This window comes from Neolewinella marina (assembly GCF_002631205.1).
Taxonomy (GTDB): Bacteria; Bacteroidota; Bacteroidia; order Chitinophagales; family Saprospiraceae; genus Neolewinella; species Neolewinella marina.
The window spans coordinates 461,373-519,043 of record NZ_PDLO01000002.1 but is presented as its reverse complement, the minus strand read 5'-3'; the positions used below and the strand labels follow the sequence as shown (position 1 = coordinate 519,043).

Genomic DNA, 57,671 nt, shown 5'->3' with positions numbered 1-57,671 from the left:
GTCGGCGGTATCGATGAAATTGATGCCAAGGTCCCGGGTGGCCCGGAGTACCCGCAAGGCTTCGTCCCGGTCCTTCGGCGGGCCCCAGATGCCGTCGCCGGTGATGCGCATGGCCCCGTAGCCGAGGCGGTGAATGGTGATGTCTCCACCCAGGGAGTAGGTGCCCGACTGGGCGGCGGTGTTGTTCTGTGTCGTTAACATGGTAAAAGGGATAGTTTAATAATGCACGAGTGCGCTGCTTCACGAGCGGGCATAAAAAAACCCGGCGCGTACTCTCCTTTGCTAACGGGAGGGTATGCGCCGGGTTCTGACAGACTTCGTCTATCTCGGGGGTGATCAGGTGTCCTCCCCTTCAAGGCTGCCGAGGAAGGCAACCAGGTCGCGGATTTCGCGGCGGGTCAGCTTCTCTTCCATGCTGGGCATGCTGGACGGCAGGGTTTCTTCCTCCGCGATGTTGCTACGGGGGATGGTCTGGATGTCCTCCTTGCCTACCTTGATCTTGATGGCTTCGTCGGTGCGTTCCATGACGATGCCCGCGGTGGCCGTGCCGTCCTTCAGGGTGAGGTATACGGTTTCGTAGCCGGGGGCCAGCCGTGCGCTGGGCCGGATCAGGGCTTCCAGCATCTGCCGGTGGGTGAGGCGGTCGGCGATGCCTTCCAGTCCAGGGCCGACGTTGCCGCCGTACTCGAACACCGCGTGGCAGCGCACGCACTGGGCCGCTTCGTCGCGGTAGAAGATGTTCCGGCCGCGGCCTTCATCGCCTCCTTCGAGGGCAAAGGCGTAGAGGCCCAGGTCGCTGTCGACCTTACCGGCGTAGGCGGTCAGCGTCGCGTTCAGCTTGGGGTCGCCGTGCTGTTCCACGGCTTCGGCGAGGTCGAGGCGTACTTCCGCCGGGATACTGCCCTTCTCGAGGCGGGCCAGGAGGCGCGACAGCAGTTCGGCAGAAGCCGTGTCCTTCATTTCGGAGAGGCCCTGGAGGGCGGCCTGTTGCTCGACGATGGTACCGCCCTGCATCACCTTGTCGTACAGCTCCATGGAGCGTTGCTGGGGAATGCCGGAACTGGGCAGGATTTCCAGGGCGCGGGCGCGCAGGTTCCCGTCGCGGGCGGCGAGGGCCGTCTCCAGACTGCGGTCCAGGTCGGGGGCATCCAGGTCGTTCAGGGCGTTTAGGGCCGCAATGCGTACCGCGGCCGAGCGGTCACTTTCCAGCAGCTTCGTCAGTTGGGGAGTGGTTTCGGCCAAGCCAAGCCGGCCCGCGGCCTGGATGGCGGCCACCCGCACTTCCTCGCTGCCGCCGGACATCAGCTGGGCGATGGCGGGACCAATGGCCTTCACCGCGACCGTGGAGTCGCGTTTCAGCTCACCCCGGTAGCGGCCATCCACCCGGTCGAGCACCGAGGGGCGCCCCCAGGTGGCCAGGGTGGAGAGGGCTTCGGCCCGGAGCACGGCGGGAGCGCTGGTTCGCTGTACGTAGCGCACCAGTCGCTGTACGCTTTCGTCGCCCCCCACCCGCAGGTTGGCATTAATGGCGCGGCGGACGAGGGCTTCGGAGGTGAAGCGGGCTTCGTCGAGGGTAGCGGCCAGGGCCGGCAGGGCTTCGTCGATCGAGTAGTCGTCGTTGATTGCCCGGGCGGTCTCGGCCACGATGTATTCGTCGCGGTCGGCCAGGAATTCAGCTACCTTGGGAGACTCCATCCGGCGCAGGGCCACTACCGCTACGGTGCGGAGTTCCCGGGAGGGATTGTCCTTCAGGGCGACCATCGCATCGACGTTACCAATGCGGCCCAGGGCGATCATGCCCGCCATCCGGATGTAGATGTCTTCGCCGTTGTTCTCTTCCAGCACGGCGAGGATGGGTTCAACGGCAGCCTCGTTTTCGGTGCGGCCCAGGGCCTCAATGGCCATGAACTTCACCCGGGGCTCGGGGTGGCTGAGGGCCTGGATCAGCTCCCGGCCCGCGCCCTTGTAGCGCACGTCGCCGATCATGCGGATGGCCTGGGCCACGATCTCGGGGTCCTTGTCGGACAGCAGGGGCACCAGGGTTTTTGCCCGTTCCGCGTCCTGGCGGGCCAGCTGGCCGACCCCCCAGATGCCGTGGATGCGGCCCAGCTGGTTGGGGTTGTTTTTGGCGGTGGCCAGCAGTACGTTGTATCCTTCATCGCCGCGCTTGACCAGTTCAAACTGGGTATTGCGCCGCACCCGCTGGTCCTGGTGGGCGAGCATTAGCTGCAGGGAATCTAGGGATACCTTGTTGAGCTTAGTGGTCAGCAGCCGCTTCGTTTCCTGGCGGATAGGTGAATCGGCTCCGCCCGGAACGTCGAGCTTCCAGATACGGCCCTCTCCCTTGGGGTTCCAGCCGTTGATCCAGTCGCCGAAGTACAGCGCGCCGTCCACCCCGAAGTCGAGGCCCGTGGGCAGCAGTCCGGACACCACTTCCTTGGTCGTACCCAGCTTGAAGCCGGCGCCCTCCGGTTCGAGGGTGAAGGCGTGGATGGGCGAGTTGGCGGGGTTACCCCGGAATTCGGCGACAAAGAAGTGCTTGTAGTACTGGGGCCCCAGGGCGGTACCGGGGTTGTAGACGAAGCCGGTGGGGCCGTTGACGTAGTTCTGGATGGGCGGCAGGAAGTAGGCGGCCTGCCCGTCCCACCGGGGCTCGTACATCCGCTCGTCCATCCACACCTTGTAGGTATTGTTGTCCGGGTCGGTGTATTTGCCGAACTGCCAGTTGATCCGCCAGCCGGTATCCGATCCGTCGATTAGGTAGACCAGCCGCTCGCTTTCCCCGCTGTGGTCGCCGTCGTTGTCCTCGGTGATCAGGTTGCCGTAGTCGTCGAAGACGAACTCGTGGGTGTTCCTCAGGCCCATGGCAAATACCTCGAAATTGCTGCCGTCGGGGTCGCAGCGTACGACGGTGCCGCGGTTGGGGTATTTGTGTTCCTTGCCGTCCTTGTCGATGACGTTCATGCCAACGTCGCCGGCGCCCCACCAGATGCGCCCCTGGGGACCAACGGTGACGCCCGACATGCCGTGGCTGCCGAAGCCGATGTGCACGATCCAGCCATGGCTCAGCGATTCCTTTTCGTCGGCGATCCCGTCGCCGTCATTGTCGCGGGTGCGCCAGAGGTCGGGGCCGACGGAGATGTATACTTCCCCGTCGTGGTACTCCACGCCGTTGGCCAGGTCGGTAATCTCTTCATTGAAGTCTTCGAGGTAGAGTTGGGCGCGGTCGGCCACGCCGTCTCCGCTGCGGTCTTCCACGAACCATACTTCCTCCTTTTCGTGGGTTAGGTCCCGCCAGTCGAGCTTCCCGTCGCCGTTCAGGTCCTTCAGGAAGCGCTCGGATTCCTCGGTGCCTTCGGTGAAGGTCTTGCGGAGGAAAGCGCGCCGGTCCTCCACGGTTTCGAAGGAGATCGAGGCCGTCATCCAGTCGCGGTGGCCGCGGATGTCGAACTCGGAATGCTCCTGGCGGGTAGCGCTGGTGTAGTAGATCCGGCCGTCGGGGGCCACGCTGATGGCTACCGGATCGTTGACCAGGGTGTCGCTGGCCCAGAGGGTGAGCTCGAGGTCGTCTTCCAGCTGGATGTTGCTCTCCGCGCGGATCTTGCCGGCCAGGGTGGCGGCGGCCGCGGGGTCGATTTCAACGGACCGGGAAGGGTAGAGCTGGGTGGTTTTTTCGGGTTCCTGGGAGCAGTAGGCAAGGGTCATCAAGCCTAGAAACAGGGGGAACAATCTTTGCATGATCGGGGGTTAACGGTCGCTAAAGATAGCAGGCGACCCCTAACTTTCCTTCCCCGTCCGGGGAAAAAGGCATTAAAATTGTCTAATTGACACAGATGGCCGGATTTCCTGCGGTTGTGGCACCCGCGCGCCGCCGCCGCCCAGGGATTTTTAGCCCACCAGTGAGCCCCGACTGGTGTAGGCGCTCTCCGCCCCCGCCTTTTTCTCTATACGGGCATCCACGTAGCGGGTGAGGAGGTAAGAGCCGATCAGGCTGACGGCGACGCCCTCCATCAGGATGATTACGCCGGCGGTAACGGGGGTGAGGGCATTACCCAGTGGGGTGGCTGCTTGCAGCTCCGCCATCAGGTTGGGAGCGGCAATGAGGAAAAGGACGGTAAAGATCGAGAACATGACGGTGCCTACCGCGCCGATGAAGAGTCCCTGGGCCACGCCACTCACGTAATTCTGGTGAGTGTCGGGTTGCCTGATGCGCAGCTCCCGGATACCGTAGTAAAGGATGGCCATGTGCAGGAAACCATTGACCATCCGCAACTGGTAGTTTGCGGCGTAGCCCAGCAGGTAGCTCAACAGAAATATGGCCACCAACCCGCCAAAGAAGTAGAAACCAAACTTGAGAGCAATCGTTTTCATGTTCTGTGTTTAAACGAATACTCAAACCTTCGTTGGTAGTATTTAGTTTAACGCAGAATATTATTCGCCGATCCTTTCTCTTGCTACGGCTTCTTGGCCTGCTCGGTGGCGTCCAGCAGGTCCTGGGTAGCCTGCCGCAGCTCGTCCACGGTACCGGCAGGGTCGGCGTCTTCGTCCGCTGCTTTTTTCTTGCCGCGGCGGCGGGTCTTCTTGTGCTCGGCTTCCTCGCTGGCGGATTTCTCGCGGGCGACGGCCTCGGCTTCGGCGGTGTCTTCCGGACTGCTGCCCGCGGCGGGGGCGGCCGGGAAGGGTTCCTTGCTGAAGACCAGCCGGTCCGGCCCGCGGTCGGCGTAGATGGTGTCGCCGGCCATGAAGGTGCCGGCGATGAGGTCCTTCGACAGCTGGTCGGCCAGTTCGGCCTGCAGCACCCGTTTCATGGGGCGGGCGCCGTACTGGGGGTCGTAGCCTTTCTCGGCCAGCCAGCCCAGGGCGCGGTCGCTGATCTTGATCACCATGCCCTGGCGGGCCAGCATCTTCTCGGTCTTGTGCAGCAGCAGGCGGGCGATCTGCTTGATCTCCTCCCGGGTAAGGGGGGTGAACATGATGCGCTCGTCGATCCGGTTGAGGAATTCGGGGCGCAGGTTCTCCTGCAGGGTCTGGAAAACCTCCTCCCGGGTGGTTTCGATGATGTCCTGCCGGTGCTTGTCGTCGACGTTGGCCAGGTCCTCGAAGTTCTCCAGGATGGTATCGGACCCCATATTGGAGGTCATGATGATGATGGTGTTCTTGAAGTTGGCTACCCGCCCGCGGTTGTCAGTCAGGCGGCCATCGTCGAGCACCTGTAGCAGAATGTTGAAGGTGTCGGGGTGGGCCTTCTCGATCTCGTCGAGCAGCACGATGGAGTAGGGGCGCTGCCGCACGGCTTCGGTGAGCTGTCCGCCCTCGTCGTAGCCCACGTAACCCGGAGGGGCACCCACCAGCCGGCTCACGGTATGGCGCTCCTGGTACTCGCTCATATCGATGCGGGTGATGGCCCGCTCGTCGTTGAAGAGGACTTCGGCCAGGGCCTTGGCCAGTTCGGTCTTGCCCACGCCCGTGGGGCCCAGGAAGATGAAGCTGCCGATGGGGCGGTTCTCGTCCTGCAGTCCGGCCCGGCTGCGGCGCACGGCGTCCGAAACGGCGTGGACGGCCTCCTCCTGCCCGATCAGCCGCTTGTGGAGCTCGTCTTCGAGCAGCAGCAGCTTGTCGCGCTCGCTCTGCAGCATCCGCTGTACGGGGATGCCGGTCCACCGGGCCACCACCTCGGCGATGTCGTTGGCGGTCACTTCCTCGTTGGTGAAGCGCTTTTCGTCGGGGAGGTTCTCGAGTTCCTTGTCGGCCGCGGCGAGCTGCCGCTTGAGGTCCTGCAGCTGTCCGTAGCGGATTTTGGCCACGGTTTCGAAGTCGCTGTTGCGTTCGGCCTTGGCGGCTTCGTGCTCCAGTTCCTCGATGGTTTTCTTGATGTTCTGGCTGCGGTCCACCAGTTCCTTCTCGTTGCGCCAGCGGGCCCGGAGGCTGTCGCGCTTTTCGCGGGCGTTGGCGATCTGCTCCTCGATGATGTGGAGCTTGGGCAGGCTGTTCTCCCGCTTGATGGCCTCCCGCTCGATTTCGAGTTGGCGCACGCGGCGGTCCCACTCGTCGATTTCCTCGGGCACGCTGTCCAGCTCCAGCCGCAGGCGGGCGGCGCTCTCGTCGATGAGGTCGATGGCTTTGTCCGGCAGGAAGCGGTCGCTGATGTAACGGTTGCTGAGCTCCGCGGCGGCGACCAGCGCCTCGTCCAGGATCTCGATCTTGTGGTACACTTCGTAGCGCTCCTGCAGGCCGCGCAGGATGGACACGGTGTCCTCCACGCTGGGCTCCTCGATGCGGACGGTCTGGAAGCGGCGCACCAGGGCCTTGTCTTTCTCGAAGTATTTCTGGTACTCGTCCAGGGTGGTGGCGCCGATGGTCCGCAGGTCGCCCCGCGCCAGGGCGGGTTTCAGGATGTTAGCGGCGTCCATGGCCCCGTTGCCGCCGCCGGCCCCGATCAGGGTGTGGATCTCGTCGACGAAGAGGATGTACTGTCCGTTGCTGTTGGTCACTTCCTTGATGACTCCCTTGAGCCGCTCCTCGAAGTCGCCCTTGTACTTGGCTCCGGCCAGCATGCCGGCGATGTCGAGCACGAAGATGCGCTTCTGCCGCAGGCTCTCGGGCACGTCGCCCTTGACGATGCGCCAGGCGATGCCCTCCACAATGGCGGTCTTGCCCACGCCGGGCTCCCCGATGAGCAGGGGGTTGTTCTTCTTGCGGCGGCTCAGGATCTGCAGCAGGCGGCGGATCTCCTCGTCGCGGCCCACGATGGGGTCAAGCTTGCCGTTCTCGGCGCGGTCGTTCAGGTTGACCGTATACTTCTGCAGCAGATTATAGGTATCGTCACTGGATGGGTCGCTGACGGTCTTGCCCTTCCGCAGCTCCTCGATGGCCCCGCGGATGCCCTCGTTCGTCGCCCCGAGGTCTTTGAGGATACGGGCGCCCTTGTCGCTGGCACCCTGGATGATGCCGAGCATCATGAGTTCGATGCTGATATACTGGTCGCCGAAATCGACGAGCATCTTCTTGGCGCGGCTCAGGGCGCGGTTGGCGTCGCCGGTGAGGTACTGCTTCGATTGCCCCTTTACGCGGGGGTAGTCCTGCAGGATCTGCTTGAGTTCACGACGTACTTCCGGCAACCCCACACCTACCTTTTTCAGGATGAAGTCGGCCACGCTCTCGTCCACCGTGATGATGCCGGCCAGGAGGTGGGGGGTGTCTACCTGCTGCTGGTCCATCTCCTTGGCGATCTTCTGGGCCTGGATGATGGCTTCCTGAGCTTTGGTGGTGAAGTTTTCGTAAGTCATGTGGCTAGTATAAGCTATTCAAATCGCAAGGTAACGCAAACGCGGACCGCTTCCCGCTGCGGGGCGACCTTCCAGGGCGGAGAATCGACGAGCGTCATCCATCACAACACGACAAGGTGGCGCTTGGATGTGGTGGGGCTGCGGCTTCCTCCGGTACGAAGCTGCCTCAGGCAGCGCCAGTAAAATGCGGCCTCCGGCCGCGCAAGTAAAACGCTGCCTCAGGCAGCGCTAGCAAAATGCGGCCTCAGGCCGCGCAGGTAGGAATATGCCACCCCAGCCGAATAAAAAATAAATTGTTGTATTTTTGAAAATAAAAAACAAAACCTATATCTATACGCCCAAACCCGTCCACCATGCGCACCCTCTACGTCCCCAACACCCCCATTCACATCACTTACCGCCTGTACGGCAGCATTCCGAACCTACCCCTGCAGAAGCTCCACAGCAGCCGCCGCCTGCAGCGATTGCGGCTGGAGGAACAATATCCTCAAGTCCGTCGCCGCGCGGATCCACAGCTGCGCGAAGAATACCTGGAAGCGTGTCGGGCGACGGAAATTGACCACTACCTAAATTACGACCGCATGCTCGACGCGGCCATGACGGGGCCCCGCTACCTGCGCGGAAGCAGCGCCAAGCGCATCGTCCTGGATTCCTGGCACCACCTGGCACGGCAGCATAACCTCCGGATCTATGCCATCAGCGTGATGGACAACCACGTCCACGTATTGCTGGAGAACCGCTCGGCGGATCAGCTGGTCTCCCTGGTCGAATTGCTCCGCAACCATAAGAAGTACACCGCCACCCAGCTCAACCGCCTCCACGGCACCCGGGGACGGCGGGTCTGGGCCGAAAAGGAGTACACCCGTACGGTACGCCGGGGTGGGTTTGAGCACGTGCTGTGGTACGTGCTGAACAATCCGGTGAAGGCAGGGCTGACGGACGAGCCGCTGTCGTGGGTGGGTAATTGGTGGGCGGATGAGCTTTACGAGGCGTTTATCTTGAGCCGGGTGGCTTAGCGCGACCGGAGGCAGCCTTGTGCTGTCGCTGCCGGGAGGCAGCCTTGTACTGGCGCTGCCTGAGGCAGCATTGTACCGGCGCTGCCTGAGGCAGCATTGTACCGGGTGGCGTACCTTTCGACCCAATTGCAGATTGTACTCCATGAATGACCATACCTACGTAGCGATTATGGCCGGCGGCGTCGGCTCCCGTTTCTGGCCCGCCAGCCGGGAAGACAAGCCCAAGCAGTTTCTCGATATCGCCGGAGATGGCCGCAGCCTGCTGCGCATGACCTTCGACCGCTTCCTTAAACTGACCACGGCCGACAAGATCTACATCGTCACCAACGCCCGCTACAAGGACCTCGTGCTGGAACACCTGCCCGAGATCAACGCCGGACAGGTACTCTGCGAGCCCAGCCGCAACAACACCGCCCCCTGCGTAGCGTACACGGCCTTCAAGCTGCACAGCCTCGATCCCGACGCCAACTTCGTAATTGCGCCCAGCGATGCCCTCATCGTTAACGACAGCCTCTTCGCGGCCAACATCAACAAGGCCCTGCGATTCACCTCGGAGAACGACGCCCTGGTCACCCTCGGCATCTCCCCCGACGCCCCCCACACTGGCTACGGCTATATCCAGTTTATCGACGAGCAGACCGGCACCGAAGACGTCTATCCGGTCAAGCGGTTCACCGAAAAGCCCGACCTGGAAACCGCCCAGGGATTCCTCAACAGCGGCGACTACCTCTGGAACGCCGGCATCTTCATCTGGCGCGCCAAGACCATCCTGGAGGCCTACGAGCGCTTCGCCCCGGAGATCTACGCCCTCCTGAGCCAGGGACTCAACTACTACAATACCGAGGAAGAGCAGTCCTTCATCGATGAATTCTACCCCCAGACGCCCAGTATTTCGGTAGACTACGCCATCATGGAGAATGCCAAGAACATCTACACCATCCCCGCCCAGTTCGGCTGGTCCGACCTAGGGGCCTGGGGTGCGCTCTACCACGAAACGGATAAGGACTCCGACGGCAACGTGCTCTCTGGCAACATCATCACCGAAGACACCCACAACAGCTACATCCGCGGCCCCCAGGGCAAGCTCGTAGTAGTGGGCGGCGTCGATGACCTCCTCATCATCGACGAAGGCGACGTCCTGCTCGTCTACCCCCGCAACCGCGAACAGGAAATCAAGGCCCTGCGCGCCAAGGCGGAGGCGGAGCATGGGGAGCGGTATGTGTAGGTGTTTGCTGGTGTAAGGAAGAGGAGCTTAATGAGGAGCTGGGCTTGGACTCATCACCTTTTCTTACGATGCAAGTTTTAGGCAGTAAATGCAGGTGATCGCTATGGGAAGTTGGGCACCATAGCTGCCGCCCTGAGTGTTGCCGGACAGTTCACTACGGATAATTCACCAAGTGGCAGGCTTTGATTGCCGACCATTCCCGCCAGAATGCTTTTTATTGAAGAGGGGTGGGATGAAGGTCACCCGTTCAACATTTTAGTTAGGGATGGAGAGCCCACTGGCTAGCCCTACATTGTCTATAATTACTGACACGGCCAGGGCAACCTTACGTTCGTGACCGTGAATCGGGCCAAGTACGTCACAGCCGGGTGGTAAACAGTTTACAATACAAGACCGCTCGTAGTGGTAAATGATGCTTTGAAAAGATTCGCTACATCGGCTATATGTACAACCGCAATTGCAAGTCTTGTACTATTACTGCTAAGCACTTATGATGATGCATACTTAGTGCATTGCTCTGGTAGGAGGTACGAAAAGCTACCGTGCTCAGTAAGCTATTTTGTATTTTGGGTGCTTCCATATTGGTGGATATTTTTATTGGCTACTGGAATTACGGGCGGTCTGCTAATAGCTTGTATCGGCCGCTTGAAACTTTTTTAGTTCTCTATGATACTGCAACCTCTAATATCATCCACCAAGCGATTATCGCCACGCCGTGGCGACGCTCTTCGCGTCGGCCTGGTCGTGACGCAAAAGTTCGCTTAGTCACGGCTATGTTTGAAGTCAATATTGACCGTACCAAGATTTGGGGTGCTCATCGACTTCAAGAACGAGACACAGTATGACCTCTTCTAAGTGTTTCTTTGCAATAGCCACATTGCTAGTCTTGTTTGGCTGCGGGTCACCGCGGCAACCTATTGCTGGTACTGTGCAAGCAATGGATTCCTTAGCCGTTTTCAGCCGTCAAGCATACGAGGTTATCGCGGAAGAAATCAGTTTCAATGATAACCATTGTCTATCGGCAAAGCCATCTGTGAGTGAGGAAGTCCTCAATTTCGGATTGTTTGCACCGTATAATTTAGATCACATCGTCGACAGAATTGATACATCCAAGGTTGTTGAATTGTCGCTTCGTCCACCAGTAGTAGCAACCAATCCAATGCTTTCAACTATCGGACAGGGCAGATGGAAGTGCGGCAAAGTGTTTTTCTCTGAAATAGAAGCTGGATATTTTTTTGCCGAGTACTTCATGGAAAATCTACCAAGTTATCAAAGTAGACCATCGTTTGGGGCAAGTCAATTCTTTTTATTCGAGGTAGTCAATAGTCGTCAGGTTGTATTGATAAAGAGTGCTCAACTTCAATATAATTGATTGGACTATTCTGGTACGAGCCCGCCTAGAAAATAGCGCCACGCCGTCTTGACTCAGTCGGCAAGGAAGGGGCGCGACTGCTTCCTGGTGGGTGCTCCTCCGAGACTGTTTTTGCGGTCACGTTTTTCCTCAACCCTGAAGCCTGGTTCTGAGCAAAAAGCGACCGATCCAACGTGCAGCCGAAGTGTACAAGGCCAAGCCCCCACCTTTGACCTCGTGATACGGAACGTCTGCATAGACCAAAACGCAGGTCACCCCACCACCGACCCAAGTCGGATCTGGCAAAGCCAGGAAGGTGAAAATATTCAGTACCGGCTATCACCCCAGGCCGTCACGGACTGCCAGGAATAATTCGCTTAAGGTCCCCCATTGCGCCACCACAGCCCCCGGCCGTTCTCCATTTACCCGGCACCCGCGGCCCCGCCCCTTGCCAAAGACGAATTGCGGTACCAAGAGACTGCCACCCTAAAGCCCTAAAGAACTAAAGCCCTAAACAACTAAAGCCCTAAACAACTACCCATACCGTTCAGCAAACTCCTCCACCGTAGGCCGAAACCAGTAGAACACGGCAAGCATCAGTACCACGAGGGCCAGGGGTTCGAAGTTGTAGGTCAGCAGGGCAATGACGGTCAGCAGCAGGGTAGCGCTTTCGATGATGGCCAGGCGGATGAGTACCGTTGCCCGGTAGCTGCTCGCGGCGCGTTCCATGACCCGGGGCAGGCGCTTGATGGACCGCTGGCGAAACTGGTCGATGAACCAGGCACCCCCCACCATGCACACGGCGTAGCCGGCGACGATGTAGAGGTCCGTCTCCCCGTCCATGAAGAAGCGCGGTTCCTCACCCCGGATCAGGAACCACACGATGATGGCAAACACGAGCTGTCCCATCAGCATGGCGTAGAAAATCGTCTGCAGTTTCGGGAACCACCTATTCGATTCCATGCATCATCTTTTTCATCCACCCGCTGATGGCGATGAAGATCACCGCGGCGGTGATGGGCACGGCGGCGAAGATGGCGAAGAAGCCGCTCAGGCCGATCTGCTCGGCGATGGGGTCGATGTAGGAGCCCGTAAGGCCGGCGGCGAAGTTGGCGATGAAGTTGGCCACGAAGAAGACACCGAACATCAGTCCCACCAGCCGCACCGGGGCCAGCTTGGATACGTAGCTCAGGCCCACCGGCGAAATACACAGCTCCCCCAGGGTGTGGAAGAGGTAGGCCGCGATGAGCCAGAACATGCTCACGCTGGCGGTGGCGGCACCGTCGGGGATGCTCAGGGAGCCCACGGCCAGGATGGCGAAGCCGAGGCCCAGCAGCGTCAGGCCGAGGGCGAACTTGATGGGGCCGCGGCGGAGGAAGGAGATTTTCTTTTCCCACAGCTTGGCGAAGGCCGGCGCGAAGCAGATGATGAACAGGCTGTTGAAGATCTGGAACCAGCCGGCGGGAACCTCGGGAGCATCAGCCGTGAACTGCTCGAAGAGCATGTTGCCCAGCAGGCCCCAGATGCCTACGAAGGCGAGGCCCAGCATGAGGTTGGAAGCAGTATAGTGACGGAAGGTAACGGCGAACAGCTTGCTCAGTACCCAGGTGAGCACCAGCACCGGAATGACGGTGATGAGGGTATTGGCCACCCGGAAGATCTGGGCGCTGCCCCCGTCGAGGGTACGGTCGGTGTAGTCGAGGGCGAAGATGGTCATGGATCCCCCGGCCTGCTCGAAGGCCCACCAGAAGAAGATGATGAAGAAGCTGAAGACGATGATCGACCATACCCGGTCGCGCTCGATCTTGGTCAGCGCGTCGTCCGATACGATCCAGCCCACGAAGGCCACTACGGAACCGAGAATGATGGGCGGCATGAACTGCCGGCTGACCGTCTGGATGAAGTTGGGTTGATCGCCGCCGTACACGTCGATGAGCCAGTAGAAGGCCGCGGCGATGAACAGGCCGATGAGGCCCCAGGTGAAGGCCCGCTTGCCGTCGTCGTCGCCGGCCACCGAGGGGGCGGTAGGCTGTTCTTTGGTCTTGAGGGTGCCCAGTGAGCCGTCAACCGTATAACCTTCCGGCTCCACGGCCGCGGTTTCGGTTTCGGTGGATTTGGGTTGGTTGGAGGGGTTGTCGGGGTGGTTGGGCGAAAGGCCGATGTTGCCGAAGATGTCCTGGGCCAGCCAGAACTGCACCAGGCCGATGAGCATGAAGATGCCCGCCAGTCCGAATCCGTAGGCGTATCCGTAGGCGTCACTCTCCCCGTAGTAGCTGCACAGCAGGATGCCGAGGAAGGCACCGGCGTTGATGCCCATGTAGAAGATGGTGTAAGCGCCGTCCTTGAGGTCGGTATCTTTTTCGTAGAGCTGGCCGACGATGGAGGAGATGTTCGGCTTGAACAGTCCGTTACCGATGATCAACAGCCCGAGGCCGGTATAGAATAGCCCCGCCGTCTCGAAAGCCATGGCCGCGTGGCCCAGGGTCATGATGAGCGCGCCCAGCACCACCGCGCGGCGGTAGCCCAGCAGCCGGTCGGCCAGGATGCCCCCGATCATGGGTGTGAAGTAGACCAGTCCCGTATAGATGCCGTACAGCGCCAGGGCGTCGGCTCGGTCCCAGGGGTTGTCCCCGAAGGCGATGTCGACCAGAAAGACCACCAGCAGCACCCGCATTCCGTAGTAGCTGAAGCGCTCCCACATTTCGGTGAAGAAGAGGACGAAGAGGCCGGGCCGGTGGCCGAAAATGCTGCCCCCGTCTTCTGGGTGTCGTACGGTCGATGTATCCATTAGGTTTGGTTAAGGTTAGTGGGGCAGCGGGGGCACGGGGCCGGAACTGCCGGATTCGGTGATAAACGGTGCGGTAAATCTGCGCTCCCAGGGGGTGAGCGGTGGGACCAAAGAAACAAAATTACCGCTTACCTCCCGCGATCGCGATGCGCAGGGAAGCGCCCAGCAGTCCGCCGAGCCCCGCGGTGAGCCCGCCCCAGAGCGCGGTGACCACCACCAGCACCCAGCCGGTGGGCACCCCGAAAGTGACCGCCAGCCGGTCGCCAAGCCGCCCCTCCGACAGCAGGTGGAGGTAGCCGGCGTAGCAGCCCCACATCATCACAGCGGCCAGGAAGGAAAAGTAGAAGCCGGACCGCCGCCAGACGGGCAGCAAACCGGCGGCCACCGCCGCGCCGAAGGCGGGCACGTACCACGGCCAGTCCAGGTAAAGGGTGACCAAACAGGTCAGCAGCACAAGCAGGAGCAGAAAGAGTCGGTACATAAGGTCTATTCAAATATCCAGCTGCCGATGGGGTCCTCGGGCTTGGTCCAGCGGGTGAGTTCGTGGTAGCGGCCTTCGGCCCATTCCTCGAAGCCGTTGTCGTAGTATTCGCTGCCGGGGTTGCCGGAGGCCCCGCCGGGCAGGGCCCCCCAGCCGCGGGGCTTTTCGCCCAGTTCGATGACCATCCGCCAGCTGGCGCCGAATCCGTCGGCCACCACCCGCGGCGTCATCCGGGCCCCGGGGGTGGTGATCAGGGGGGAGCCGAAGCCCTCAATCCGCCCGAGGTGGGGGATCCGCGCGTCGCGGTGTTCGGCCCAGGTGGCGGGCAGCTCGCCGTCGAGCTCCTCCAGGATCTCATCGAAGGCCCGCTGGGTAAGCATGGCGGCTGTCTCCCGGAAGTCGGGGGTGGACGCAACGTCGAAGATCTCGTGGGCGGGCGCATCGCGCAGCAGGTCATTCAGTTTCCACCATTCGGGGCGCAGCAGTCCGTCTTCGCGGGGCAGCTCGTCGAAGGTCAGGGTGTAGAGTCGTTCGCGCCAGTCGTCGAAGAGGGTAGGGGCCCGGCTATCGCCGCTGTAGCGGTAGTCCCACTCGGAGAGTACCCGCAGCAGCCGCCGCCCTTCGTCGTTGAGTGATTGCCGGTTGATGCGCGCAATGAGGAAGGGGGCCAGTTCCTCGGCCAGCAGGGAGTAGGCGTCGAGCTGCAGCTCCTTCATCCGCCGCTGGTTCATGGTGGGCTGCCGCTGCAGTACCCGGTTGATGTAGCGACCACGGTATTCCTCGAAGCGGCCCAGGTAGTAGTAGGGGTAGCCGGCGTCGGTGGTCACCTGGTTGGCGGAGCTGGCGAAGCCGCGGGCGGGATTGTAGGAAACGGGGCGGTGCTCGAAGGGGATCGGGCCCCGCCAGGCGTTTTTCAGGCTGTCGCCCGCGCGGAGGAAGCGGCCCTCCTCCGGTCGCCGCAGGGGGAAGAATCCGTTGGGCCGGATGGCAATGTCGCCGTCGCGGGCGGCAAAGAGGAAGTTCTGGGCCGGATCCACGTAGCCCCGCAGGGCCTCTACGTAGTCATCGTAGTTGCGGGCCTGCATAAGGCGGATGAAGGTACCCGCGGTGGAGTGGGGGCGCACGGCCCGCCCGGGTTCATCCTGCGCCAACCAGCGCATGGCCATGTGGGCGTAGGTGCCGGTGGTGTCGGGCACTGGGCCAAAGACCGTCCAGGGCACGGACACGATCTGCTCCCCCCCGCCCTTCAGCCGCAGGGTGTCGTTGATGAAGCGGGTGGGCACCTCCTGCCCGTCGAGGCGGTAGGCGCTGCGGTCCGCGTTTACCCAGTCGATTTCGTACCAGTCGGTCACGTCGTGGCCCACGTTGGTCTCCCCCCAGGCTACGTAGTCGTTGAAACCCATCATCAGTCCCGGTGCGCCGGCCAGTCCTACGCCGCGGGCGTTGCAGCCGGGGAAGGTGAGCTGGATCTCGTACCATACGCTGGGGTAGGAGAGGGCCAGGTGGGGATCGCTGGCCAGGATGGGCGCGCGGGTATTGGAGCGCCGCCCGGCCACGGCCCAGTTGTTGCTGCCGTTGTCCGGGTCGGGGGGGAAGGATTCGTAGGCGAGCCGCTCGTCGGGGGTGGGGGGCGCGGACGCGGGTTCCGTTTTCCGTCCGAATGCCGGGAAGCCCAGGTCGGGGAAGAAAGAAAACCGGCTCACCCGATCATTCACCTCGGTATTCGGCACCACGGGGCTCGCCCGGGGGAAGCGTTCCGGGAACAGGGCGTCGAAATCCCGGCGGCCCAGTCGGTCCAGGGTGCGGGTAGCCTCGGCGTCGTTGTAGGCGCCGCTGAGTCCCGATGACATGCCCTTCATGAGCAGGGCCGTGCGGTAGGGCGACCACCGCATTGGTTCGTGGCCCAGCAGCTTGTACTCCACGGGGTAATCTTCGGATTTGAGCTGGTCGAGGTAGGCGTTGATTCCGTCGGCGTAGGCCTCCAGCACCCGGTAGTCGTCGGGGAATTCCAGCCGCATGGTGTCGACGGTGCGGCGGGCCATTTCCCGGAATCCCTTGCGGATCTGGGCCAAGTCGCGCGGTACCATCGACTCACCCAGCACCTGCGCCAGCGCCCCCTCGGTGGCCCGCGTACTGATGTCCATCTGCCACATGCGGTCGTAGGCGTTGACGTAGCCCTGCAGGAAGGAGGCGCTCTCCAGGCTGCCGGCGATGACGTGGGGCACGCCGCGCTTGTCGAAGTGGACCTCTCCCCGGGCCCGGGGATCGGCGAGGTGGAAACTGAGCTGGCGGACGCGGGGACCTTCTCCGGCGTTCTGCCAGAAGCCCAGGCCGGGATTGAACAGGGGGCCCAGGGCGGGCAGGGGCAACCCGAACGGTTGGGCCAGACTTCCGAACAGAAGCCAGGCGGTCAGCAGCAGGGCGGAAATAGCGGGGACAATCCAGCGCATAATGACGATTAGGGAAGCAAACGAAGGTACTAGCCGGCGAACGAACCAAACCTGCGGAGTGACATTATACCATCCTAATGGTTACCGCCCAATGCGCATTTTGTCACTTTGCTGCCTTTGCTTCCTGTTGGCCTGCGAGGGCAACACCCGCGAACGCCGCTCGGCACGGGGGGAGGATTTCGTGAGCGACCCCGATCACCTCTACTTCCGCAACGTGCGCAGCCGCGATTACCGCACCGTTACCCTGGCGGAGGGGGTGGACGAATACCACCACGATGACCTGCCGGACGACCCCGCCCTGGTGATCCGCGACAACTGGCTGGAAGACCGCGCTCAACTGCGGCTCGGCGACCGCCCCCTGACCGTGGCGGAAGTGAGGACGCTGTACGACCAATTGCGCAGTAATGCCGACGCCACCCCCTACTCCGACGACCGTCAGCGCAAGGCGGCCACGGAAGTGGTGGCGGATTATTTGCGGCTGATTGGCTCGTAGCGGCGACTTGAGTCCCCAGGCTGCCTGTTTTAAAGCAGCATGACGGCTGAAGCCGTCGCTACGGGCAACCATTTTCTCCTCTGGCGGGTACTCTAGGGCGTGACCCTCAACGCAAAGCAAATACGGCAGCAGGCCGTCCTGGAACACTACCACGACCGCTTCAATACGCCCGATTTCCTGCCGGATGACCCCCTGGGACTGGTGCACGCCTTCGACGATCCCCGCGACCGGGAGATCATCGGATTTTGGGTGGCTACCCTGGCCTGGGGCCGCCGCGCCACCATCATTGATAAGGGGCAGCAGCTGATCGAACGGATGGAGGGTGAACCCCTGCGCTACGTACTGGAATACGGCGATGACGCCGACCGCATTGGCCGCGACCTGGGCGACTGGAAGCACCGCACCTTCACCCTTGCCGATACCCGCTACTTCCTGAGCTGGCTGCGGTGGTACTACCAGCGGAATGAGTCGCTGGAAGATGCCTTCGCCCGTCACCTGACGGCGGACAGTCCCAACATTGAACCGGCGCTCCGCGGCTTTCACGAGCTCTTCTTCAGCTTGCCCGAAGCCCCCCACCGCACCCGCAAGCACGTGGCCACCCCGGCCCGGAAGTCGCGCTGCAAGCGGCTGTGCATGTTCCTGCGCTGGATGGTGCGACAGGACGACCGGGGCGTGGACCTGGGGCAGTGGCGGCGGATCCGGCCGGACCAACTCTGTGTGCCCCTGGACGTCCACGTGGAGCGGGTAGGCCGGTCGCTGGGGCTGCTCAAGCGCAAGCAGTGCGACTGGCAGGCGGTAGTGGAGCTGACCGAGAACCTGAAACGCTTTGATCCCCGGGATCCTACCCGTTATGATTTTGCCCTCTTCGGGATGGGGGTGGAGGGCATCGCCCCGGAAGCGGTTTAACCGGCCGACCAAACCGCGGAAAAGGCTTCTTGATACATACTTTAGGCGGGTTAAGCTGTTGTAAGCCAAACCCCAAGACTTACGGCCCATGACTTCTCACTTCTGGCTGACGAGCAGCCACCCCAAGCAGTATGCCGATGCCCCGGACAATCGGCTCTACGTGCGGCAGTACGGCAGTGGGCAGCATATCCTGATTGCCCTCCACGGCTTCGGGCGCAACGGCGGCAGGATGGAAAGACTGGGCATGCACCTCGCGCCCCACTTCACCACCCTGGCTCCCGACCTGCCCTACCACGGCAAATCGGAATGGTTCAACGACCGCTACGGGGTGGAGGAATTCACCGCCATGCTCCAGCAACTGCTCGACCGCTACCAGGACCGCCGGGTATTCCTGCTGGGGCACAGCCTGGGCGGACGTTACCTGAGTGCCTGCCTGCCCCGGCTTGAACACCCCCAACTGCACGACCTGGTTCTGGTGGCCCCGGACGGCGCCGGCGGGCGGTATACCAACTGGATCGATACCCTGCCACAGTCGCTGGTCAGTCCCCTGGCCCGGCTCACGGAGCGGCCGCGGGCGATCCTGCGGATGTCGGAGTGGCTACAGAAGCGCGGCCTCATCAATGGATACTCCGCCGACTACCTCAAGTTCAACCTCAACAACCGTCCGTTCCGGCGCCGCCTGGCCGGCACCCTGCGCAGCGTACTGCGGTTCCCGCCGGCACCCGCGTCCTTCGAGCGTGCCCTCCACCAGCGGGGCATCCGCTGTACGGTACTGGTGGGCGACAAGGATCCGCTGCTGCACCACGACCGGCTGACGAAAATGTACGAACCCCTGCCGTCGGTGGACGTGCAGCGGTATCAAGGCAGCCACTGGCTGCCGGAGCGTTTGCTGGCCGAATACTACTTGGATAGTTTGGTGGCAGTGTTACCTTAGCTGCCGTGAAACCCCTGGCTTACCCCAACGTTGGCACCATGCTCGACCGGACCACCCGGTTACTGAAGCAACATTACCTGCGGGCCTTCCGCGAAGAGGGCATCGACCTCAGTACCGAACAGTGGGTACTCCTCGATCGGCTCTTTACCCAGGGCGACGCCAGCCAGACCGAACTCGCCAACGGTACCTATAAGGACGCCCCTACGGTGAGCCGGATCATCGACAAGCTGGCCCGTAAAAAGCTGGTGGAGCGCCGGCGCTACCCCAACGACCGGCGGCGCTATCTCGTTTCCATTACCCCCACCGGCCGGAAGGTGCACGAGCGGATCACGCCCTACGTCCAGGACCTGCGCCAGCAAACCTGGCAGGGATTATCGGAGGACGATTTTCTGCGCCTCCAGGACATCCTGCGCCACATCCGGGACAATTTCGAGGAGGAGTAGCTGAGAAGCCCCCGCCCGAACGTTTAAAGCCCTAACCCTATATGAATTCCCTGCCCCAACACATCGAGGCCCTCATCTTCGCTGCCCCCCAGCCCATACCGCTGACGGAGGTGCAGTCGGTACTGCGCGACAGCGTCGGCGTGGAATTCCCCGAGGAAATCCTGCTGCAGGCCATCCACGAGCTCAAGCGCCGCTACGACCACGCCCAGCACAGCTTTGAGGTGGTGGAGATCGCCGGGGGCTACCAGTTTATGACCAAGGGGGCCTACCACCAGACCATTGGCACCCACCTGCGGCAGCAGAGCACCAAAAAGCTGAGCCGCTCGGCCCTGGAAACCCTGAGCATCATCGCCTACCGCCAGCCGGTGACGAAGTCCGACCTGGAGAAGATCCGCGGCGTGAGCTGCGACTACGCCCTACAGAAACTATTGGAAAAGGAGCTTGTTACCATTACCGGTCGGGCCGACAGCGTAGGCAAACCCCTGCTCTACGGCGTAACCGACAAGTTTATGGATTACTTCGGCATCCGCTCCCTGAACGACCTGCCCCAACCCCGGGAATTCAAGCTTCCCGAGAATACCATCGGGGAACCCGAGGAGCTCATGGTGGACGCCGACAACTAGCAAAGCCTCATGATGGTCAATAAAGTCGCCGCCTCCGGACTCATCACCCTCAAACTGGAAGAATACTGGCCCAGCCAGGCCATGGTCTCCTTTGACCTGAAGGACTACCTCTTTCAGGAACTGATCCTGAAGGAGAAGGACTTCCGCGAAGCCATCAAGAACCACGATTTCAGCCAGTACCAGGATAAGGTGCTGCTGGTCTTCTGTTCGGCGGACGCCATCATTCCCGCCTGGGCCTACATGCTCGTCGCCGCCTCGGCCGCCCCCTACGCCGCCGACATCTACCAGGGCACCGAGGAGGAATACCTGCGCGACTACTACCGCAAGACCATTGCCGCCCTTGACCCCGCGGAGTACGAGGGACAGCGCATCGTCGTGAAGGGCTGCGGCGACCGCCCCGTGCCCCCGGCGGCCTACCTGGAGGTCACCGCCCGCCTGCGGCCAGTGGCCCGCTCCATCATGTTCGGCGAGCCCTGTAGCACCGTGCCGGTGTACAAGCAGCCGCTGGTCCGCAAGTAATCACTGGTGCTTATCTTGGGCCTTAAATTTGGCCCATGCGACCCAGCCTTTACCTGCTCGCGGTACTGTCCTTCTGTTGCTCGTTGGCAGTGAAGGCGCAGGACACGCACTTTACCCTCCACGACTACAATCCACTCTGGCTCAACCCGGCGCAGACCGGCGCCTTCAGCGGTTCGGTGCGTTTGGGCGGTATCTACCGGGGGCAGTGGTACACCCTCAACGGCCTGAGCACCCCCAGCGCCTACGTCGACGCTCCGGTGATCCGCGGACTGCGGCGCTACGACTGGATCGGGGTAGGGGCCAACCTGATCAACGACAAGGCGGGCATGGGTGCCGACCTGGGGCTGCAGTCCAATTACTTCGGATTCTCCGCGGCCTACCACCTGGCCCTCGACAACAACCGCCGCAACGTGGTCACCCTGGGCGCCCAGTATGGCAGCACGACCTACAGCCTGGACGTCAACGGAATCAACCTCCTGCAGCAACTCACCATCGACCCCGCCCTGGGCGGGGGTGGGCTTTCACAGGGTGAGATCCGCATGCAGGAGTCCGGCGGCGCCAACGAAAGCTACAACAACATCAACGCCGGCCTGATGCTGCGCTCCGTCCTGGATCCCGGCAAGGGCAACCTGTTGGAAGCCGGCGTCGCGGTACTCCACCTCAACAACCCCAAGCAGAACTCCTTGATCGCCGTGGCCACCGACAGCATGGGCATCGACAGCACGACGGTGGGCAACTTCGACCCCGACGACCGCCGCCGCAAGCCGACCATCCACGGCCACGCCCGCCTCGACCTGGAGATGAGCGACAGCTGGCGGTTCCAGCCCTCCATCTTCGCCCAGCACTCGGCTTCGGTCACTTCCGTGTCCGTCCAGGCCTGGGGCAGCCATGCCCTGAAGCCCGACATCACCCTGCGCCTCGGACTGGGTTACCGGACGGGCGACGCCGCCCAGGTGCTGGTGGGGCTGGACTACGAGCAGCTGCGGGCCGCCCTCAGCTACGACATCACCCTGAGCCAGGCGCGGGTAATCGACAATTACCAGGGGGCCTTTGAATTGTCGGCCCAGTACATCATCAACATTTACAAGAAGCCCACTGTCGTCCCCACGATGCTGTGCCCGAAAATCTGACGCTGCGGCGAAGGATATGCCCCACGGCCCCGTTCTTATGGATCACCTATTTCCGACCTTCATGACACCTACCCTCCCGGACCCCCTGCGGAACCTGAAGTGGCTCCTCGTGGCCGTGCTGGCGACCGGAGCCCTGCCCCTGTTCGCCCAGCCGTTGGCCGGCAGTTCCAACCTGGAACAGTTGCTGGCCGCCGCCGACTCCGCCCGGGTGAGTTACAACTGGTCGGTGGCCCTGGAGAACTACCAGGAAGCCTACGACATCAATGAAGATGAAGAGCTGCTGCCCCTCATCGCGCGGATGAACTACGAACTCCGCGACGTCGCCGCCGGAATCCGGGGCTACACCCGGGCCTTCCGCAAAACCGAAGCCTCCGATACCACCCACAACCTCGACCGCTTCTACTTCGGCCGCCTGCTGAAGATGGACCGGCAGTACGACGAGGCGGTGACCTACCTCCAGAACTTCCTTCAGTTCAACCGGGATACGGTCCTCGGCCAACTCGCCCGCGTGGAAATCGAGGGCGCCCGGATGTACCGCGATGCCCCCACCGAAACCGGTGAGGTGGAACTGGAGTTGCTCGACCGCTCCGTGAATACCGTCTGGAGTGAGTACTCCCCGGTACTCTCCCCCGACGGCAACACCCTCTACTTCGCTACCGTGAAGTCCAGCAGCGCGGTAGAGCTGATCGACGCCAACGACAGCGAACGCTTCATCCGCATTTTCCGCAGTGAAAAGAGCGACGAAGGCGACTGGCAGCGGCCCGAACCCCTCGAGGTGGAGGTGAACCGCCCCGGTATCCACACCGCCAACCCGAACGTGAGCGCCGACGGCCGCAGGCTCTACTACAACCGCCTGCTGATGAACAGCAACAAGGTGGACCAGGCCAAGATCTACTACAGCGACGTGGCGGATGACGGCTGGCGCAGCGGAAACCCGGTCTCGGGCATCAACAGCGACGATTACCTCGCCCTCCAGCCCGCTACGGGTGAGCTCTTCGGGAACGAGGTGCTCTTCTTCGTCAGTGATATGCCGGGCGGTTTCGGTGGCCTCGACATCTACTACGCCACTTACGAAGGCGACGGCCGCTACGCCTCCCCCGTAAACCTGGGGCCAACGATCAACACCGTAGGCGACGAGACCACCCCCTTCTACTTCGACGGCACCCTCTACTTCAGCACCAACGGGCGGCCCACCATGGGCGGTACCGACCTTTTCTACAGTAGCTGGAACGGCAGCGCGTGGAGCGAACCCACCAATATGGGCCCCGGCTTCAACAGCAGCGTGGACGACCAGAGCCTCAGCATCTACAACGACGGTTTGGTGGGCTTCATGACCAGCAACCGTCCGGGCGAAGGACGGTCGGTAAAGAGCCAGACCTGCTGCGATGACATCTACGCCTTCGAAATCCCCCGCCTGTACGCCAACCTGGTGGTGGGCCTCTTCAACACCGACCGCCAGCCGCTGAATAACGGCACCATCCAGCTGCAGCCGATCCGCAATGGGCGTTCCGTAGGCAGTGGGAACCAGAAAACCCGGGAGGACGGGAACCGCTTTGACTTCGGCCTGGACCTGGAAACGGAGTACCGCATCGTGGCTACCCACCCCGGCTACTTCCCGGATACGGTGGAGCTGAGTACCCTCGGACTGCAGGAGAGCAAGAACTTCGAACAGGTGTTTTTCCTCCGCGTCGACCCGTCGACCATCCCCGTCTACGACACCATCCAGCTGGAGGAGTCAATCGCCCTGGAGAACATCCTCTACGACCTGGACAAATCCAACATCCGTCCGGACGCCGAGGGTGACCTGCAGGTACTGGCCGACCTGATGAAGGAGTACCCCGAACTGGTAATTGAACTGAGCTCCCATACCGACTACCGGGGGGAGGACCGCTACAACCAGAACCTGAGCCAGCGCCGCGCCGACGCCGCCCGCCGGTGGCTGATCGCCAAGGGAGGCATCGAGGCCGCCCGAATCAAATTTGCCGGTTACGGGGAAACCCAACCGCTGCAGGTGAGTGAGCGCCTGGCCATGCGCACGGGGGGTGTCTTCTCCGCCGGCGACGTGCTCACTCCCGAGTACATCGATGCCCTGCCCACCAACGAGCAGCGGGAACTGGCCCACCAGCTGAACCGCCGCACGGAATTCAAGGTGCTGGAAGGCCCGACCGAAATCATCATCCGCCGCGACGTCATCGAGCGGGTCATCGACGGTAGCGACCGCAACGCCCAACCCCGGGACGGGGGTGCCGCCGCCGCGCGGGAGCCCATCAGCCCCATGAGTAGCCTGCACGGCAAACCCGCCGCCGAAATCGCCGGCCTGCCCATCCTGACCTTCGACCGCCGCAGCGTCGACCTCGGCCCCGTCCGCCAGGGAGAGAAAAAGGAGTTTACCTACACCTTCACCAACCGGGGCGAGGTGCCTGCCAAGGTGATGCTCATCCAGGCCTGCGATTGCACCACGGTCAGCCACGACGACAGCCGGGTCTACCAGCCAGGCGACAGCGGTACCATACAGGTTACCTTCGACAGCACCGAGAAGGAGGCCGCCGAAACCCTGGGCATCGACATCTTCCTGGAACAAAGCCACCCCACCGGGCAGCCCGTTACGGAAATGATCGAATACCGCTTCGATATCGTCGAATAGGAGGTGGGCGCGGGTACACCGGCCCTGCTTCGCCTTTTTAATGGCTACTGGTCGGGCTGGCGGCGCTACGCCGACTTCGGCGGGCGGAGTACCGTCCGTGAATACCTATCTTTTCTGATTATTAATGCGTCCGTTGGCTTCCTCCTTGCGGTCCTGGGGGAACGGCACGAGCTGTTCGCGGGGCTGAAGTGGATCTACGCCTGCGCCGCGCTGGTTCCGGGACTGGCGGTTACCGTCCGAGTATTGAGGGCCCTGCTGGGTACCGGAAAGTAATACCTACAGTCCGGCCCGGGCGGAAATTTCCAGCATCCGGTCGATGCTCTTTACGCCCTTTTCGATGACCCACTCCGGCAGGATGATTTCCGGCTGCTCGTACTTCATGCAGAGGTAGAGTTTCTCCATGGTGTTCCGCTTCATGTGGGGGCACTCGTTGCAGGCGCAGGTGTTGTTGGGCGGGGCGGGGTAGAAGGTCTTGTCGGGGCTGGCCAGCTCCATCTGGTGGAGGATGCCGGGCTCCGTAGCGACGATGAACTCCTGGTATTCACTTTCCCGGGTAAAGCGCAGCAGACTGGAAGTGGAGCCGACGTGGTCGGCCATGTCCAGGATGTGGGCCTCACACTCGGGGTGGGCGATGAAGGCCGCCTTGGGGTGGGCGATCTTGAGTTTGGTTACCTTCTCGTGGCTGAAGATCTCGTGGACCATACAGCTGCCGTTCCACAACACCATGTCGCGGCCCGTTTCCTTGACCAGCCAGCGGCCCAGGTTAACGTCGGGGGCGAAGATGATCGGTTGGTCTTCCGGAATGGAGTCGATGATGTGACGGGCGTTGGTGCTGGTACAGCAGATGTCCGTGAGGGTCTTCAGCTCCGCCGTACAGTTGATGTAGCTCACCACGACGTGGTCGGGGTACTTTTCCTTGAACTTGGCGAAGACGGGGGCGGGGCAGGAATCGGCCAGGCTGCAGCCGGCTTTGAGGTCGGGCAGCAGAACCTTTTTCTGGGGGCTCAGCATCTTGGCGGTTTCGGCCATGAAGTGTACCCCGGCGAAGACGATGATATCGGCGTCGGTGCTGGCCGCCTGCTGGCTGAGGCCGAGGCTGTCGCCGATGTAATCCGCGATGTCCTGGATTTCGGACTCCTGGTAATAGTGGGCCAGGATGACCGCGTTGCGCTCCTTCTTGAGCCGGTTGATCTCCGCCGCCAGATCCAGGGTGGGGTCGACGTCTAGGTCAAGGAACCCCCGGCGCTTGAGGTTCTGGGTGGCAAGGGCGAGATCGGCGGACATAGTCGGTGGTTTTGCTTGAAGACGCGAATATAACAGCGGCCCCTCCGATAAGTTGCTTTGCTTTAAAGTTAAACTAAGGTAAGCGTTTCCCCGGCACCCGCGCGCCGCCGCCCTAAATGGTTACATTCGTCTTTCACTAAATGCCTGCCGCCATCGCAACGTTCCACTGGGCCATTCTGGGCCTGGGCAAGATCGCCCGCAAGTTTGCCGAAGACCTTCAACACCTCCCCGACGCCCACCTCGTGGCGGTTGGCTCCCGCTCCCTGGAACGGGCCCAGGCCTTCGCCAGCGATTTCGGGGCCGAACACGCCGCCGGTAGCTACGTGGAGGTTTTTGAAGGGCCCCGCATCGACGCCGTCTACATCGCCACCCCCCACAGCGGCCACCGCGAGCTGACGCTGATGTGCCTGGAACGGGGCGTGCCCGTCCTCTGTGAAAAACCCCTCGGACTGAACTACACGGAAGTGGAAGAGATGGTGGCCACGGCCCGCCGGACGGGGACCTACCTGATGGAAGCGCTTTGGTCGTGCTTCATCCCGGCGATAGTGGAGATGAAGCGGGCGGTGAACGAAGGGGCCATCGGTACCCTCGAGGGGGTGAGGGCCGACTTCGGTTTCCGCGGCGTGCCCCGGGAGTCCTTCGACCGTGACCGCCTCTACAACCCCGTCCTCGGGGGCGGTGCCCTGCTCGACATTGGTATCTACCCCATCTGGCTGGCCCAGTTCCTGTTCGGGGCCCCGGAGGAAATACGGGCTACGGCCCGGCTGACCGAACTGGGGGCCGACGTGGATACCCAGGTGACCCTGCGCTACCCGGGGGGGCAACTGGCGCATTGCTATTCCACCCTGCTGGGAACCACGAAGACCGACGCCCTGCTGCTGGGGTCGGAAGGGGAGCTGCACATCCATTCCCGCTTCCACCACCCCCAGGGGTTCAGCGTGCTGAACGGGAACGACGTACCGCCAGTCAACCACTACCACCGCTTCGTCGGTCACGGTTATCAGTTCGAAGCCGCGGCCGTGATGGCCGATGTGAGGGCCGGCCGGGGGGAATCGGCTACCTGGTCGCTGGACGACAGCCTGCTGCTCCACCGTACCCTCACCGCGGTGCGCCAGCAGATTGGCGTGGTGTACCCGGGGGAGTAGCATCCCCGCCGGTGCTTTACTACCTTCGCCGCCATGCTGGAGCGACGACCGACGGTGGTGGATTTCCTTACCCTGCTCGGCCTGAGCCTGATCTGGGGTACGAGCTATATCCTTATTAAATATGGCTTGACCGTATTCTCTGCCCAGCAGATCGCCGTGCTGCGGCTGGGGCTGTCGGCCCTGGCGCTTTCCCCCTTCGCGCTCACCCACCTGCGCCGCATCCGGCTGCGGCAACTGCCTCCGCTCTTGCTGGTGGGGTTGACGGGAACGGCCATCCCTTCCTTTCTCTTCCCGATTGCCCAGACCCACCTGAGCAGCAGTCTGACGGGGATGCTCAGCAGCCTGACGCCCCTGTGTACCTTCCTGGTGGCCTGGCTGGTGTTCCGCAACCGACCGGTGAAGGAGCAGGTCATTGGTCTGGTGGTCGGATTACTCGGGGCGGTGCTGCTGGCCTACGTCACCCCCGGGGAAGGGACGCAGCGCAGCCAGCTGGCCTACGCCGGGCTGGTGCTCGGGGCCTGCTTCTGCTACGGCACCTCGGCGAACCTGGTGGCCCATTATTTCCGGCAGTTGCCGTCGTTGACGATCACCGTTACCAGTTTCTTTCTGGTGGGGCTGCCGGCGCTGATCTACGCCTTTACCCTGGGTGGGGTGGTACCTACCCTGGCCGCCGCGGGAACGGAGGGTTGGTGGGCCCTGGGCTACGTGACCATCCTGGCGGTGGGCAGCACCGTACTGGCCAGTTTCGTTTTCTTCCGGCTGGTGCAGCGCAGCGGGGCCGTATTTGCCAGTACGGTCAGCTACCTGATTCCGGTGGTGGCCCTGTTGTGGGGGCTGGTCGACAACGAACGCTTCGCCTTGCTGCAGTTGCCAGCCATTGGCCTCGTACTGATGGGAGTGTTTCTGAGCAAGCGCAAGTAACGGGACACTTCGTACCCGGTGGATTGGCGTTCTTGAGGAGATTATCTTCGGCTGAACTAGCGACCTTGCCCCCGCCCTTTAATGACCCGTATGAAAGTATTCACCGCGATCCTGCTTTTCTGTTTGCCACTCATCGGACTGGCGGGGCCGGCGGATTCCGTATTCATCGACGAGGTCCGCCTGGTGGGCCACAAGAAAACGCGGCCCCGGGTAGTCCTGCGGGAAATGACCTTCGGCAGCGGTCAGCGATTGGCGGCGGAGGACCTGGACCAGGCCGTAGCCCTCAGCTATAATAACCTGATGAATACCGGTCTCTTCGCCAGCGTGGAGATGAGCTATGATACCGCCACCATAGCGGAGGGGCACACCACGGTGACGGTCGCCATGCGGGAAACCTGGTACATCTATCCGGTACCGGTATTCTCCCTGGCGGACCGCAACTTCAACGTTTGGTGGGACGAGCAGAAGCGCTCCCTCGACCGGGTGAACGTGGGGGGGAAGCTCAACTATTACAATTTCACCGGCCAGCGCGACAAGCTAAAACTTGGGTTCACCACGGGCTATACCCGCTCGCTGGAAGCCAGCTACGCCTTCCCCTACCTCAACCGGGAGGGTTCCATCGGCGTGGAGGCCAACTTCAGCAACCAGCGCCGCCGGGAGCAGAACTACCTGACCCGCAACAACCAGCAGGAATTCTATTCCGACCCTCATTCCTTCGTGTACCGGAGGTCGCAGGCTAACATTACGCTTTCGTACCGCAAACGGATTTACGTTTCCCACATCCTCGCCCTGGGCTGGCGGTCGTCGCAGGTAGCGGATACTATCGCCCGGGTGCTGAATCCCGATTTCTACGGCGGCGGCAGGGTAGAGCAGAAGTACTTCCGCGTAGGGTATGATTTCCGCAACGACCGCCGCGACGTGCGGAATTACCCCTGGAAGGGAATGTTCTTCAGTGCCGGTATCGCCAAGGAAGGACTGGGAATTTATGGGGAGCGGGACGGACTCGAGGTGCACGCCGATTACCGCCGGTATATTCCCTTCGGACAGGGCTTTTCGTTCAGCTACGGGGTGGCCGGTAAGTACAGCCTCATCCGTACCCGCCAACCTTTTCTGGAGAATAGAGCTATCGGATTCGGTGACAACGGGCTGACGGGTTACCAGTTTTACGTGGTTGACGGACTGGACATGCTCATCTGGCGCACGGGCCTGCGGCGGGAAATATTCAAGACCAAGCTCGATATGGGCAAACTGGTGTTCATCGACGCCTTCCGGTATATCCCCGTCCGGGTGCTGCTTTCCGTCCAGTTCAACCAGGGCGTCGCCAATGCGCCCTTCGTGGACGGTTCCAACCGCCTGAACAACAACCTCCTCACCGGTATGGGAGCCGGGGTCGACTTCGTGCTCTACTACGATATGGTGGGGGGCATACAGTACAACCGCAATCACCTGGGAGAGGACGGGGTATACCTCAATTTTATGATGGATTTTTAGGGCACGGTTGAGCCACGAGCGGGAAAAATTGATACCGGATTAATTTTCAACGTATTATACTGTGCATCCATTATATGTATGGGCTGACGCAAGTGGCCGGAGGCACAAACGGTATTAGCCAACCGCGTTCCATTGGCGGGCGGATATCCCCGCGGGTATTGCCGATATGTGAATAAAAGTATTAGGCTACTATATCGGAATATCTCCAAACGGGTATTTTTCGTATATATCAGACAGTGAGGAAATATATTCAAAAAATGCTCACTTTTTGTGCGATTATGTCACTTTGCGGGTCCGGGCTACTGGCAAGGGGACCTGTAGCGGGGTAACAAACTGCATTTACCCCGCGCTGTGGGGTGCGTTGGCGACCAAGTTTTCGTAATCTTGTAGCCCGGCCTCCACCAATCCGGCCATCGCCATGCAGGTAGTCATCTACAGCCAGGTTTATAAGGAATCCGACCGTGAGTACGTTCAGGAGTTGTTCGACCTGCTGGCCGCGGAGAACTTTTCCACCTACGTATACGGTCCTTACCTCGAGCAGATCCGGCAGCACATTCACTTTACCCGCGACGTGGGCATCTTCGAGAGCCACCTGGATTTCCGGATCAAGAAGTTCGATATGCTCATCACCCTCGGGGGTGACGGTACGATTCTCAGTGCCATCTTGATGATCAAGGACTATCAGATTCCGGTGCTGGGCATTAACCTGGGCCGCCTGGGATTCCTGGCCCGGGTGGAGAAGGTGAAAATGCGCGATGCCCTGCGTATGCTGGCCAAGGGACGCTTCGAGACCGAGAAGCGCGACATGCTCTACCTGGAGAGCAACCTGCCCGTTTTCGGCGATACGCCCTACGCGCTGAACGACTTCACCCTGTTGAAGCGGGATACTTCGTCCATGATTACCATTCATACCTATATCAACGGGGCCTACCTGAACAGTTACTGGGCCGATGGTATCATCGTAGCCACCCCCACCGGCAGTACCGGGTACAGCCTGAGCTGTGGTGGGCCAATCATCTTCCCGGGCAGCGGCAACTTCGTGGTGACGCCCGTAGCCCCCCATAACCTCAACGTGCGCCCCATCGTCATCAGCGACGACGCGGTGATCAGTTTCCAGATCGAGGGGCGGGCGGATAACTTCCTTTCGACCCTCGACAGCCGCTTTGAAACCGTTACCGCCGTCCACGAACTGGCCGTAAGGAAGAATGATTTCGGTATTGACCTGGTGAAGCTGCCCGATATCACCTTTATGGACACCCTGCGCAGCAAATTGAACTGGGGAGAGGACCGCCGCAACCACTGAGGGGTATAAATTCCATTATTTTCCTTTTTAACTATATATTTGCTATACCCCGGCAAACATTTAGGGGAATATCCTATTTTACCGTAATTAAAGCTAGCCGGCAGCGGCTACGTTGATGTACAAACCACATTCAGTCGGTGCCCGATATCCTGATTGGGGGCGCGACGATACTCTTCCGGCCCATTTCCAAAGCCTTTCCGCCGGCGAGGATCCATCACCCGTATACCCATACCGATTACCCGCGTGATCTCCACGGTTCGTGGGCACCAATTGACTATTCATTCAAAACAGTATTATAATGGCAAGCCTAAAAAAGGAATTACGAGCTGTACTTGCGCGCTTCGAGGCTGCGCAGGAGGCCTTCATTGAAGGAACCAAGCAGCAACAACAGAACAAGAAGAAGCTGAAGGGCTCCAAGGCCAAGATCAAGAGCCTGGAGCAGAAAGTAGCCAGCCTGGAGCAGCAGCTGCAGATGGTGCTGAACCAGCAGGACGTTGTGGTAGATTCCACGGCTGCCCCCCTGGAAACCACCCCCAAGCCCTCTACGCCGAAGCGCTCGGGCAGCCGCCGCGGTTCGAAGAAAAAGGATACCACCACCACGGTATCCGCCGAAGAAATGGCCCAGGCGGTAAGCGATGCACCCGACTCGGTAAGCGAAGCCGCCGCCGAAAAGCCCGCCCCCAAGTCCCGCCGCGGACGCCCCCGCAAGACGACCGGCGCGGCCAAATCGGCCCGCAAGTCCACCTCGGCCACCAAGCGCAAGAGCACCGGCACCCGCGGCCGGGGTCGCCCCTCGACCAAGGCGCCCGACAGCGTACTGACCAAGATCAGCGGCGTCGGCGTCACCATGGCCAAGCGCTTCGAGGAGTCCGGCGTCACCAGCATCGAGCAGTTCGCCAAGCTGTCGGACGACGAGATGAAGGAAGTACTCCAGAAATGCGGTCCCCGCTACCGCAACGCCGACAGCGAAAAGATGGAGTCCTACCGGGAGAATGCCCGCCAGGCGATGGAGGGATAAACCCTGAGCTTCGGTAAAATGAAAAACCGCCGTCCGGAATTCCGGGCGGCGGTTTCTGTTTGCGGGAGGGTAGGGAGCCGTCTAGCGGGCAGCGGCGTAGCGCTTGCTCACCTCGTCCCAATTGATGATTTCGAAGAAAGCATCCACGTAGTCGGTGCGCCGGTTCTGGTAGTTCAGGTAGTAGGCGTGCTCCCAGACGTCGAGGCCCAGGATGGGCGTTCCGCGCTCGTCCACTACGTCCATCAGGGGGTTGTCCTGGTTGGGGGTGGAGGTTACGGCCAGCATGCCGTTGTCCTGGACGATGAGCCAGGCCCAGCCGGAGCCGAACTGACCCGCGGCGGCGGTGGAGAACTTCTCCTTGAAGGCATCAAAACTGCCGAAGGCTTCCTTGATCGCATCGGCGAGTTCGCCGGTGGGCTGTCCGCCACCCTTGGGGCTCAGGATGGTCCAGAACAGGCTGTGGTTGTAGAAACCACCCCCGTTGTTGCGGACGCCGGCGCCGGCCGAGCTCACGCGGGATAAAATGTCCTCGATTTTCTTGCCCGCCATGTCGGTTCCCTCCACCGCGGCGTTCAACTTGCTCGTGTAGCCGGCGTGGTGCTTGCCGTGGTGGATTTCCATGGTGCGCGCGTCGATGTGCGGTTCCAGGGCGTCCTTGGCGTAGGGTAAATCGGGAAGGGTAAACATAGTAGTATGATTTAAGGGTAAATATAAAAAGCCCCATTCCGGGGCGGGCGCGCGGGTGCCGCGTCCCACCGTGTGAACGTGGCAATCTATCCGTGGTTGAGTGACCGGAGGCAGTTTGGGTATTGCTCTGGCGGCGGAAAACGGGCCGCTTGCCCACCGCCCGGAGTACGCCGTATAGCCTCAGCGTCAACTGAACCACTTCGTGACCGGTACAAAATACTGGATACCGGTTAAATCGTTAATATGAAGTAGAGGAGCAGATACGTCAGCGTCAGCCAGAATCCCATCCTTACCAGGTCGCGTTTCATCGTTGCGTTGGTTTACCCGGTCAAGACGGGTGTTTGTTTTCTTCTTCAAACCCGAGTGGTACGACCGAGGTTCGTACCCCGCCCGGCCGACATATGACCCTGGGCGGAGTATTGTAAGCAGTCAGTGATGTAATTTTGAACCATGACCCCTCCCCCAGTCTTTAAAAAGTACGTTTGTATTCACGGCCATTTCTACCAACCTCCCCGGGAAAATGCCTGGCTGGAAACCATTGAAATACAGGACAGTGCGGCTCCCTACCACGACTGGAACGAGCGCATCAACGAGGAATGCTACGCACCCAACGCCACGGCAAGGGTCCTGAACGACGATCAGCACATCCGGGAGATCTCCAACAACTACGCCCGCATCAGCTGGAACATGGGGCCCACCCTGCTGTCCTGGCTGGAGCAGCACGACCCGGCCACCTACCGCCGCATCCAGGAGGCCGACCTCCGCAGCCGGCGCAGCTTCGGAGGCCACGGCTCGGCCCTGGCCCAGAGCTACAACCACATCATCATGCCGCTGGCCAACGCCCGCGACCGGAAAACGCAGATCCGCTGGGGAATCGCCGATTTCGAGTACCGTTTCGGCCGTAAACCCGAGGGCATGTGGCTGGCCGAAACCGCCGTAAGCACCGAATGCCTGGAGGACTTGGTGGACTGTGGCATCACCTACACCGTACTGGCCCCCCGGCAGTGCCGGGCCGTGCGCCCCGCCGGCGGGACGGAGTGGGAAGAGGTGCAGGGCGGCGTGGATCCCCGGCGGCCCTACGCCTGTTTTCTGCCCAGCGGCCGATCCATCTCCCTGTTCTTCTACGACGGTGACGTGGCCAAGGCCGTAGCCTTTGAAGGACTGCTGAACGACGGTCGCTATCTGGCCGACAAGCTCATCAACAGCCTGGACCACAACGACGAGGTTCAGCTGGCCCACATCGCCACCGACGGGGAAAGCTACGGCCACCACCACGCCAAAGGGGAAATGGCCCTGGCCGCCTGTCTGGAAGAAATTCACCGTAATCCCCGGGTGCGCCTGACCAATTACGGACAATTCCTGGAACTCCACCCCCCCACCTGGGAGGCCCAGATCTACGAGAACAGCTCCTGGTCGTGCGTCCACGGCGTGGAACGCTGGCGCAGCGACTGCGGCTGTTCCACCGGCGGCGGTCCAGGCTGGCACCAGCGCTGGCGGGCGCCCCTGCGGGAGGCCCTGGATGAGGTGCGCGACCGCCTGGCGGAAGTCTTCGAGCGGGAGGGTGGCCGGTTGTTCACCGACTGCTGGCGGGCCCGTGATGCCTACATCGAGCTCGTGCTGGACCGCAGCGGCGGCCATACCGATGCCTTCCTGACCCACTGGGCGCGGGCCCGCGACATCACTCCCCGCCAAAAGGTGAGGATGCTGCGCCTGCTGGAAATGCAGCGCCACGCCATGCTGATGTACACCAGCTGTGCGTGGTTCTTCAACGAGGTCAGCGGGATTGAAACCCTGCAGGTGCTGCAGTACGCCAACCGCGCCCTCCACCTCTGCGAGGTACTCACCGGAAAGAACTACCACCCCGACTTCGTTGCCCGCCTGGAAAAGATCGAAAGCAACGTCCTGGAAAACGCCGCCGTCGCCTACCGCGAATCGGTGGTACCCGCCCGGGTGGGCCTCCTGCGGGTAGGCATGCACTTCGCGGCCGCCAGCCTCTTCGAGGAACGGCCCTCGGAACTCGAGCTGTTCAATTACCGCAGCCAGATCCACAGCCTGAAGCAACTGCGCGCCGGGGCCTTCCGGCTGTCGATCGGCCGGATGACCATCCTGTCCAACATTACCTCCAGCAGCTCGGACTTCAGCTTTGCCGTCCTCTACCTGGGGCAGCAGGCCATGATCGGCGAGATTTCCCAGGATATGGACCTGCGCGACTTCGACGCCCTCCTGCCCGAGCTCGAACGGCAGTTCCGCATCGGGCACGTAAGCGAGGTCATCAACCTCATGAAGGACCATTTCGTGGGGCAGAGCTTCTCCATCTGGCACCTTTTCCGCGACGAAAAGCGCAAGATCCTGATGGAGATGACGGACCGCACCCTGGAAATCGCCGCCTCCAGCTTCTCCGACGTCTACTACGACAATTACCAGCTGATGAGCACCATGCGGGCCAACGACCTGCCCCTGCCCGACAGTTACTTGGCCGCGGTAGACTTCACCATGCACCGCCGGCTGCTCGACCTGCTGACGGGCGACAGTCGTCCGGATCAACCCCGCCTGCAGCGCATCGTCAGCGACTACCGCCACTGGGACCACGAGTGGAAGAACACCGCCAAACTGGACAACGCCGCTGAACAGCGGGTGCTTCTGCTGGTGACCGAAGCCTTCAACAGCCCCCGCCTCTGGTTGTGGACCCGCCAATTGGTGGAGGGCCTGCGTACCCTGGGGCTCAGCCCCAACTTCTACCGGGCACAAACCATCTTCCTGGAAGGGTGGACGCCCGTCTACGTAAAGACCCTTACCCCCGAGCAACTGGAGGATGGCCTGGCCTTCGCCCGCCTGCTGGAACTCCAGATCGGATTCATGGAACACCAGTCGGTGCTGGTTGCCGTCTAGCGCCGGTCAATCGACGATGATGAAAATTGCCGTGCTGGCCCCCCTCGCCTTCCCCGTCCGCGAGCCCTTTGCGGGCGGACTGGAAAAGCACACCGCCGAGCTGGCGGCGGGGTTGGCCCAACGCGGTCATGCGGTTACCCTGCTGGCCCGCCCTGGTTCGGTAGCGGGGGAGGGGGTGTCCCTGCGACCCGTCACCGGCGGCTACCGTCAGGCGCTGGGTGAGCTGCGCCGGGGAGACTTCGACCTGGTACAGAACAACAGCCTCCACTTTCTTCCCCTGTTATTGGGTGCCTGGCTGAAGGTGCCACTGGTTACTACCCTGCACACGCCACCCTTCCGGGGCCTGCGGCTGGCCGCCCGACTTAGCCGGCGACGGTCCACCGTAAGCTTCGTGGCGATCAGTGAATACATCCGCAACGCGTGGCGGCCCTATGCCGGCGAGAGTGAGGTGATCTACAACGGGGTGTCCAGCGCGCACTGGCCCTTTTCCGCCCGGGGAGAACCCCAGCGGGCGGTCTGGGCCGGAAGGATCAGTCCCGAGAAAGGGCCGGAACTGGCCATCGCCGCCGCCGAGCGGGCGGGTTACGCCCTGGACCTCGCGGGGCCGGTATACGACCAGTCCTACTTCGACCGGGAAATCGCTCCGCGACTCAACGACCGGATTTGCTACCACGGTGCCCTCACCGGCCAGGCCCTCGCGCGCCTCATGGGGCGGGCCGCGGTCGGCCTGTTTACCTCGGTATGGGAGGAGCCGTTCGGACTCGTCATCCCGGAAATGCTGGCCTGCGGTACCCCGGTGGCGGGCTTTCGGAGTGGGGCGGCGCCGGAGTTGATCAACGAAAGGGTAGGGCAACTTGTAGAGAAAGGGAACGTACCTGCCCTGGTGGCCGCCCTGCCGCGGGTGGCGGGCCTGGACCGCCACGCATGCCGCGCCCACGCCGAGCGGTACTTCCGCCTGGAAGCCATGATTCTGGCCTACGAGGGATACTATCGCCGCATTCTGATGAACGTCTGACCGCCGGGCCGTTTCTTTAACCCTCCACACCTTTACCCCACGGGTCACCAACCCCCTAAATAACCCCCTGCATGCTCAACCTGACCAACGACCTTATCTTTTTCGACCTTGAAGCTACCGGGCTTAACCTGACCCGCGACCGCATCGTACAGATTGCCCTGATCAAGCTTTTCGCCGACGGACGGCCCACCGAGGAGCTGGAGATGAAGATCAATCCCACCGTACCCGTCAGCGCGGAAGCCACGGCCATCCACGGCCTGACCAATGCGGACCTGCAGGATGCCCCCACCTTTGCGGAAGTAGCGGACCGGCTGTACACCTTTATCGGAGACGCCGACCTGGGGGGCTACAATTCCAATCGCTACGACGTGCCCCTGCTGCAGGAGGAATTCTACCGGGCGGGGTACTTCCTCGACACCAGCAGCCGCCGCCTCATCGATGCCCAGCACATCTTCTACCAGATGGAGCCCCGTACCCTGGGCGCGGCCCTGAAGTTCTACGCGGGCAAGGAAATGACCGACGCCCACGATGCCCTGGCCGACGTACGGGCCACGGTGGAGGTATTCCGCGGTCAGCTGAAGCACTACGCCGGGGCCACCTACACCAGGGAGGACGGTACGGTGATCGAGCCCTTTACGGACATCGACGCCGTGGCGGAATTCTGCCGCGATGATCGCTTCCTGGACGCCACCCGCCGCATCAAGCGGGGACCGAACGGGGTGCCTACCTTCAACTTCGGCAAACACGCGGGCAAGCCCGTCGCGGAGGTCTTCGCGAAGGAGCCCAGCTACCTGAAGTGGATACTGGATAAAGACTTCACTACGGAAGTGAAAGCGCTGGTACAGGCCATCGACGAAGCCCGCCGCAAGGGGTAGGGGAGAACGCCAGCGTTGGTTATTCGTCCTTGTCGAAGCCGGAGCCGTGGCCGTAGCCTCCCTTGCTGCTGTCGACGTGCTTGAGGTCGTCGCCATCCTGGTCGTCAACGTCCTTTTTGGGGGTAGCCGTGGGGCTGTTCTTGTCCTTGTCGCCGTCTTCGGCGAGGATGGGCTGCTGTGACTTGGCGTCGAAGATCCGGTACCGGGTGGGTTTGTGGTTAAATCGCATGGTCAAAGGGTTTTTCTTACCTAGACCAACCTGAGGTTTTGGACCGAGGTTCACTGCGCTTGCCGGGCCCCTAGCACCCGCGGCCGCGCCCCCGAAAACGGAAACGCCAGTACGGTGGGGGGGCCGACCGTACTGGCGTGAAGGAAACGTGGGCCCAGTAGGATTTGAACCTACGACCAACGGATTATGAGTCCGCTGCTCTAACCACTGAGCTATGGGCCCGAAGGCGCGCAAAGATAGCACGCTAGCCGTACAGCTCCAAAATGACTTGCTCTTCCGGATAGCCGAGTTTCAGCAGCCGCGCGCGGGCTTCGTCGACCATCTGGCTCCAGCCGCAGAGGTAGAAGCGCAGGTCCGCGCGGGGGGTAGCGTAGTCGCGTTCGTACACCTGGTGGACGTAGCCGGGCAGCACCTCGAAGGGGGGCTCTTCGGCGGGTAGTTCCCGGCTGAGGGTGGCGGTGTAGGTGAAGTTGGGGTGGCGGCGCGCGAGTTCCTCCAGTTCCTCGCGGTAGAGCAGGTCCTCGGGGCGGCGGCAGCCGAAGATGAGGTGGAAGTGGCGGGTTTCCCGGCCGAGGCGCTCCTGCAGCATGGACCGGAAGGGGGCGATGCCCGTACCGGTGCACACCATCACCACGTCGAAGTCGAGGGGGCGGTCCGGCAGGGTGAAGACGCCGCCGGGCTCCTTGGTCAGCAGCTGGGTGCCCACGGTGGCTTCCTCGAAGAGGTAGGTACTTCCCCGGCCCCCGGGCAGGTGTACCACGCAGAGCTCGGCCTCGTTGCCGCCGTTCGGGGCCGAGGCGATGGAGTAGCTGCGCCAGCGCTCGCGGCGGCGTTCACTGATGGGCAGGTCGAGGGTGAGGAACTGTCCGGGCCGGAACTCCAGCCGCTCCCGGTCGGGCAGTTCCAGCCAGATGCTGCGCACCGTGGGGCTGCGCTGCTCGATCCGTTTGACGATTGCTTCCTTCCATTTGCTCATAGTACCATCTCGTTGTAGGGGATAACGGTGGGATAACCGCGGTCGTTGAAGTAGGCCCGGGTATTTTCCAGGGGTTGGTCGGTGATGGCCCAGACGAAGTCACCACCCCAGGCGCCGAGGCTTTTGACGGTACCGTCGAAGTCGGCGAAGTGGGTTTCCTGTACTGGTTTCAACCCTAGTTCCTCGGCAATTAGTCGTTCGTACGCCGTGGCGATGCGGGCGGCGGCGCGCAGGTGCGGGGCCTGGAGGAACATCCAGGACATCTGCCCGGCCTCCCAGATGGTTTCCGGGCTGATGTCGATGGACGCGTACCGCGCCAGGGCTTCCCGGCTGTTCTGTTTGCGGTTGCGGTAGACGAAGCAGGTAGTGGCCAGCCAGTCGGGGTTCCAGTCGATCTCCGATACCTTGGGCGTATTGCCGTTGCGGGTGTAGAGTATGGGGCCTTCCGCCCCGGCGCAGGCCAGGTCGTAACCGCTGCCGCCGAAGGTCTGCTCCAGGAGGTCGTAGGCGTTGACGTCGAGGAGTTCGGACAGGAACCACACCAGGGTGGAACTGCTGCCCAGTCCCCACTCGGGCGGGAAGTCGAGGGTGGTGGTGATGCGCTGGCCGTGCAATTGGCGGGTACACCCGGGGCGCAGGTTTTCGGCGACGTGGAAGAGCTGCCGGAGCCGCTGCCGTAGGGGATCGTCGTCGGCGGGTTCTTCCGCCTGCCAGTCGTCCGGGGAGAAGGTGAAGCGGCGGTGGGCCGAGGGGTCCCCGGCTACCGTCATGGTCCATTCCAGGGTGGAGCCTTCTCGCGCTGCCACGGAAAAGCGCTGCCCGCGGCGGGTGGGGACGGCCAGGGCGGTGGCGCCGTCGAGAACGAAGTATTCGCCCAGCAGCAGCAGCTTGCCGTGGCCGTAGAATTCAGTTTCCTTGTGCATGGGTGCAAAATGCGAAAAGGCCACGCTACCGAGGTAGCGTGGCCTTTGTCCAGTCGTACGATTCGGAACGAATTACTTTTCGTCGTCGTCGTTTTCGTTGTTGAGTTGCTCGCGCAGCTGCTCGAAAGCCGACAGGTCGCCCAGGGTCGAACGCTCATTGCTGGCGTTGGTCTGCTTGACGGCCTTGCGGGTGGTTTCCCGCTCCTCGCGGCGCTCGCGGACAACGGTGTCCTTGGCTTCGCGGCGGATGTCGTTGACGTAGCGGCTGTGGCTGACCATCAGCTTCTTCTGGTCGCGGTCGAACTCGATGACCTTTACGGTCAGGGTTTCGTCCACTTCAGCGATGCTGCCGTCTTCCTTGCGCATGAGCTTGATCGGAGCGTAGGCTTCCAGGCCGTAGGGCATCTGTACGATGGCGCCGCGGTCGTCCTTGCGGAGTACGGTGGCCTCGTGGTAGCTGCCTTCGGGGAATACCGACTCGAAGCTGTCCCAGGGGTTCTCCTCGAGCTGCTTGTGACCGAGCGACATCTTGCGGTTGTGCTCGTCTACTTCCAGCACGACTACGTCGATGTCCTCACCAACCTTGGTGAACTCGCTCGGGTGGCCGAAGCGCTTGGTCCACGACAGGTCGCTGATGTGGATCATGCCGCCGATGCCGTCGTTGAGTTCGACGAAAACACCGTAGGGGGTAAGGTTCTTGACCTTGCCGGTGTGGCGGGTACCCACGCTGAAGTTCTCGTAGATGTTGTCCCAGGGGTCCTGCTGCATCTGCTTGATGGACAGCGACATCTTGCGGTCGTCGCGGTCGATGGTGACCACCTTGGCGTTGCGGGTTTCACCGACGGTGAAGTACTCGCGGGCGTTGATGGGCTGGTTGCTCCAGCTCACTTCGCTTACGTGTACCAGACCTTCTACGCCCGGCATGATCTCGAGGAATGCACCGTAGTCTTCGATGTTGACTACGCGGCCTTCGACGGTGCTGCCTTCGGTGATGCTGTCGTCCAGTACCTCCCAGGGGTGGGGCTGCAGTTGCTTGAGGCCGAGGCTGATCCGCTTCTTGTTCTCGTCGAAGTCGAGTACGGCAACGTTGACCTTCTGGTTGAGCTCCAGCACGTCGCTGGGGTGGTTGATGCGTCCCCAGCTGATGTCGGTGATGTAGAGGAGGCCGTCGACGCCACCCAGGTCGAGGAAGGCCCCGAAGTCGGTGATGTTCTTGACGATACCTTCCAGTACCTGACCGCGCTCGAGGCTGGCGATGATGGCTTCGCGCTGCTCGGCCAGGTCGCTCTCGATGAGGGCCTTGTGGGAAACAACGGCGTTCTTGATGGTCTCGTTGATCTTGACCACCTTGAATTCCATGGTCTTGCCAACGTAGGCATCGTAGTCGACGATCGGCTTGATGTCGATCTGCGAGCCGGGCAGGAAGGTCTCCAGTCCGCCGCAGTCGGCGATGAGGCCGCCCTTGGTCTTGCTGATGACCTTACCGTTGATGACGGTGCCGTTGGCGTAGGAGTCGCGGATGCGGTCCCAGGCGCGCAGCAGCTTGGCCTTGCGGCGGCTGAGTACGAGCTGGCCGCGGTCGTCTTCCTGCTGCTCAACGTAGACCTCGACGGTGGAGCCCACCTCGATGTCCTGGTCGCGGAATTCCGAAAGGGGCAGCAGACCGTCGCTCTTGTAGTTCAGGTCCAGGATGACGTCGCCGTCGATGATGGCCGACACCTTGGCCGACATGATCTCGGCTTCCTGGATGTTGGTCATCGAGGCTTCGTACTCCTTCTCCATGGCCTCGCGCTCCTCCTGGGAGTAGCGGTTGTCGATCTTGGCGATGGCGTCCCAGGCGAAAGCGTCGTGGGCGGTACCGGTGGCACCGCTGGTGTCGGCTTCGTCGATCTCGACGGCCTCTTCCTTCACTTCCTCGGTGAGGGCTACGGAAACGCGGGTGGATTCCTTGCGGATCACCTTGGCGCTGCGACTGTTGTCCTCGTCCTCATCGTCGTCGTCCAGGCTGTCCTCGGCGTCGTCGGTAGCCTGGGCTACGTCTTCGTCGGTGGCTTCGGGACCGGGCTTTACCTTCGACTGGGTCTCGGTAATGGCCGGCGTCACCTCCTCGGTATCGGGAGTAGCTTGTGCTTCAATGGATTCGTTTGCCTCCGGCGTAAGCTTGTCGGTGGAGGTCTCTTCGGTCCCGTCTTTTTGCGGGTCCTTATCATCGTCTACTTGCATGACGTGATAGGTTTAAAAAAGTTATACAGTTGGGCCGCTTCGGGGGCGACTTTTCCCCACCCAATGCCAGGGTATGGCTTAGGAGGCGCAAAGATACGGAAAAATCGCCTTAACCAAGGCTACAGTCGGAGGAAAGTTTGTACGCTTTGGCGGTCCCCCTGGATGATCCTCAGGCGGTAGACCCCGGCCGGTAACTCGCTCACCCGCAGCCGGGTACGGAAGGGGCCGGCTTCCTTCTCGTAGGTCACCGTCCGCAGCACTCGGCCGGCGGCGTCGTACACCTTCCCGTGGAGGGGCCCGGCGTAGTCGCTGTTCAATTCTAGGGTGAGCTCATCGAGGACGGGGTTGGGGTAGAGGTCTAACCCCGGCGGCTGGGTTTCCGTGGCAGACGGTAGCCGGAGCGTAGAAGCTTTAAGCGGCGCCAGTTGAGCTGGGGCAGCACAGGCCGGAAACGGATATTGCCAGTCATTGGGTACTTCGGGGTCGAAGGATAAAAACAGGCGGTCAATGGCCGTTTCCGATTCTCGATTGGCGATGTGAATGGTATGCGTACCAACGTCGAGAGGAAAGAAAAGGTCTCCGCCGTCGTCATTGACCTTGCGCCACTGAAAGCCGTCGGTACGGAGCTGCGCGCCACCAATCTCTTCCCACATCTTAATCCATTTGCCATCGTCGACCTGCACCCAAACAGAGTTTCTGCCGTTGTCGCGGGCGTTGAGCCGCAGGAAGAGGTGGTAGATGCCTTGCGACGTAATCTCTACCTCATATTGCAGCTGCTGTCCCGGAACACCGGTGGTCGGAATGCTCATTTGACGTTCTCCGATAAATTGAACGTACTGTCCGGAGCCTGCATCCTGGTCTGAGAAAACGGTCCAGCCGCCGGTGGATTTGCCAATGCCACACTCGGCTTCCCACCCAACGTGCGTAGGTCCACAAGGAATTGTGCTGGGGGGCGGACCGCTGGGTAGGCGGTTCGATGAACTGACCATAATCCCGTCCAAAACCGTACCGCGCTCACGGTAGGCGATTTCGATGGTATTGGTGCCAATCAATGATTCCTCCAGGGATTCAGGCAGACGCTGCCACTGGAAGCCGGGCTGGTCGGTTCTGATCGAGGTCCAGGCATACCATTTGCCACCATTGTAGCGCACCCAAAAGGAATTTTGACGCTGATTGTCCGCTCGGATGCGCCCATGCAGGAACAACAGCTGATTGGCCGATCCCGCATCCAACTCCATTTCAAAGCGGATCACGTTTTCGGCTGGAAAGTTAATGGGTCGCTCCGGGGAGATGGCATCCAAACTCGTTGCTGCCTGGGTATAATTACTGGCAGACGGATCTCGCGTCATCGTCCACGCGCTGCCCACAACGGCACATTCCGCCTCGAGCCAGCGGTTCACCGGAGTAGGCGGCACCAATTCACAGTCGATTGCTTCCGTACCCAGCCCGGAGATTGGAGCAGCAATGTCGCCGATATAGATTTTATCCAATCCGGTCCCATCTTCCCGATAGGCAAAATCGACGGTGTTATCGCCCTCATGTAGTAGGATCCCTTCGCCAGGGAATAGGTTCCACTGAAAGCCGGCACCACGTTTGATGCCGGACCTCCAGGCGTACCAGTCGCCGTCATTAACGCGTACGTAATAGGAATCGTCCAGGTTACTCGGGGCGTTGATCAGGGCCTGTAGTTGATAGGTTCCAGCTGCGGCCTGAGGGACGGTGAATCGAACGTAGTTCCGAGGATCATCTTCCGGCGGTCCATCATAGGCGTTCCCGTCGTTTACCACCAGGTAGCCACCGCGGGAAGCCAACGGGTTGCCGCGAAGCTTCCACCGCCCGCCGTAATCGGCGCATTCGGCTTCCAGCCAAAATCCGGAGGCATCCGGGCACGTCAGATCAATGACACGGTGGGGGTATAGATAGTCGGGATTAAAGAAACTGGGATAACCGGTGTCCGGACTCAGGACTAAGTAATCGACCTGCAACTCCGGACTACAGTAAGCCAGGTGGATGGTATTGTCACCTTCTTCCAGGTCAAATCCAAATTGGTTGAAGTAAGATGCTTCCTCAATGATCGTCCATTTGACCCAACCCGTTTCGTTGATGTTTACCCATACGCAATTGCCCTCGGTATTGGGAAGGGTGAACACGCCTCCCAAATAATACCGGGAAACGTATTCGTCAATATCCGCCGCAGGTACGTCGCGAATGACGTAGCGCAGTTGATGCTCAGGCAAATCGTCGGGTGGGCTCTCCGTTGAGGCCGCCGTCCCGCCAATTGCCGCCGGGCCGTACTCACTTGCGGGTTCGGCGGACAGGCGCCAGTAGTCACCCGCCTGTGCACAACTGCTCCCCAGCCGATAATAGGGCCGGGTGCTGGTGTACAGGTCGCCGGGAAAAATCCGCCAGAGGCTGGTGTCGCGACCGGACGCGCCGTACCAATCGTACACCGTAACGGCTACTTCCTGATCTTGAGGGTTGTCAAACGCAAATCTGAAATACGGTTCAGCCGGATCATAATCTCCGAAACCAGCGGAAGTGAAATTGTAGCTCACAATAAAACCGTCGGGATCGTACGAGTCGCTCGCACTGGTGACAAAAGAAGGATACGGTTCCTTGGTCATGTTTTCCTCGCCCGGATCCAGGATCGCCACCGGTGGAATGTTGACAAAATCAGGGCAGTTCGATCCCGACAGCCGGGCATCGAAGGGCAGGGGGAGATATTGTCGGGAGGTTATACCGGGATCTTCCAGGTATACCTCATCGAGTTGCTGGTCGGGGTGGGTGAAGGCGATATCGAGCGATTTCAGCGTGTCACCGTTCAACCCCAGACCGGCCTCTGCGGCGTCGTTATACACCCATTTCCATCCTGCGGCATCGGCAGTCGTGGAGTACTCAGCAGGAAAAGTGCGCAATTGCCAAGGGCCACCATTGGCGCGCAGCCAAAGCATGGCGGGACCGGTTTCACCCTTGCGGATCCGAAAATAGGGGAGGTAGTCTTCCGGGGGGTATCTGCTGGGGTAAGGGCTGAAGTGCAGGCGCACGTAATGCGCGGCCGCTTCCCGCGGAGCGTCGGTGGGGAACACGGTTGTGGAAGCTGCCAGGTATTGGCCGCTGGAAGCGGTTGTGTCGTCCACAATATTGAGCGCACTGCCGACCTGTTCGCATTCGGGTTCGTAAAGGAAACGGCGGGTCACAAAGTCAGGGACAGGTTCCGGTGCGATGCCGGACTGGGCGGCCAGGGCGGTGGAACAAAGCATGAGGAAGAATAAGCCGCGGCCATAACCGGCACGTCGGCACCATCGAGTGAAGCGGTGTTGCATAGTGGCGTTTATGAGGTTTATGAGGGTCCCCCCAAAAAGGTATCCCACCTTTGGGTAAATAGTCGCTCCAGATGGGCGACGCCCTTCACTGGTATGCCTGAATTATTGGCTCTCACGCACCTGAATCGACCTTCCCCGACAGGGACTGATAAGTAATAGGTTGCGATCCGATAGACAGCCGGCCCGGGTCTGCACTCCAGGGTTTAGCCCCGGAATAAGTGTAGTGGCGGTGCCTTACCGCCGACACTGGGGCTCTTCCGGGATACGCGTTTATGGTCCGGACGAAAGCTACAGCCGGAGGAAAGTTTGTACGCTCTGGCGGTCCCCCTGGATGATCCTCAGGCGGTAGACCCCGGCCGGTAACTCGCTCACCCGCAGCAGGGTACGGAAGGGGCCGGCTTCCTTCTCGTAGGTCACCGTCCGCAGCACCCGGCCGGCGGCGTCGTACACCTTCCCGTGGAGAGGCCCGGCGTAGTCGCCGTTCAATTCAAGGGTGAGCTCATCGAGGACGGGGTTGGGGTAGAGACTCATTTCCATTCCGGAGGCCACCGCCGTCGGAGCCGGAGAAACGGAGGCTTCGGCTGCGACTTCGGATCCCGCGGCCCCGCAGGCGTATCCCGGAGCCAGCAGGGCAGAGGGGGGGGCGTCCAGCGAGGTAACGTAGATCCCGTCCAACCACGTCCCGTTCTCGCGGTAGGCGAACTCGATGGTGTGGCGCACGCCGGGAGTGGCCGGCAACGTCAGGGGCAGTCGGTTCCACTGGAAAACTCCGGGACCGTGTTTCAGGGAATTCCAGGCGTACCACTGCCCTCCGTTCAGCCGCACCCAGAAGGAATCATCGTCGGGGGCGGCGGCGGCGATGCGCCCGTAGAGGAACAGCTGTTGTTCCTGCCCGTAGTCCGGAACGTCAAGGTGGAAGGTGATCAGGTTTTCCGGCAGAGACGGGGGGGGGACTTTCAGGGAGTTGCCGGTCAGGGCCACGAGGTAGGCCCCGTTGCTGGCGTCACTATCCTGTCGGATCGTCCAGGCCCCGCCGTGGGGGGCGCACTCCGCCTCCAGCCACTCGACCACCGGCTGCATGACGGGGGCCGGGCAGTCCGAAGCCTCCCCTCCGGTTCCGCTGAGGAGCGCCGCGGTGGGGCCCAGGTAGATCTTGTCCAGTTCGGTGCCATCCTCCCGGTAGGCGAAGTCGATGGTGTTGGCCCCCTCCTCCAGGGTGACCCCGCCCCCGGGCAACAGGTTCCACTGAAAGCCGCCCTTCCGACGGATGCCCGATTTCCAGGCGTACCAGGGCCCTTCGTTTACCCGCACGTAGTAGGAGTCGTCCAGGCTGCTGGGGGCGTTGATGCGGGCCTGCAGGTAGTAGGTGCCGGCGGCGGCGTGCTCGACCGGGAACCGCACGTAGTTGGCCGGATCATCGGCCGGCGGGGAAGAGTAGGCGTTCGGGCCGTCGACAACGAGGTAGCCGCCGCGGGAGGCACCGGTGGCGTTGCGCAGTTGCCACCGCTCTCCGTAGTCGGCACATTCGGCTTCCAGCCAGAATTCTGAGGCGAGGGGTTCGTCGCAGGTGACGTCTCGAATCCAGGTGGCGTCGCCCAATCCTTCGTAGATGGTGTAGGGGTGGGATATTCCAATTTCGGGGCTGAAGTTCAGATATTCCAATCCCAGGTTAGCACTGCAATAGGCCAGCTCAACTACATTATCCCCGGGCTGCATGGGAATATTGGCATAAATGGACACCGCATCTATCACTTCCCATCTATGCCATCCCGTCCCGTTGAAGTTTACCCAAAGGCAGTTCCACTCTGGCTGCGGTTGGGTGAACACCCCCATCATATGGTACCTGGAGCCGTACGCATCGTAGTCCTCCGGTACATCGGGGATTACAAAGCGCAATTTGTTCTCCGGGATATCTTCCGCTACCTGGTTAGCGGAGGGTTCCGCCGGTGCAACGGCGATCAGGTCACCTGGTCTTCGTGGATGATCGGTCAACGTCCAGTTACTGCCCACCTCTGCGCATTCCACATCAACGCGGTAATACGGTCCGTTACCCATCCCATTATCCCGGTGGATGAGGTTATACAGGGTAGAATCTAATGCACTGGCACCGTAAAAATCGTAGACCGTTACGGTAATCAGGGTAATTCCATCGGGGAAATACAAAAGTATATCCGGTTGGGAAGGGTCAAGGTTTCCCCAATCCCATTCGCCGGAAGTGGTGGTGAAATCGTAATTAACGACTACCCCATCCGGGTCGTATGATTCTGCGGCGCTGAGGTACAACGGACCAGAGCGCGGAGTGACGATTGTCTCAAATCCCGGCTCCAATATCGCCACCGGGGGAAGGTTGGTAAAATCCGGACAGTTGGTGCCCGGCAGGTCGTACGCAAAGGGGCGCAGCGTCGAGTAGTGATAATCAGAAAAATTTACCGATTCCAGGTACACCTGGTCGAGTTGCTGGTCGGCGCGGGTGAAGGCCACGTCCAGTGTCAGCAGGGTATCGCCCTGCAGTCCGAGGATGTTTTCTTCGTCGTGCACGAGCACGTCGGGTACCCAGGTCCACCCCCCGTCGGCGGTCCGGGCGTAGGCGGTGGTGTAGGTGCGCAGCGTCCAGTCGCCACCGTTGGTCCGCAGCCACAGGGACACTGGGCCGGGCTCGGTCTGCCGCAGCCGGAAGTAGGGTTCGTAATCGTATTCCCCGGCGGCATCGGCCTGGGGATCGAAGTGGAGGCGAACGTAACCTGCCGGGTCGTCACCGGGCGCGCCGTCGGGGAATACCGCCCCGTTGGGGGCCAGGTATTCGTCGCTGGTGGCGGTGGTGTCTTCCCCTTTCCGCAATCCGCTGCCGACGGCCTCACATTCGGGTTCGTAGAGGTACCGCTGATAAAAGGCCTCGGGAACCCGCCCGTATTGAGCGACGAGATTTGCGGCAAACAACAGGGTGCACAGGGCCATGGCCCCGGCCGGCGCGTAGCGCGCGGGGAAGTAGCGTAGCGTCATGGAATAAGCGATTGTCAGTTCATAGTGTAAACCTCATTTAAATTAAATTCCATTTCGCTGATAATCAATACGCAAGAAGTCCCCGGGGCGCGGACGCAGGTGCCGTGGATCGTCGGAATCCAGCAAATGTTGAATCTCCCGGATTTCGGCTCGGGGAATATTCTGGAAAAAAATATGGGGAATTACGCAGCGCCAGGGAGGCGGGGGAGCGAAAACAAAGCGGCCCGACACCCAGACGAACGTCAGGTGCCGGGCCGGCGATGAGGTTGGGAGCGGATTCGAACCGCCGTACAAGGTTTTGCAGACCTTTGCCTAGCCACTCGGCCACCCAACCGGATAGGCCGCAAAAGTAAACGGGCGCCCGGGGAGCGCCAAACTTTGCGACCGGTTTCTTTCAGTAAAGTAAGTGCACAACGCCGGATCGGCTTACTAAGTTTTCGCCGCCGGAAGTAAAGGTGACCAGGTAGACGTAGCTGCCGGCCGGCGCGGAGCGCCCGGCCAGGGTACCGTCCCACCCTGCCAGTGGGTCTTCGGTGGTGAACAGCTGTCCGCCCCAGCGGTCATACACGCTGAAGCGGTAACCGCTGAGGTCCGCCGGATTGGTAAAGATGGGCCGGAATACCCGATTCACTTCCCGGTCGGCCACGGGGCTGAAGGCATTGGGCAGGTAAACCTCGGTGGGGCGGGCCACGCAGACGGGGTTGGAGAGGAAGGTGTATTCTTCCGACTGTCCTTCGGGCCGAAAACTGGCCTCCACCCGATAGCAGGGCGGGGTGCCGGTCGGCGGTGCATCGTCGAGGTAATCCAGGGCGGTCAATCCGGTGGCCAGGGGGGTGAGGGTACTGTCCGCCGCCAACCGGTAGACGGTGTAGGTGGTGGTACCGGCCAGGCCGTTCTCCAGGGTGCTCCAGCTCAAGGATGCCGCCCCGGTACCGAGGGAGAGGGCGGTGAGGATGACCGGGCTTGCGTAGTTGCTGGTTCCCGACCGGCCGCAATCATCGGTCAGAACAAAGCGGAAGGAATCCCGGGCCACGGCCGGCAGGGGAGCAGCAGTGATGAATTCTCCTCCGGTGAGCAGGTCCAAGGCTACATCGAGATAGCGGCCCGGCCCCGAGGGGCCCGTCTGCTGCAGTTCCGTGGCGTAGGTAGCCGGTAGAGGATCGGGGTAGGCGTAGGCAAACCGGAGGCGACCGTCGAGGCCAACCTCTACGCCGTAAAGGGGGAAGTCGCGTACCGGTTGCGAGATGTCGATAAGCTGGCAATAGGTGGTGGTCCGCTGGCGCGCGTCGAGCCCCGCAAAGTCGATCTCCACGTAGAAGCACAGGCTGTCGCCGTCGTTGGCCCCGGAGTAGGTCAACAGCGGTACCCCGGTAGCCGGAAGTTTGGTGGCGGAGGCGTAGCCGCCGCCGTTCACCGAAACGAATAATTCCAGGCTGTCGGCGCCGGTGAGCAGGAAGGTTGAATCGGGCACGTTGCCCGCGGAATCCCGACCCACCACGGGGAAGAAGGTGATGTCGGAATCACACCCCAAGCCCCCGGAGCCCCCCAGGCCCAGCGGGGAGCGGATGGCGCTTTGCGGACTGTCGTTGCCGCAGGCATCCAGGGCGGCCACCCGGTAGCGGCGGTCGAGCAGGCCATCCGGTGAAAGTCCCGTAACCCGGTAGGAGGTGACCTGCCCCACGGTATCCACGGGGAAAACGCCGCTGTCGGTGACCTCCAGGATGACGTAGCGGTTGACTTCCGGGGAAGGGGAGGCCGTCCAGTAGATTACCGGGTCACCGTCGACTACGCTGACGAAGTGAATGGCCGGGGTAACGGGGATGAAGCTGTCGAGGGTGTCGCTGTTCATGACCGTCGCACCGGGACAGTCGTAGTCGTAGTTCAGATAGTAGAAAAGCTGGAGCCCCGCCGGGTTCTCGTCGCGGTATTCCGTGGCCGCCGGGTCGGTCAGGGTAGCCAGCAGGGCATAGGGGCCGTCGGCGGATTCCGCACGGTAGATCCGGGTGCCGCGGTAGCTGCCGCAATCGTTGGCTACGTTCTCCCAGGTCAGGATCTCACCTCCGGCTTCGGAGCGGGTACAGCGGAAGTCCGGTGCCGCCACCTGGGCGGCCAGGTCGCCCAGTATGAGGGTCAGGAGTAATATGAGCAAAGGGCGCAAGGGCGGGAGCATGTGTTGGTTCGCAGTACCCGCTATAACGCCCGAGTCCCCCAGGTGTTATGACAAATCGGGGCCGATCACCCGCCTACGTCGGCGTCGGGGCCTTCCAGAACGGGCAGCAGTTCAATGGGCGTCTGGAAGCGCTCCTCCAGGGTGCGGCGGATGCGTTCGCGGCGGTATTCGCTGCGGCGGAAGTCGTCCTTGACGGCCGACTTGTCGGTTTCCACCACGTAGCTTTCCAGGGGCCCACGGATGGTGTAGTACAGGTTGAACAGTCCGTTGCGGGCCGGCAGTACCTCCAGGTCGTCGTCGTGGCGGCTGATCTTGTTGGCGATCACCTGTCCGGCGTTCACCTTGATGTAGTATTCCAGCTGCTGGTCGAAGGTGTGGCTCCCGCTCAGCGTCAGGTTGATGGCGCTGCTCTGGATCAGCATGGCCGGCAGGTAGACCGTGCGGTCGGCGATCTCGATGAAGTTGGCGAGGCGGGTGAAGCGTACCCGTTCCAGGTCGCCGGACTTGAGGGCGAAAGCGAAGTTTTCCAGCATCTCGAAGTCCCGGAGTTCCCCGTCGAGGATCTCCAGTCCGGCCAGGGCGGCGAGGCGGTTGTAGTCGATCTCGCCCGCGTCGTCGTAGTAGAGGTCCAGCAGGATGCGGGCGTTCATGCGGCCCGAGATGTGGTCGGCGGTGAGGAATTCCTGTCCGAAATTCTCGTTCTGGGCGAAGAAGGTTTCCGCGTCGACCGCCCGGGCGGTGATGCGGGCCTGGGTGCGGGTGAGCAACCCGAAGTCGGTGGTGGCGTCGATGCGGAATTCCCCGTCCATGGCGTCGGTCAGTCCCCGCACCGCTACCTGCCCGGAGGAAAAGAGCAGCTGGCCGCGGAAGTTTTCCCCCTCCAGCTCATCCCAGCGCCAGTCTTCGATGGTGGCTTCAAAGCGGCCGTTCAGGAATTCGGTGATGCGGTTGCGCCTTTCCCTGGCCCGCTGCCCCAGGCTGTCGAGGGTGGTGGGCGCGGCAGTTTCCGCTTCCTCTTCGTCGGGCCCCGACAGGGCCAGCAATTCCCCGACGTCGAAGTGGTCGCTGGTCAGCGTAGCCTCGAAGACCAGGGCCGCGTCGCGGGAATTGAGGCTGTCGGCGAAAAGTACCGGCACAAGGTTGGTGGCCCGGCCGCTGAAGCGCAGGCTGGTTTCCCCCGTTTCCACTTCCAGATCGGTGACCGTCAGGGCGTTGTCGTCGAGCTGGAGGGTGCCAGTGGGTAGGGACAATTCCCGGCCGTTCACCAGCAGTTCCGCGTCGTCGAAGGTCAGGGTGCCCCCCGTCGATACCCGACCCATATTGCGGGGCTCGATCATGTCGGCGTAGCGGCCGCTGAGGGTGACCCGTTCGAGCCGCAGCACTCCCTCACCTTCGGCTACCATACCCCCGTCGAAGAGGGCGGGCAGGGCCGCCATGGGGAAGCTGCCGTCGGCGCGGAAGGTAATGCGCGGGTCGGCCAGGTCTTCCATGAGCAGGGAGACATCGAAGGGCTCCCCGTCGATGGAACCTGACAGCTGCTCGATGGAGAAGGTCTGCACGCCGCCGCCCCGGGGCGTATCCACGTAGGCGAAGCGCGCTTCCAGTTCCAGGTTGCGGGCGTCGAGGTCCAGTCGCGGGTATTCGATCCGGCCGTCGGACAGTGCCATCAGGCCGTCGAAGCGGGGGAACACCCGGCGCGTCCAGGGACCCTGCACGGTGGCGGAAAGGGTCAGGTCGCCGCGGGTTTCCCAGTCGGCCAGGGGGGCAGCGGCGGTGGGGGGCAGCAGGGCCAGCACGTCGGCCAGTTCCCCACGGCTGCTGCTCAGCCGCAGGTCGGTGGTGATGCCATCGGCGGTGGGGGTCAGGGTACCGGTGGCTTCCACCGTGAGCTCACCGGCGTGGAGCAGCAGGGGGGCGAAGGTATAGGTGCCGGCCGCGTGGTCGATGGTGGTGTTGGCCTCGAGTTCAAGCTGCTTGCGGTCGAGGTAGCGGTAGCCCTCCTGGTCGAGGTAGGCAATGTCCAGTTCGGCTTCGGTGGCCAGGGTGTAGCGCTCGGCGGCGAAATCCCCGCTAAAAGTAGCTTCCCGGGCGGTGAGCAGGGCGTCGGTGCGCAGCTGGGCGTCCTGGTAGACGAGGACGACGTTGCGGAGCCGCGCCTCGTCGATGGCGAACTCGACGGGCTCGGCACCCGCGTCCGCGCCCTGGTCGCCCACGGAAGTATAGCCGGTCAGCTGGTAGTTGGTGTTGCCGTCCACGTCGGTGAACAGCTGCAGCTTCCCTTCCTCCACCACGATGCCCTTGATGCGGATCTTGCCGAAGAGGCTGCCGAGGTCGAGGCGGCAGGCCATGCGCCGGGCTTCCAGCAGTTGGCTGCCGTCGCTGCCGGCCACGGTGACGCCGCGCAGGTCGACGGCCAGGTGGGGAAACGACCGCAGCAGGCTCAAGTCATAATCCTGGATGACGATCTCGGTCTGCAGGCGGTCGTTGAGGGCACTGACCACCTGCCGGGCGATGGAGCCGCCGAATAGCTGGACGGCGAGCAGGGGCAGCAGCACGACCAGCAAGAGGAGAAAGATCGAGTTGCGTAAGAAGCGCATAGCGGTTAAACGATGGGGCCTGCCCTAGGAGTGCAGGCCGGGGACTTGCTCCAGCGCCGCCTGCAGCTGCTCCTGGTAGGGGAGGCTCAGGGGGACGAGGGGCACGCGCAGGTGATTTTCACAGAGGCCGAGCAGGGAAACGGCGGCCTTAATGCCCACTGGGTTGCCCTCGCAGTAAAGCAGGGGGTGGATGTCGAGCATGTCGAAATTCAGCCGCCGGGCCTCGGTAACGTCGTTGTTCAGGGCGGCGTTGACCATGCGGCTGAAGTGAGAAGGCAGGGCGTTGGCGATGACGCTGATGCCCCCGTGGCCGCCCACGGCGATCATGGCGGTGGCCAGGGGATCGTCGCCGCACAACACCCCGAAGCGGTCGGGGCGGTGGCGGAGGATCTCGGTCGCCTGCGACAGTACGCCACTCGCTTCCTTCACGGCGGCGAAGCGATCGCTCTCCTCGGCCAGCCGCAGGATGGTTTCGGGCAGCACGTTGCTGCTCGTCCGGCCGGGCACGTTGTAGATGATGAGGGGGCGGGGGGCCACCTCGGCGATGCGCATGTAGTGCTGGTAGATGCCCTCCTGGGGGGGCTTGCTGTAGGCCGGGCTGCTGGACATGATGCCGGCCACCCCGTCGAAGTTGTAGTCGCGGATGAACCCGGCGAGCCGCTCCGTATAGTTGCCGCCGAAAAATCCGGCCACGATGGGCACCCGCTCGTCGACGTGGCGGATGGTGAAGTCGAGGATCTCGCGGCACTCCTGGGTGCTCAGGGTGATGGCCTCACCGGTGGTGCCCAGGCAGACCAGGTAGTCCACCCCGCCGTCGATCACGTAGTCGATGATTCGGCCCAGGGCGGGGTAGTCGATGGACTTATCCGCCCGGAATGGGGTGATAAGCGCTACGCCGGTGCCGCTGAAGGGGGGGAGGGAGGGTTGCATGGGATCGGTAGGTCAACGGGATGAACCGGGAATAAAGGGGAGTGGGTGACCGGGCGTCACTTTGCGTGGGTCACCGGTCCGATGGCCACGTATTTGTTGATGCGGTCTTCGACCATCTGCTCCACCGATTTTTCCTGGACGGCGGCGATGGCCTTCTTCAGCTGGCGCTTCAGGGTCTTGGCCATCTCCTCGGGGGAGGAGTGGGCCCCGCCGTGGGGTTCCTTGACGATCTCGTCTACGATGCCGAAGCCGTGCATGTCCTCGGCGGTGAGCTTCAGGGCGTCGGCGGCCTGTTCCTTGTAGTCCCAGCTGCGCCAGAGGATGCTGCTGCAGCTTTCGGGGGAAATGACGGAGTACCAGGTATTCTCGAGCATCATGACGTGGTCGCCCAGGCCGATGCCGATGGCACCGCCGCTGGCGCCTTCACCGATGACGGCGCAGACGATGGGCACCCGCAGCTGGGCCATCTCGAAGAGGTTGCGGGCGATGGCCTCGGCCTGCCCCCGCTCTTCGGCCTCGATGCCGGGGAAGGCCCCCGGGGTGTCGATCAGGGTGATCACCGGGAAGCCGAAGCGTTCGGCCAGTTTCATCAGCCGCAGTGCCTTGCGGTAGCCCTCGGGGTTGGCCATGCCGAAGTTGCGGTACTGCCGCATCTTGGTGTTGACGCCCTTCTGGTGGCCGATGATGACGACGGTTTGCCCGTCGAGGTTACCGATGCCACCCACGATGGCCTTGTCGTCGCCGTAGCAGCGGTCGCCGTGGAGCTCCACGAACTTGCGGCACATCTGCTCGATGTAGTAGAGGGTGTAGGGCCGCTCCGGGTGGCGGCTCAGCTGTACCCGTTGCCAGCCGGTGAGGTTGGCGTAGATGTCGCGGCGGGTCTGCTTGATCTTTCCTTCGAGCTCCTCAATGGTGGACTGCATGTCGACCACCCCGTTTTCGCCTACTTCCTTTACCTTTTCGAGCTGTTCGTAGAGCTGTTCGAGGGGCTTTTCAAATTCCAGAAACACCATCAGTTGTTAGCTTTTTTTCAGATCCCTTAATTCCCCGTTCGGGGTAGCGGTTCGCTTACCGCAGTTGCACCTTGGCCGATCCGAGCATACCCACGTCGGTGTAGATCTCGGCGCGGTAGAAGCCCTCGGCGAGCTTGTCGTCGAGCTCGTGGGTGAAGGTCAGGCGCTGGTTGCGCTCGATGTTCACGTCGCGGCCCTCCAGGGCGATGATGTCCTTTTCGGCACCGTTGACGATGCTCTTGGCCCGCACCGGGTTTTCGCTGATGACGGGGGTCGCCGACTCGTCGGTCAGCACCAGGTAGATGGGCCGTACGCCCAGGTACTCCCGGGGTACGTCGGTGAGGTCGAAGCTCACCACGATGCGGCGGGCGCGGCTGGCGTTGGCGGTGTTGGAGCCGTTCTTGCGCAGCAGGTCCACCTGCATGGCCGAGGCGCGGAAGGCCCCCAGCGTCATACGTTCCAGGTCGGCTTCCATGCTGCGGTTCATCCGCGTCAGGTTGTCGGCTTTCTTGTTGGCGTTGTAGGCCTCGGTCTTGGCGGTGCTCAGGTCGCGGCTCAGGGCCACGTTGCGCTCGCGCAGGTCCTGGTTTTCTTCCTCGAGTTCCGCGATGCTGGTTTCCAGCATGGTACGTACGTTGATCAGGTCTTCGATCTGCACCCGCATCTGGTAGGCTACCGTATTGTCGTTCTTGCGCGACCGCTGGGCCTGCCGCATGTCGTAGAGGGCGCGCTTGGCGGTTTCCTGGGCCTCGGTGAGCTGCCCCTGCAGTTCGGCGTTTTCGTTGGACACCTCGGTGAAGGCTTGGTCGAGACTGTCGACCGACTGCATCAGCTTATCGCGCAGCAGGGTGAGCTGCTCGGCCTCTTCCGACTTCTGGGAATAGTCCGCTTCCAGCTTGCTCTGGGTGGTCACCCCCCAGATCAGGGAACCCACCAGCAGCAGGGCCAGAATGACGGCGATAATGGTGAGGGTACGTTTGTTCATGGCAGCGGCCGCTTTGTTGAAGGCGCAAATTTACAAATCCATTTCCGGTTTATGGGTACCGGCGCCAAGTCCGCTACCGGATGAGGGTGTCGCTGGCGGGCCGGGGACTAGATCCAGCGCCGGCTGCGGAACCAGGCCAGCATGCCGACAATAATCAAAATCATGGCCCCCCAGAGCACGAAGTAGCCATAGCGGGTGCGCAATTCGGGCATATACTCCCAGTTCATGCCGTACACCCCCACCAGAAAACTCAGGGGGATGAAGATGGTAGAAACGATGGTCAGCGTCTGCATCACGCTGTTCATCCGGAAGCTGATCTCACTGACGTACAGGTCGTACAGCCCGTTGGTCACGTCCCGGTAGGTTTCCACCAGGTCGGTGATCTGGATGACGTGGTCGCGCAAGTCGGCCACGTACACCTGGGTGTCCTGGCTGATGAGGCGGCTTTCCGAATCGCTGAAGCGGTTCATGAGTTCCCTAAGGGGGCTGATGCTCTTGCGCAGGGTGAGCAGGGCCAGCCGCAGGTCGTGGATCTGGGATTTGGTCGACATTTCCGGCGACTTCATGATGACGTCCTCCAGCCGGTCCAGTTCGCTTTCGATCTGGTCGATGACGGTGAAGTACTTGTCCACGATGTTGTCCACCAGGGCGTAGGCCAGGTAGTCCGGCCCCCGGCTGCGGATGCGCCCACTGGACGTTTCCAGCCGCTTGCGGACGCTGCGGAAGAGGTCGCCGGCATCCTCCTGGAAGCTCAGCACGGTGTTTTCGGTGAGGTAGATGGAGATCTGCTCCATGCTCAGGTCGCGGGTGGCCGCGTCAAAGGCGAAGGCCTTGATGATGAAGAGGACGCCGTTCTCGTAGACCTCCATCTTCGGCCGCTGGTGCACGTCCACGATGTCTTCCAGCGCCAGGGGGTGCATGCCGTGTTCCCGGCCCAGGCGCTCCACCAGCTCCAGTTTGTGGAGGCCCCGCAGATCGTACCACTGGGTGGCCTGCTGGGTCCGGGGGGCGGGGATGGATTCTTCCTCCGTCTGTACCTCCAGAAAGTCGCCGTGGTACTGCGTCAGGTGCACGTGGACCCGCTCCATCTCCCGGTGTCCGGTATATATCATGGTGCCGGGGGGCGCGCCGGCTTTCCGCCGGGCGGTGACGGCCTTCTCTTCGGTGGAGCGCAGCAGGTTATAGATTCGCATGGGGTTAGGGTTGGCGCGTACGCGGGTGCAGGGGAATCCAGTCAGGGCAAGGTAAGTAATCGGTTGCGTTTGCCCTGGTCGCCTTCACCGGGGCGGTGTAACTTGGCGAATCGTTATTCCTTACTGTATGATCCGGTTCTTTCTCTCCTCCTTCCTTCTCTTTCTGCTGCTCTCTTGCTCCGACGATCGCCGGGCCCTGGAACGCGTTGAACTCCCCGCGGAAAGCCCCCTGCTGGTCATCGGCGGGGGGGGTGATGGCTGGCTCGCCGGTTTGGCCAATTTGGGCACCCGCGCGGCCGACAGCTACGCCCTGCTCGACGAAGATTCCCTCTTCCAGTACCGCAACCTGGCCCTGGTGGACCTGGCCTACGACAGCCTCACCCCCCACCGGCAGCGTGCCGTGGAGCGCTTCGTGCTGGCGGGCGGACGGCTACTGATCCAGGACGACCGTCCGGACATTCCCTACGAATGGCAGTGGTACGCCCAAGTCCGGGAGGCGGCCGCTGGCGGCACCGTACCCCACGGGCTGGGTAGGGTGTACGCCCCAGCCGACGCGCCCGTTACGGAGGAGGTGCAGGCCTTCTACACGGCCGCGGATGCTCCGACGGGAGAGGCGGTCGAGCTGCCCCCCGCCGCCCCCCAGTGGGACCGCTTCCAAGTGGAAGTGCTCGACAACGACATTTACGAGCCCATGGAAATGGAACTGCTGCCAGGCGGACAGGTGCTCTTCCTCGAACGCCGCGGCAAAATGAAGTTGTACGACCCCCGCAGCGGCGCAACCCGCGTCGTGCGGGAGTTCGAAGTCTGTACGGAAGGCAACTACGAGGACGGGCTGCACGGACTGGCCCTGGATCCAGGCTACGGCCGCGAGAATCATTACATCTACCTGTACTACAGTCCGGCCCCCTGCGACTCCACCGACCAGGTGCTGAGCCGGTGGGAATTCCGCGGCGGAACACTGGTGGAAGGATCGGAAACCGAGGTGCTACGGGTGCCGGTGCAGCGGGAAACCTGCTGCCATTCCGGAGGGAGCGTGGAATTCGGCCCCGACGGACTGCTCTACCTCAGTACCGGCGACAACACCAGCAGCAAGGAGAGCAACGGGTATACACCCATCGACGAGCGCCCCGGCCGCGGACCCTTCGACGCCCAGAAATCCAGCGGGAATACCCACGACTTGCGGGGCAAGATC

General features: G+C 62.0%; 43 protein-coding genes and 2 tRNA genes (2 of these 45 cut by a window edge). 21 read left to right on the top strand and 24 right to left on the bottom strand.

Translation table 11 applies throughout. The annotated features are described in order from the left end of the window. The 4 genes from CGL56_RS07590 to CGL56_RS07575 all read right to left on the bottom strand — a co-directional run. A protein-coding gene (locus CGL56_RS07590; RefSeq protein WP_099105923.1) for an aldo/keto reductase crosses the window boundary here: on the bottom strand, positions 1 to 201 show its start. The gene continues 663 nt to the left of window position 1, outside the view; only the first 201 of its 864 coding nucleotides appear in the window; its start codon is at positions 199 to 201; the stop codon falls past the left edge of the window. A 135-nt stretch (positions 202 to 336) separates the two neighbouring features. Next, positions 337 to 3,738 carry a HEAT repeat domain-containing protein gene (locus tag CGL56_RS07585; protein WP_143470653.1) on the bottom strand — a complete coding sequence of 1,134 codons (3,402 nt, stop codon included), beginning with the start codon at positions 3,736 to 3,738 and terminating at the stop codon, positions 337 to 339. Positions 3,739 to 3,888: 150 nt separating this feature from the next. Beyond that, the gene (locus CGL56_RS07580) at positions 3,889 to 4,371 is read right to left on the bottom strand and encodes a hypothetical protein (RefSeq protein ID WP_099105921.1); all 483 of its coding nucleotides are present in this window, start codon (positions 4,369 to 4,371) and stop codon (positions 3,889 to 3,891) included. 83 nt (positions 4,372 to 4,454) lie between these two features. After that, entirely contained in the window at positions 4,455 to 7,286 is a 2,832-nt protein-coding gene (locus CGL56_RS07575; protein ID WP_099105920.1) for an ATP-dependent Clp protease ATP-binding subunit, read from the bottom strand. Between the two features lie 353 nt (positions 7,287 to 7,639). On the opposite strand from CGL56_RS07575, the gene CGL56_RS07570 reads away from it, so the two are divergent. From CGL56_RS07570 to CGL56_RS18060, 3 genes are all read left to right on the top strand, one after another. Next, positions 7,640 to 8,302, top strand: coding sequence for a transposase (locus CGL56_RS07570; protein WP_099105919.1), 663 nt, complete (start codon positions 7,640 to 7,642; stop codon positions 8,300 to 8,302). A 142-nt stretch (positions 8,303 to 8,444) separates the two neighbouring features. Beyond that, positions 8,445 to 9,527: a mannose-1-phosphate guanylyltransferase gene (locus tag CGL56_RS07565; RefSeq protein WP_245184069.1), complete on the top strand. Its 1,083-nt coding sequence runs from the start codon at positions 8,445 to 8,447 to the stop codon at positions 9,525 to 9,527. Between the two features lie 841 nt (positions 9,528 to 10,368). Then, positions 10,369 to 10,899, top strand: a complete 531-nt coding sequence (locus CGL56_RS18060; protein WP_143470652.1) for a hypothetical protein — start codon at positions 10,369 to 10,371, stop codon at positions 10,897 to 10,899. 513 nt (positions 10,900 to 11,412) lie between these two features. Here the strand turns inward: CGL56_RS18060 and CGL56_RS07560 are convergent. From CGL56_RS07560 to CGL56_RS07545, 4 genes are all read right to left on the bottom strand, one after another. Further along, positions 11,413 to 11,841 (bottom strand): hypothetical protein, encoded by a 429-nt coding sequence (locus CGL56_RS07560; RefSeq protein WP_143470651.1) that lies wholly within the window; start codon positions 11,839 to 11,841, stop codon positions 11,413 to 11,415. Continuing rightward, the gene (locus CGL56_RS07555) at positions 11,828 to 13,666 is read right to left on the bottom strand and encodes a peptide MFS transporter (RefSeq protein WP_099105917.1); all 1,839 of its coding nucleotides are present in this window, start codon (positions 13,664 to 13,666) and stop codon (positions 11,828 to 11,830) included. The genes CGL56_RS07560 and CGL56_RS07555 overlap by 14 nt, the downstream gene beginning before the upstream one ends. A 121-nt stretch (positions 13,667 to 13,787) precedes the next feature. Further along, positions 13,788 to 14,147: a hypothetical protein gene (locus CGL56_RS07550; protein ID WP_099105916.1), complete on the bottom strand. Its 360-nt coding sequence runs from the start codon at positions 14,145 to 14,147 to the stop codon at positions 13,788 to 13,790. A gap of 5 nt (positions 14,148 to 14,152) precedes the next feature. After that, positions 14,153 to 16,597 (bottom strand): penicillin acylase family protein, encoded by a 2,445-nt coding sequence (locus CGL56_RS07545; RefSeq protein ID WP_099105915.1) that lies wholly within the window; start codon positions 16,595 to 16,597, stop codon positions 14,153 to 14,155. Between the two features lie 91 nt (positions 16,598 to 16,688). Between CGL56_RS07545 and CGL56_RS07540 the strand changes: the two genes are divergently transcribed. The 9 genes from CGL56_RS07540 to CGL56_RS07500 all read left to right on the top strand — a co-directional run bounded on the left by CGL56_RS07540 (position 16,689) and on the right by CGL56_RS07500 (position 24,562). Next, positions 16,689 to 17,090: a hypothetical protein gene (locus CGL56_RS07540; protein WP_143470650.1), complete on the top strand. Its 402-nt coding sequence runs from the start codon at positions 16,689 to 16,691 to the stop codon at positions 17,088 to 17,090. A 99-nt stretch (positions 17,091 to 17,189) separates the two neighbouring features. Further along, positions 17,190 to 17,996: a TIGR02757 family protein gene (locus CGL56_RS07535; RefSeq protein ID WP_099105913.1), complete on the top strand. Its 807-nt coding sequence runs from the start codon at positions 17,190 to 17,192 to the stop codon at positions 17,994 to 17,996. Between the two features lie 88 nt (positions 17,997 to 18,084). Further along, complete coding sequence (locus tag CGL56_RS07530; protein WP_099105912.1) at positions 18,085 to 18,930, top strand: alpha/beta fold hydrolase; 846 nt, start codon at positions 18,085 to 18,087, stop codon at positions 18,928 to 18,930. A 5-nt stretch (positions 18,931 to 18,935) separates the two neighbouring features. Beyond that, on the top strand, positions 18,936 to 19,373 hold the full coding sequence (locus CGL56_RS07525) for a MarR family winged helix-turn-helix transcriptional regulator (RefSeq protein WP_099105911.1): 438 nt from the start codon (positions 18,936 to 18,938) through the stop codon (positions 19,371 to 19,373). A 41-nt stretch (positions 19,374 to 19,414) separates the two neighbouring features. Further along, positions 19,415 to 19,996, top strand: a complete 582-nt coding sequence (scpB, locus tag CGL56_RS07520; RefSeq protein WP_099105910.1) for an SMC-Scp complex subunit ScpB — start codon at positions 19,415 to 19,417, stop codon at positions 19,994 to 19,996. 9 nt (positions 19,997 to 20,005) lie between these two features. After that, on the top strand, positions 20,006 to 20,515 hold the full coding sequence (locus tag CGL56_RS07515) for a DUF2480 family protein (protein ID WP_099105909.1): 510 nt from the start codon (positions 20,006 to 20,008) through the stop codon (positions 20,513 to 20,515). Between the two features lie 35 nt (positions 20,516 to 20,550). Beyond that, entirely contained in the window at positions 20,551 to 21,645 is a 1,095-nt protein-coding gene (locus CGL56_RS07510) for a PorP/SprF family type IX secretion system membrane protein (protein WP_099105908.1), read from the top strand. 61 nt (positions 21,646 to 21,706) lie between these two features. Beyond that, positions 21,707 to 24,289 carry an OmpA family protein gene (locus CGL56_RS07505; RefSeq protein ID WP_167641601.1) on the top strand — a complete coding sequence of 861 codons (2,583 nt, stop codon included), beginning with the start codon at positions 21,707 to 21,709 and terminating at the stop codon, positions 24,287 to 24,289. 3 nt (positions 24,290 to 24,292) lie between these two features. Next, a complete protein-coding gene (locus CGL56_RS07500) occupies positions 24,293 to 24,562 on the top strand; it encodes a DUF805 domain-containing protein (protein WP_099105906.1) in 270 nt (89 codons plus the stop codon). A gap of 3 nt (positions 24,563 to 24,565) precedes the next feature. Here the strand turns inward: CGL56_RS07500 and nadA are convergent, their stop codons facing one another. Continuing rightward, positions 24,566 to 25,573 (bottom strand): quinolinate synthase NadA, encoded by a 1,008-nt coding sequence (gene nadA, locus CGL56_RS07495; protein ID WP_099105905.1) that lies wholly within the window; start codon positions 25,571 to 25,573, stop codon positions 24,566 to 24,568. A gap of 140 nt (positions 25,574 to 25,713) precedes the next feature. On the opposite strand from nadA, the gene CGL56_RS07490 reads away from it, so the two are divergent. The 5 genes from CGL56_RS07490 (at position 25,714) to CGL56_RS07470 (ending at position 31,451) form a co-directional block, all read left to right on the top strand. After that, positions 25,714 to 26,718: a Gfo/Idh/MocA family protein gene (locus CGL56_RS07490; protein WP_099105904.1), complete on the top strand. Its 1,005-nt coding sequence runs from the start codon at positions 25,714 to 25,716 to the stop codon at positions 26,716 to 26,718. Positions 26,719 to 26,751: 33 nt separating this feature from the next. Further along, the gene (locus CGL56_RS07485) at positions 26,752 to 27,639 is read left to right on the top strand and encodes a DMT family transporter (protein ID WP_099105903.1); all 888 of its coding nucleotides are present in this window, start codon (positions 26,752 to 26,754) and stop codon (positions 27,637 to 27,639) included. A gap of 90 nt (positions 27,640 to 27,729) precedes the next feature. Next, the gene (locus tag CGL56_RS07480; RefSeq protein WP_167641602.1) at positions 27,730 to 29,130 is read left to right on the top strand and encodes a POTRA domain-containing protein; all 1,401 of its coding nucleotides are present in this window, start codon (positions 27,730 to 27,732) and stop codon (positions 29,128 to 29,130) included. Between the two features lie 418 nt (positions 29,131 to 29,548). After that, complete coding sequence (locus CGL56_RS07475) at positions 29,549 to 30,433, top strand: NAD kinase (protein ID WP_099105901.1); 885 nt, start codon at positions 29,549 to 29,551, stop codon at positions 30,431 to 30,433. A gap of 298 nt (positions 30,434 to 30,731) precedes the next feature. Next, positions 30,732 to 31,451 carry a hypothetical protein gene (locus CGL56_RS07470; protein WP_099105900.1) on the top strand — a complete coding sequence of 240 codons (720 nt, stop codon included), beginning with the start codon at positions 30,732 to 30,734 and terminating at the stop codon, positions 31,449 to 31,451. Positions 31,452 to 31,532: 81 nt separating this feature from the next. On the opposite strand, the gene CGL56_RS07465 is transcribed toward CGL56_RS07470, so the two are convergent. After that, positions 31,533 to 32,138, bottom strand: coding sequence for a superoxide dismutase (locus CGL56_RS07465; protein WP_099105899.1), 606 nt, complete (start codon positions 32,136 to 32,138; stop codon positions 31,533 to 31,535). A gap of 450 nt (positions 32,139 to 32,588) precedes the next feature. Here CGL56_RS07465 and CGL56_RS07460 point away from each other — a divergent pair, with 450 nt between their 5' ends. The 3 genes from CGL56_RS07460 to CGL56_RS07450 all read left to right on the top strand — a co-directional run bounded on the left by CGL56_RS07460 (position 32,589) and on the right by CGL56_RS07450 (position 36,917). Further along, the gene (locus tag CGL56_RS07460; RefSeq protein ID WP_099105898.1) at positions 32,589 to 35,027 is read left to right on the top strand and encodes a DUF3536 domain-containing protein; all 2,439 of its coding nucleotides are present in this window, start codon (positions 32,589 to 32,591) and stop codon (positions 35,025 to 35,027) included. A gap of 19 nt (positions 35,028 to 35,046) precedes the next feature. Next, entirely contained in the window at positions 35,047 to 36,042 is a 996-nt protein-coding gene (locus tag CGL56_RS07455; RefSeq protein WP_222837663.1) for a glycosyltransferase, read from the top strand. A 71-nt stretch (positions 36,043 to 36,113) separates the two neighbouring features. Beyond that, a complete protein-coding gene (locus CGL56_RS07450) occupies positions 36,114 to 36,917 on the top strand; it encodes a 3'-5' exonuclease (protein WP_099105896.1) in 804 nt (267 codons plus the stop codon). 19 nt (positions 36,918 to 36,936) lie between these two features. On the opposite strand, the gene CGL56_RS07445 is transcribed toward CGL56_RS07450, so the two are convergent. The 14 genes from CGL56_RS07445 to corA form a co-directional block, all read right to left on the bottom strand. After that, positions 36,937 to 37,146 (bottom strand): hypothetical protein, encoded by a 210-nt coding sequence (locus CGL56_RS07445; RefSeq protein WP_099105895.1) that lies wholly within the window; start codon positions 37,144 to 37,146, stop codon positions 36,937 to 36,939. A 149-nt stretch (positions 37,147 to 37,295) separates the two neighbouring features. Beyond that, positions 37,296 to 37,368 (bottom strand) — tRNA-Ile (locus CGL56_RS07440). 22 nt (positions 37,369 to 37,390) lie between these two features. Beyond that, positions 37,391 to 38,122, bottom strand: coding sequence for a ferredoxin--NADP reductase (locus tag CGL56_RS18570; RefSeq protein ID WP_099105894.1), 732 nt, complete (start codon positions 38,120 to 38,122; stop codon positions 37,391 to 37,393). Continuing rightward, complete coding sequence (locus CGL56_RS07430; protein ID WP_099105893.1) at positions 38,119 to 39,045, bottom strand: GYDIA family GHMP kinase; 927 nt, start codon at positions 39,043 to 39,045, stop codon at positions 38,119 to 38,121. Before CGL56_RS07430 ends, CGL56_RS18570 begins: the two co-directional genes overlap by 4 nt. A gap of 72 nt (positions 39,046 to 39,117) precedes the next feature. After that, complete coding sequence (gene rpsA, locus CGL56_RS07425) at positions 39,118 to 41,268, bottom strand: 30S ribosomal protein S1 (protein ID WP_099105892.1); 2,151 nt, start codon at positions 41,266 to 41,268, stop codon at positions 39,118 to 39,120. Between the two features lie 119 nt (positions 41,269 to 41,387). Then, on the bottom strand, positions 41,388 to 44,528 hold the full coding sequence (locus tag CGL56_RS07420) for a T9SS type A sorting domain-containing protein (protein ID WP_167641603.1): 3,141 nt from the start codon (positions 44,526 to 44,528) through the stop codon (positions 41,388 to 41,390). 351 nt (positions 44,529 to 44,879) lie between these two features. Beyond that, on the bottom strand, positions 44,880 to 47,591 hold the full coding sequence (locus tag CGL56_RS07415; protein ID WP_099105890.1) for a T9SS type A sorting domain-containing protein: 2,712 nt from the start codon (positions 47,589 to 47,591) through the stop codon (positions 44,880 to 44,882). Between the two features lie 263 nt (positions 47,592 to 47,854). Continuing rightward, a tRNA-Cys gene (locus tag CGL56_RS07410) sits at positions 47,855 to 47,925 on the bottom strand. A 60-nt stretch (positions 47,926 to 47,985) separates the two neighbouring features. Beyond that, positions 47,986 to 49,740, bottom strand: a complete 1,755-nt coding sequence (locus tag CGL56_RS07405) for a T9SS type B sorting domain-containing protein (RefSeq protein ID WP_167641604.1) — start codon at positions 49,738 to 49,740, stop codon at positions 47,986 to 47,988. An 86-nt stretch (positions 49,741 to 49,826) separates the two neighbouring features. Further along, a complete protein-coding gene (locus CGL56_RS07400; RefSeq protein ID WP_099105888.1) occupies positions 49,827 to 52,358 on the bottom strand; it encodes an AsmA-like C-terminal region-containing protein in 2,532 nt (843 codons plus the stop codon). Between the two features lie 24 nt (positions 52,359 to 52,382). Then, positions 52,383 to 53,288 carry a 4-hydroxy-tetrahydrodipicolinate synthase gene (dapA, locus tag CGL56_RS07395; RefSeq protein ID WP_099105887.1) on the bottom strand — a complete coding sequence of 302 codons (906 nt, stop codon included), beginning with the start codon at positions 53,286 to 53,288 and terminating at the stop codon, positions 52,383 to 52,385. Between the two features lie 56 nt (positions 53,289 to 53,344). Then, positions 53,345 to 54,301 (bottom strand): acetyl-CoA carboxylase carboxyltransferase subunit alpha, encoded by a 957-nt coding sequence (locus CGL56_RS07390; protein ID WP_099105886.1) that lies wholly within the window; start codon positions 54,299 to 54,301, stop codon positions 53,345 to 53,347. Between the two features lie 55 nt (positions 54,302 to 54,356). Beyond that, entirely contained in the window at positions 54,357 to 55,286 is a 930-nt protein-coding gene (locus CGL56_RS07385; RefSeq protein ID WP_099105885.1) for a hypothetical protein, read from the bottom strand. Positions 55,287 to 55,393: 107 nt separating this feature from the next. Further along, entirely contained in the window at positions 55,394 to 56,479 is a 1,086-nt protein-coding gene (gene corA / locus CGL56_RS07380; protein WP_099105884.1) for a magnesium/cobalt transporter CorA, read from the bottom strand. A 127-nt stretch (positions 56,480 to 56,606) separates the two neighbouring features. Between corA and CGL56_RS07375 the strand changes: the two genes are divergently transcribed. Next, positions 56,607 to 57,671, top strand: the beginning of a protein-coding gene (locus CGL56_RS07375) for a PQQ-dependent sugar dehydrogenase (protein ID WP_099105883.1). The gene runs 2,067 nt beyond the window's last position; only the first 1,065 of its 3,132 coding nucleotides appear in the window; it begins with the start codon at positions 56,607 to 56,609; its stop codon lies beyond the right edge, outside the window.

Coding starts and splice junctions, on each gene's coding strand:
- CGL56_RS18060 (WP_143470652.1), top strand. CDS start 10,369: ATGACCTCTTCTAAGTGTTTCTTTGCAATAGCCACATTGCTAGTCTTG.
- CGL56_RS07385 (WP_099105885.1), bottom strand. CDS start 55,286: ATGAACAAACGTACCCTCACCATTATCGCCGTCATTCTGGCCCTGCTG.
- CGL56_RS07450 (WP_099105896.1), top strand. CDS start 36,114: ATGCTCAACCTGACCAACGACCTTATCTTTTTCGACCTTGAAGCTACC.
- CGL56_RS07460 (WP_099105898.1), top strand. CDS start 32,589: ATGACCCCTCCCCCAGTCTTTAAAAAGTACGTTTGTATTCACGGCCAT.
- CGL56_RS07455 (WP_222837663.1), top strand. CDS start 35,047: ATGAAAATTGCCGTGCTGGCCCCCCTCGCCTTCCCCGTCCGCGAGCCC.
- CGL56_RS07475 (WP_099105901.1), top strand. CDS start 29,549: ATGCAGGTAGTCATCTACAGCCAGGTTTATAAGGAATCCGACCGTGAG.
- CGL56_RS07465 (WP_099105899.1), bottom strand. CDS start 32,138: ATGTTTACCCTTCCCGATTTACCCTACGCCAAGGACGCCCTGGAACCG.
- CGL56_RS07390 (WP_099105886.1), bottom strand. CDS start 54,301: ATGGTGTTTCTGGAATTTGAAAAGCCCCTCGAACAGCTCTACGAACAG.
- CGL56_RS07420 (WP_167641603.1), bottom strand. CDS start 44,528: ATGCTTTGTTCCACCGCCCTGGCCGCCCAGTCCGGCATCGCACCGGAA.
- CGL56_RS07485 (WP_099105903.1), top strand. CDS start 26,752: ATGCTGGAGCGACGACCGACGGTGGTGGATTTCCTTACCCTGCTCGGC.
- nadA (WP_099105905.1), bottom strand. CDS start 25,573: ATGTCCGCCGATCTCGCCCTTGCCACCCAGAACCTCAAGCGCCGGGGG.
- CGL56_RS07515 (WP_099105909.1), top strand. CDS start 20,006: ATGATGGTCAATAAAGTCGCCGCCTCCGGACTCATCACCCTCAAACTG.
- CGL56_RS07510 (WP_099105908.1), top strand. CDS start 20,551: ATGCGACCCAGCCTTTACCTGCTCGCGGTACTGTCCTTCTGTTGCTCG.
- CGL56_RS07560 (WP_143470651.1), bottom strand. CDS start 11,841: ATGGAATCGAATAGGTGGTTCCCGAAACTGCAGACGATTTTCTACGCC.
- CGL56_RS07555 (WP_099105917.1), bottom strand. CDS start 13,666: ATGGATACATCGACCGTACGACACCCAGAAGACGGGGGCAGCATTTTC.
- CGL56_RS07565 (WP_245184069.1), top strand. CDS start 8,445: ATGAATGACCATACCTACGTAGCGATTATGGCCGGCGGCGTCGGCTCC.
- scpB (WP_099105910.1), top strand. CDS start 19,415: ATGAATTCCCTGCCCCAACACATCGAGGCCCTCATCTTCGCTGCCCCC.
- CGL56_RS07505 (WP_167641601.1), top strand. CDS start 21,707: ATGACACCTACCCTCCCGGACCCCCTGCGGAACCTGAAGTGGCTCCTC.
- CGL56_RS07540 (WP_143470650.1), top strand. CDS start 16,689: ATGCGCATTTTGTCACTTTGCTGCCTTTGCTTCCTGTTGGCCTGCGAG.
- CGL56_RS07400 (WP_099105888.1), bottom strand. CDS start 52,358: ATGCGCTTCTTACGCAACTCGATCTTTCTCCTCTTGCTGGTCGTGCTG.
- CGL56_RS07545 (WP_099105915.1), bottom strand. CDS start 16,597: ATGCGCTGGATTGTCCCCGCTATTTCCGCCCTGCTGCTGACCGCCTGG.
- CGL56_RS07430 (WP_099105893.1), bottom strand. CDS start 39,045: ATGCACAAGGAAACTGAATTCTACGGCCACGGCAAGCTGCTGCTGCTG.
- CGL56_RS18570 (WP_099105894.1), bottom strand. CDS start 38,122: ATGAGCAAATGGAAGGAAGCAATCGTCAAACGGATCGAGCAGCGCAGC.
- CGL56_RS07480 (WP_167641602.1), top strand. CDS start 27,730: ATGAAAGTATTCACCGCGATCCTGCTTTTCTGTTTGCCACTCATCGGA.
- rpsA (WP_099105892.1), bottom strand. CDS start 41,268: ATGCAAGTAGACGATGATAAGGACCCGCAAAAAGACGGGACCGAAGAG.
- CGL56_RS07550 (WP_099105916.1), bottom strand. CDS start 14,147: ATGTACCGACTCTTTCTGCTCCTGCTTGTGCTGCTGACCTGTTTGGTC.
- CGL56_RS07530 (WP_099105912.1), top strand. CDS start 18,085: ATGACTTCTCACTTCTGGCTGACGAGCAGCCACCCCAAGCAGTATGCC.
- CGL56_RS07470 (WP_099105900.1), top strand. CDS start 30,732: ATGGCAAGCCTAAAAAAGGAATTACGAGCTGTACTTGCGCGCTTCGAG.
- CGL56_RS07415 (WP_099105890.1), bottom strand. CDS start 47,591: ATGACGCTACGCTACTTCCCCGCGCGCTACGCGCCGGCCGGGGCCATG.
- CGL56_RS07570 (WP_099105919.1), top strand. CDS start 7,640: ATGCGCACCCTCTACGTCCCCAACACCCCCATTCACATCACTTACCGC.
- CGL56_RS07445 (WP_099105895.1), bottom strand. CDS start 37,146: ATGCGATTTAACCACAAACCCACCCGGTACCGGATCTTCGACGCCAAG.
- corA (WP_099105884.1), bottom strand. CDS start 56,479: ATGCGAATCTATAACCTGCTGCGCTCCACCGAAGAGAAGGCCGTCACC.
- CGL56_RS07585 (WP_143470653.1), bottom strand. CDS start 3,738: ATGCAAAGATTGTTCCCCCTGTTTCTAGGCTTGATGACCCTTGCCTAC.
- CGL56_RS07580 (WP_099105921.1), bottom strand. CDS start 4,371: ATGAAAACGATTGCTCTCAAGTTTGGTTTCTACTTCTTTGGCGGGTTG.
- dapA (WP_099105887.1), bottom strand. CDS start 53,288: ATGCAACCCTCCCTCCCCCCCTTCAGCGGCACCGGCGTAGCGCTTATC.
- CGL56_RS07490 (WP_099105904.1), top strand. CDS start 25,714: ATGCCTGCCGCCATCGCAACGTTCCACTGGGCCATTCTGGGCCTGGGC.
- CGL56_RS07575 (WP_099105920.1), bottom strand. CDS start 7,286: ATGACTTACGAAAACTTCACCACCAAAGCTCAGGAAGCCATCATCCAG.